We start from the raw sequence: 48765 nt of genomic DNA on the forward strand, positions 1-48765 counted from the left end.
GAAGGAGCCGAAGCAGAATCTTTGTTTTTAGAATCAATAGATAAATATAAAAGGGTAATAGATATTAAGCCTGATCAAATTGATGCATTTTTGAATTGGGGCGTATCATTGAGTGATATAGCCGAAATGAAGGAAGGAGCCGAAGCAGAATCTTTGTTTTTAGAATCAATAGATAAATATAAAAGGGTAATAGATATTAAGCCTGATCATATCGATGCATTAAATAATTGGGTAAATAATTTGATTCTTCTTTATAGAATTAATACAGGTAAAGAAGCGATAATAGTTTTAAATCAAGCTCTAGAGAAGGGAAAACTTCTGCAAAAATTAGGAGGGGAAAGTTATAACCTATCATGTGTTTATGCATTAAAAGAAGATAAAGAAAATGCCTTGAAATATTTAGAAATAAGTTTAACAAACAATGAACAAGAAATTGATTTTGTTTTAAATGATGAGGATTGGGAACACTACTTAGAAGACGAAGATTTTAAAGCCCTAATTAATAAATTTAGATAAGATAAACCATGCTAGACCTCATAGGAGACATCCACGGACATGCCGACGAACTCGAAAGACTTTTACAAAAACTGGGTTACAAAAAAGTATCTGGAGTGTATGGACATCCTGACCGGAAAGTACTTTTTGTGGGAGATTATATTGATAGAGGTCCTAAAATCAGAGAGACACTTCAGATTGTTAAAGGTATGACAGAAATGGGGCATGCCATTGCGTTGATGGGGAATCACGAGTACAATGCCATCTGTTTTCATTTACAAAACAAAGAAGGTGGGCATCTCCGAAAACACTGGATCAAGAATATTATACAGCACTATGAGACTTTAAAACAATTTCAAAACCGACAAAAAGAATACAATGAGTACATCGAATGGTTTTTGACGCTGCCTTTATTTTATGAAGATAAAAATATCAGAGCGGTTCATGCTTGTTGGAATGAGAAAAATATTACGTTTTTGAAAGGCAAATTAAAGCAAAATCGTCTCACCAAATTATTGATTGAAGAAGCGAATACTACAAATGATACATTGAACAATGCCATTGAGCAAACATTGAAAGGAAAAGAATTGAGATTGCCAGATGGGATTACTTTTGCTGATAAAGACGGTAATCTTCGTAAAGATATAAGGTATAAATGGTGGGAAGATCCCTTAAAAATGACTTTTGAAACGATCAGTGTTCATCACCCCGTAGAGAACCTTCCATCTGTTTCAATAAAGGCTTCCACTTTGGATGACCTCAGTTATTATAAAGCAGTGGAACGCCCTGTATTTTTTGGACATTATTGGCTTAAAAATCAACCTATGCTTTTCAAACCCAATGTGTGTTGTTTGGATTACAGTGTTGCAAAAGGTGGATTGTTAGTGGCGTACCGATTTGATGGTGAGAAAGAACTACAGCAGGATAATTTTGTAATGGCCTAGTCTCTCTAGAAATCGAGAGATTTCTAGTGATTATAGGGTACGAATGTCGCTATCGCTTAACATTCACACCATTGAGCTTTCTACCATTTTAGTTTGGTAGTACTTCCCCCGGCCTTGAAGGGAAAAGCGTTAAGAATTTCATGGATCGAGCCGTTAAAAATGATTTTCTTGTTTGAGCAAAGCGAGTTTAAAATCATTGAGGCGAGAGGAATGAAATTTAGCTTTTGACTTCAAAGTCTAGATTTTTTGCTTCGTTTTTCATCAATGGAAAAATGAAGAAGAAGGAAGCTTGAAAGTAGAATATAAAAAGCTTGTAGAAAGATCGATTGAAAGTTTATGATAATTTAGTTTACATTATTATCAACTAGTGTAACCGACTTATTTTTTCTGCAATAATCAGTCTCTACCCCATATTGTTTTTTAAACTCTCTTTTGAAATACCTTACGTCATTAATGCCGACCCTTTCAGCAATTTCTTTTAAACTTAAAGTTGTATCGATCAACAACTGAGCAGCCTTTTTTAATCTTACAGAACGAATAAAACCAACAATCGTATTATTCGTTGCGGCCTTAATTTTTCGGTATAATGTCGATTGACTCATACACATATGATCCGATAATTGCTCAACATTGAGTTCATCGTTGTCAATATTATCTTCAATGTAGATGACTGCTTTTTGGATGAATTTTTCATCTTCGGAGAGTATCTTAGAAGTGGTTTCTACTTCTTGTTGGGGAGCACTTTGAGGTTGAAGCTGAGAAGCATAAAATGCGATCAACTGCGCTTTGTAAGCCAGTATATTATTGACTTTCTCTTTAATGATTTTACTGTTGAACGGTTTTCTCAAATAATCATTCGCACCAATTTTTAAGCTGTTGAGTTCACTTTCTGTAGTGGCATTTGCAGTGAGCAGTAATAGTGGAATACTTTGGTGGTCTGGGTGATTTTTGACTTTCTGACAAAACTCCATTCCATCCATGACAGGCATCATCACATCTGAAATAATCAAATCAACGGGCTGTTTCTCTAAAATTTGAAGCCCCTCTTTTCCGTTTTCCGCTTTGAAGATATGATAGTCTTTTTCAAAAATCGATTCGAGATAACGTAAAATATCGAGATTATCGTCCACCAAAAGTAAGCTTCTTTGGGTTTCCGAAGGCGTAGTGAATTCAGTGATTTGTTGTTCTTCCACTTTGGCATCTAAAACGGGGAGTTCTACTGTAAACGCGGTCCCTTTTCCATAAGAACTTTTGACGTGAATATCGCCACCGTGTAAGTTGACAATACTTTTAGAAAGTGCCAGTCCAATCCCTGTTCCCGTTTGAGGACTTGGAGTTGTACCTTGATAATAGCGATTGAAAATGTTTTTTAGATCCTCTTCTTTGATTCCTACACCTTGGTCGATGACTTTAATTTCAATATGATCTTTCACTGCCAATTCCAGTGTGATGGTCTTTCCTTTTGGTGTAAATTTTATCGCATTGGAAAGAAGATTATTCAATACAATCTCGACCTTTTCCTGATCTAATTTGTAGAGTTGGTTTTCATTGACTTTGGATTTGAAATCAAGATGTAGCCCCGACAATTGTAATAAAGATTGAAATTCCCAACACTTGCTTTCTACAACTTTTCGAATAGAAATATAGTCATAAGAAAGCTCCAATTTATTGTTTTCCATTTTTCTGAAATCCAATAATTGATTTACAAGTACCAATAAATTGTCTGCATTTTTATTGATGATCTGTAGTTTACTTTTGTATTTTGAAGGAAGGTCTTCTTCCTCCAAGAGGTCTTCTAATGGGGAATGAATAAGCGTGAGAGGGGTTCTGATTTCGTGTGAAATATTGGTGAAGAAACGCACTTTGGCTTCTGTAATTTCATGTTCCTTTTCTTTTTCCAAATGGATCAAACGCACTTGGTTTTCTAGTTTTTCTTTACGAATAAAGAATTTGAAAACACCATAAATGATCAAGAGTGCCACTAAGATATAAAAGAGAATAGCAGGAGTCGAAAACCAAGGAGCCGGCTTCATATCGATCACCAATTGATTGGTTTCACCGCAGTTACCATACAAGCATGCTTTGATTTCCAATACGTTTTTCCCAACGGGCAATTGAGTAAAATTGATACTTGAAGAATGTTGATTGTCGATCCATTGATCCGATACTGTTTTTATTCTATAATAGTAATCCACATTTTTTTGATCCACATAGTTGGTGGTGTTTACACTCAAGCGAATCACCTTATCCTTATACCCCAATTGTATTGCTTTGGTAAATGGTAAAGCCTGTTGCAAAAGCACTCTATTGTCTAATGTGTCATCTACCTGAATGTAGTGATTATTGATATAAAGTTGGGAGAAATAGACATTAGGGAGTGTCACATTGTCGGAGATAAAAGAAGGCGAAAAAAGTACCATTCCTTTTTGTCCACCAAAGTAAATCAGGTCTTTCTTATTGTAAACCGCACCAATATTAATGGATGAGATATCTACACCGTCTTCTTTAGTGTAGTTTTGAACGGTATGATTGTCGAGGTGAATGCAACTGATACCTTTTGAAAGCCCCACCCAAAGTCTGTTTTGTTGATCCATGGTGATGGCATTGATACAATCATTTTCTAAACCGCTGGTGTGATCATAAAAATGAACGGCTTGCAGACTGTCTTTAGAAGTGTCTAATACCAATAAACCATTCGCACTTCCCACATAAAGTAACGGTAGGTCAGGGTGTTTGAATAACGATAAAATGATATTAGAAGGGAAGTTAAACTTTGCCTTTAGATCAATGAAAGTAGAGGTTTTATCACTTTTATTGAATTTATATAAACCATTAAAAGTACCCAACCAAAAATGTTCTTGATCTACTTCTACAATATGCTCAATACGGTCTGCTTCAAAATAATATTTTCCTTTACTGACAGGATTAAAATATTCCATTTTAGATAAATCAAATGCTTCCAATGCATTGATACAAGCAATACCATTTTGCTGTAAACCAAACCATATCTTTTGATTTTTTTGATCATAAAAAATGGTTTTTATCTTTCTGAATTTAGAAGAACCATAAAACGAACTTTTCCCAAAAGGATCATGAATGGAAAAGATAAAGACGCCTTCAGAGGTGGTAACATAAACTTGATCACCGATGGTTTTAAAATCAGAAATAATAAGATTCCTTGATACAGGAAGGTGTTTATATTGTTTTTCAGCTTGCTTCTTATAGGCAATACCGCCGTTTTTTGTGCCAATCCATTGATTATCGAATCGGTCTACAAAAATGCTGTTGATGTTATTGTCTGGAAAACCGACATTCTCTTTGAAGGAATTCGCAATTTTATAGATTCCTTTGTTCTCGGTCAGTTTCACTACACCACCATGCGTGGTCGTAATCCATATAATATCATTATTATCAATAAAAATATCCGTGACTCCCTGATAATTCTTATTTAGTTCGTGCGCCGGTCTCAAATCAATTTTATGAAAAATCGATTTCTCAGGATTACTTCGGTACAGACCATTTTTCCAGGTTCCTACCCAAAGCCTGCCTTGTTGATCTATACTAAGTGAATTGATGAGTTTGAGTTTTTCATCATTTCTTCCAATGAATTTTTTAGTAGAATGCGTATCAATGGAATATTCGAATACACCTTTTGAACTACCAAAATAGAGTGCATCTCTTTTATGGTCATAAATGATCTTTGTAATCCAAGGTACTGATTTGATAGGATGTCTTTGAATCTTTAAGGTCTTAAAATCAAATTCGTGCAGGTTTCCCCCTGAACCAAACCATACATTACCATTATTAGTTTCTTGGATGGATTGTATGACTTTGTTGTTAGGATGATGAAAAATAACTTCTTGTTTTTCAATGTCCATTACAAAAAAACCGCTCATCCAGGTACCGATGCATAAGTAACCATTACTCGTTTCTTTTAATGAAGTAATTCTCAAGAAAGAATTATTTCTACTGTAGTTTTTGAACACGTGGTGATAACTCACAAATTGATCTTTAGCAATGTTGTAACTGGAAAGACCGCCACTTTTGGTGCCAACCCATAGGGTATGATGTGCTCCTAATTCGAGAGTTTCAACATCTTCACTGTAAAAATGCTCATAACGGGGCGAAGGCTTCAAATGTTCAAAACCTTGTGCATCAAGCTTTACAATTCCTTCACTACTCGCAAACCAAAATTGCCCCAATTCATCTTTCACTACTCTTGTGACGGAGTTGTTTGATAATCCATTGGAGACGTTGAGGTACTCATAAAGATAACCTTCACTAGCATTTGAGAATCCGAAATTTGGGAGGTGAAAAAATAAAATTAGTGAAAATAAGTAATGGTAGTATTTCATTTCATTGTTCATTAAGTCGCTGTACCGTTAGAAGAGTACAATTGCTTACCACTCAAATAAACCTTATTTCAATGGGAAATAATAAGTAAAAAGTATTTATTAATGTTAATACATTGTAAACTTAGTCTTCGTGAACTTCCAATCGATTTTTCTACAAGACTTATAGGATCTACTTTCAAACTTCCTTCTTCTTCATTTTTGTCTTAACACAAAAACGAAGCAAAAAAGTCAAGGCTTAGAAGTCAAAAGCTAAATTCCATTTCTCTCGCCTAAATGATTTTAAACTCGCTGCGCTCAAACAGCAAAATCATTTTTAACGGCTCACTCCATGAAATTCTTGACGCTTTTCCCTTCAAGGCCGGGGTTAGAACTACTAAACGATTAGAGTAGTAGTTCCACTGGCGCGAATGTTAAGCGATAGCGGCATTCGTGTCCTACAGATCATCAGAAATCTCCTGATTTCTAAAAGTCGAAACCGAAGTTTACAATGCATTGAATATCAGAAAAAAACGGAGTATATTAATCCACTATACGTTGAGACCCCCACCAATCTGTATTGGGTTGAAAGTCTTCCGCTAACATTTCCATACGTTTTTTCTCTAGTGATTGCATTTTCTTCGTTCTCACTTTTTCCAAATAGCGTTCTTCTTTTTCTTCCGACCAAGTATTATCTCTTTCAGGATATTTTGCTCCTAAGTCATTCAAATAAGTAAATAAATCATCACTCAATTTCTTTACGATGTTAGGGTACTCATTGGAAAGGTCTTGTTTTTCATGAACGTCTTCATTCAGATTATAAAGTTCATTGCGGTTATCTTCATAATAATGAATCAATTTCCATTTTCCAGCACGGATCACAGAAGACGGTTCTCCACCTTGATTACCGTAATGTGGGTAGTGCCATACAATAGAACGATCATCGATGGTTTCACCCACAAAAAGAGGAGCAAGACTTACACCATCTTGGTGTTGATCAGGATGTAAAGGAAGTCCGGTAAGTTCCAATAAAGTAGGGTAAAAGTCCGTGTGTGTAACAGGCACATTGGAATGAATGTTTGATTGCTTTAACCAAGGCACTTTAATAATGTACGGAGTTCTCAACCCACCTTCAAACTGATAACCTTTACCTCCTCTAAGCGGATAATTGGAAGTAGAGAAAGCATCGCCTGCGGCTACTCCTCCGTTATCTCCTGTAAACACAACAATGGTATTCTCACTTAATCCCAATTCTTCTAATCCTGATAACACTTTACCTACGGCATCATCCATAGATTCTACCAGACCAGCATAAACAGGGTTGTCTTGATGTTGGCGGATTGGTAAAAACTTACCCATTTTATATCCCACACTGTCTACGCCTTGTGTTAATGCTTTGTCTCTATATTTTCTCCATTTTTCCTCAGTGGTTTGTATTGGGCCATGTACCGCATAAAAAGACAGACATGCAAAAAAGGGTTTCTCTTTATTTTCTCTCATAAAGTCGACTGTTTCTTGTGCAAGTCGACTACTTAGATTTTCTCCTTTAGGACCATCTTCCAGTCTCGGGTTTTTATAAGGTGAAAAATAACCACCATGAGGACTTCCTGCATGGAAACCACCTTTATTGATATCAAAACCATGATCCTCAGGAAGTGATCCTTCACCACCTACATGCCATTTTCCGGCAAAGAAGGTGGTATAACCGTGGGCTTTGAAAGCTTCAGGCATTGTGATATAATTTGTATCTAATTGATGTTGATAATAGGCAGGAAGTAGTTGATTAAATCGTTTTGTTTTTCTCCAAGCTTCACCTTCCTTCGCCCCAATCCAATCCGTGATGCCATGTCGTGCAGGGGATTTACCAGTCATAATACTCGCTCTTGATGGGCTACAAACCTGACAAGAGGCATACCCTTGATCAAATTGAATCCCTTTGGCAGCAATCTGATCAATATGTGGAGTTTCGTAATAATCTGAATTGGTCGTAGATAAATCATGTGCCCCAAGATCATCAGCAATGATCAGTAACACATTGGGTGCCTTGTCAGGAGACTGATAAGCTTTTTTCTGCTCTGTTTTACAAGCAATAAATGACGTCAAAAAAAATATCCCTAGGAGAGATTTAGACAAATGTATCATTGATTTGGAATTGATTAGTGATAAGTGAAATTACCATTTCAAGGACAAAGTACTAAGTCATAATTATTGCGAAGTAATTCTTCATGACTTGAAGTAAATACAGGCAGGTTGTCTGTAAGGGAGGTTTCTGTTTTTGAAAATTATCAATGTAAGAAACCCTAAAAAATAATCAGAATTAATACGAATGTTTTTGTCTTGGTATTTTTACAAATATAAAGCTATAGTTATATTCGTGGGGTGAACAGATTCGTCATTAATGGCGACTAAATTCGTTATTTTTTTAATTGATTCTTGACAGTTAATAAATTATTTAACTCATTTTTTAATCGTAAACACTTATTTATCAGTATTTTATTTCAAATAAGTGTAAAATAGTCACATATTGACGGATATGGACATCAAGAAAAAAAGAAGACCGCTCATATTTACATCATCGTTGTAAGACGAGAACAAGTAGTTTATCAATTCTTAATCTGATTTTTAAAACTCCTCTTTTAATTATTATTGATTTCAAATGATCAACTACGTTCTATGAAATGAATTATTCAGAAACATGAAAAGCACCGATCTTACTTTATTAAGAAGGTTCATTTTTTTGACTGCAGAGTGTTTCTGGTAGAAAAAATTAAAGCATTTTTTTTATGAAAAGTTTCTATCACGGAAAGAAGAAATTTCCTTTTCAACTATTACTAATGCTAACCTTAATCTTCTTCGGTTTTGAAGCAACAGCACAAGATCGAATAGTTTCGGGTACAGTAAAAGATGAAGCAGGGGCACCTTTACCAGGGGTGAACATTAAAATTAAAGGAACAAGTACTGGTACTATTACTAACTTTGACGGACAGTTTAAACTTGCTGTTGATGATCCAGCAACTTCTATCATTTTTAGTTTTATGGGGTTCGAACCTCAAGAAATGGTAGTAGGACAAAACAAATCTTTTGATATTACTTTAGTAGAATCTACTGAACTCTTATCAGAAATTGTAGTGGTAGGTTATGGTACTCAGAAGAAAGAAAACCTGACAGGTGCCATTGGTGTAGTGACCCCAGATAAGGATGTCGGAAATCAAGCAGTGACCAATACAGAGGCAATGCTTCAGGGTAGAATTGCAGGTGTGCAATTAACACAGTCAGGCGGTAAGCCGGGTGGTGGTGCTGAAATCATCATTAGAGGTAACGGTACTTTAAACAACTCAAGTCCTTTAGTATTAATTGATGGGGTACCAGGAAGTATGCAAGATATTCTTCCTTCTGATATTGAAAGTATTTCAGTGTTGAAAGATGCAGCTTCAGCTTCTATTTATGGTACAAGAGCAGCTAATGGTGTAATCCTCGTAACTACAAAAAGTGGTGGAACTACTGAGAAATTAAAGGTAAACTATAATGCTTATGCTGGTTTACAAAAAGCGACTGTACTGCCAGACTTTTTAGATAGTTGGGATTATATGACTTTAAAGAATGAGGCGAGCATTAATGCTGGAAGATCTCCTATTTATACAGATGAAGAAATTGCAATAGCAAGAGAGGGTAGTGACCCTTACCGTTATGGAAACACTGATTGGGCAGATGAAACGTTCAAAGATGGTGCATTTTTCCAGAATCATCAGCTTTCATTATCACAGAAAGTAGGAAAAACACAATACATGGCTTCCCTTGGTTACTTAGATCAAAAAGGAATTATGTATGGTACTTCTGCTGAAAGAATCAATTATAGATTGAATATGAAAAGTGACCTTGGAAAGGGTTTTAAATTTGGTGCAAATTTCTTTGGCGCTATTAAAAAATCAGAAGCATCAGCAGATACTGATGATCAAGGTGTAATGCGTTTGATTGCGAATTCATCTCCATTGGTTCCTGTTTTCAATCAAGATGGCTCATGGGGTTCTGCTTCAGGAAATCCGTTTGAAATCAATACCAAAAATCCTCTTTTCTATGCAACTGAGGCAAGTAGACAGCACAACAATTCAAATAAGACAACGATCAATCCTTACTTGGAATTTAATCCAATTGATGGTCTGACGTTTAAAACTAACTTCAGTTACTCTTTCACACAAGGGTTAAATAAAGCACATAAACATACTTTCCAATTGACAGATAATGATGGTAATGATTCTGATATTTCAAGAGTTCAAAATTCATTACAAGACGTTTCAAATACTTATGAAACCGTACAATGGGAAAATACAGCGAATTATAACAAGAAGTTTGGACGACATGGCATCAATGTACTTGTGGGTACAACAATGAATTCTTATGCGCATAGATGGTCTAAAGTAAGAGTGACAGATCTACCAAGTAATGATTTAGGGCAGATTGGTGCGGGTAGTAATGCGGTGGTTGATGGTACTTTCAACGAATCAAGGTTACTTTCATTGTTCAGTAGATTCCAATACAACTTTGATGACAGATATTTATTTGAAGCAAACATCAGACAAGACGGTTCTTCTAAATTCCCAGCAAATAATAGGTTTGCTTTGTTCCCCGCTTTGTCAGCAGGTTGGATTTTCTCTAATGAGTCTTTCTTGAAAGGAAGTGAATTCTTATCATTCGGTAAAGTGAGAGCCAACTGGGGACAGTTAGGTAACGATAAGATCGGTTATTATCCTTACTCACAAACTTACACGCCAACAGATGGTTACCCAATTGATGGTTCAACGATTAACAACGGTGGTTTGGCGGTTACAGACTTAGCTAACCCTGATATTAAATGGGAAACAACCACTTCTTACGGTATCGGTGCTGACCTTGGTTTTTGGGATGACTTGATTACTGTAACAGCAGATTACTTTGTGAAAGATACAGATGATATTCTTCTGAAATTACCAATTCCAGGTGCGACAGGCGTTTCCAATCCAGCTTTTCAAAATGCTGGCCGAGTAAAAAATACAGGTTGGGAATTAGCGGTAAATCACTTCAATAAAGTAGGCGAGTCAGGTTTCGAATACAATATTGGTTTCAATATCACGAATATCAAAAACGAAATCATCAGTATGCAAGGGGAAACTCAATACCCTAACAACAGACAGGTAAATATGGAAGGACACCCAATCGGTTCATTCTTCGGTTACAACAACACAGGTATTTACAGAACAGAAGAAGACTTAGAGAAATACCCTTACATTGATGGACAAACTCCTCAGTTAGGTGATTTAATTTATCAGGATATCAATGGAGATGGTGTTATTAATGATGAAGACAGAACAATTATTGGTAATCCGAACCCAGAGTATATGTACGGTATTAATATGGGAGTTGCTTATAAAGGTTTTGACCTGAAGGTATTCTTCCAAGGTGTTCAAAATGTAGATATCTATTCTTCAGCAACAGGACACCACAGTGGAAGTGGCAACAACTTAATGAACTGGACTACAGATTGGTTAGATCGTTGGACTCCTGAGAATCAAGATGCAACTATGCCACGTTTAGGAAATGTAAACAACGAACAAATTTCATCTTTCTGGGTACAAGATGCTTCTTATTTCAGATTGAAAAACATAGAACTTGGGTATAATTTCAACCAAAGTGTATGTAAAAAATTAAAATTACAATCACTTAGAATCTACGCCAACTCTACAAACCCATTGACATGGTCTAAATTGGAACATTGGGATCCAGAACGTTATGCGAGTCAATCTAGAAACGAAGCGTATCCACAAACAACAACTTTAACTTTTGGTACAAACATCATTTTCTAATAGTAGCATCATGAAAAAAGCAATCATAACACTATTAGGTGCCGCATGTTTTTCATGTAGTAACTATTTAGATTTACAAGATAATAACACGTTAAATCAAGATTCTTTCTGGCAAACAGAAGATCATTTACATTTGGCAGTAACCGCCGCTTATGAGAGCCTCACTCCAGAAGAATTGTATGGTAGAGGAATTAGAGACCTAGATTGTATCAGTGATAATGGTTACAATGAATGGACTTGGATGAATTACTGGGATATTAGTGTGGGGCAACATCATCCTGCAACGGATAGAATTGGCTGGGTGTGGAACGATAACTATAAAGGTATCCGCAGAGCCAATGAAATCCTGGACAATGCTCCTGGAATGAGTATTGATGCAAAAGTGAGAGACACGGCTATTGGCGAGGCTTTATTTTTAAGAGCGTTGTTCTATAATAACCTATCAATGTTATTCAATAATGTACCACTTATCCTCAAAGTAGTTTCTCCTGAAGAAGCTAGAATTGAAAAGTCTCCAAAAGAAGAAGTGGTAGCACAGGTTATTGATGACTTAACAAGAGCGATTGATATGCTACCAGAAAAAGGCGAGGCAGTTGGTAAAATCAATAAATATGCTGCTTTGGCTTTAAGAGCAAGAGTGTACCTTTTCAATGAGCAATGGGAAAACGCCATGAAAGATTGTGAAGAGGTAATGAACTCTGGTAAGTACAGCTTATTAGATGACTATGCAACACTTTTCTCAGCGGAAGGCCAAAATAGTATAGAATCGATCTTCTCTGTACAGTTTATTTCCAATATGCGTTCAGGGGAGATGTTTAGTGGAACTTATAAAAAGCAACCACAATCCCACTTTAGTGTACTTCCTAACCTAGTACATGATTACTACACTAAAAATGGTGTAAAAGCAGAAGATGATCCTGAAGCGACTCCATTCTCAACATGGACGCACGAAAATGGTTTACCAAAATCTGAAACTGAATTAGCAGAGGAAGGATTAAGTATTTATGATTACTGGGCTGAGTTTACCAATAGAGACCCACGTTTAGATGTTACCATTTTAAGAGGTGGAGAACCTTGGGTAGACCAAGCAAAATGGGATAATTCTGTAAAAGCTACAGGTTATGGTATTCAAAAGTACATCAGAAAAGAAGTAGGTTTATACACTGATGGAGATCGAAACTTTATGGTTTTAAGATATGCTGATGTGTTATTAATGTACGCTGAAGCTAAAAATGAATTGAGCGGTCCATCTGGAGATGTTTTCAATGCTCTGAATCAAGTGAGAAGAAGAGTGGGAATGCCTGACTTTGATGGCTCAATGGGGCAAGATGATTTGAGAAATGAAATCAGACATGAGCGTAGAGTAGAATTAGCCCTTGAAGGTCTCCGTTACTTTGACGAATTGAGATGGAAAACGGCAAAAGATGATTTTGAAAATAAAGTAATCTTTCACGAGAGAACTTTCAATGAAAGCAAACATTATTGGTGGCCAATTCCTCAAACAGAGATGGATAGAAATCCAAACCTTTCTCAAAACTCAGGTTGGTAAATACAATGGAATAATGGTTTGAGAATTCAAACCATTCACATCTGACTTATTTTTTTGAATGACCTAGTATGGAGGTGCTGAAAGCCTCCGTGCTAGAGCGAACTTCAACACTCAAAAAAGAAATGAAATGAAGAAAATTGCCTATAAAATAATATTACTTATTCCGATCCTTATTGCAGTAATGAGTTGTGATTTGGATGATATGATCAACAATAGACCTTCACCGGGTGAAGAGGAAATTGCACCAGAGGAATCATTTGGTAAAAAAGGGTACGGACAAACTTTAAAAAGTCCAGTATGGAGTAATTGTGTGGCCAATGTGATGCCGTACTGGCATTACTCATGGGGAAGTGATTACCCTACAGGCCTTCCTGATAATGTTGAATTCGTACCGATGATTTGGGGACGAAATGATGTGGAAGGAAAAGTGGAGAAATTAAAAGCGTTAGCTGCTGAAGGAAAAATCAATTATTTGTTGGGTTTTAATGAACCCGACAAAGAAGATCAAGCCCATATGTCTGTAGAGGAGGCAATAGAATTATGGCCACTTCTAGAATCAGTAGGCGTGCCATTAGGTTCACCGGCACCAGCATCAATGGGAAGTGGATGGTTAGATGATTTTATGAGCCAAGCCAATGCTAAAGGTTTAAGAGTGGACTTTATTTGTATGCACCGTTATACAGACTCTATTGACCCCAACAAATGGATGGAAGCTTTCCAAAATGCCAATACTAAATGGGGATTACCCATTTGGATCACGGAGATGGGATTGGCGGATTGGACTGCAACAACGCCAGAAAATAACAAGAGAACGAAAGAACAAGCGTATGACTTGATGGAAGCTTTATTGCCGATGATGGATCAAGCTTCTTATATTGAGAGATATGCTTGGTTTGATGGTGGTAGAGCGAAGAATCAAGCCGCTTTACATATCTCCACAATTTATGAACAAAACACCGACATGTTGACTACATTGGGTGATTTGTATGCAGAGAATGACCCTAACCTTAAAGCAGGGTCAGGCAATGGAGAACTTCCAGAAGCAGGAGACTATGGTTTAGTGATTGATGGAGGTTTTGAGTTCAGAAACGTTGAGGGTGCTTGGGGCGGTTATGACAATGGTTTTGTAGATGAGACTTCTGCTAGAAAAGGAATTGTTTCTGGTAAAATCCAAGCAGATAAAAATGGTGATGGAGGTTCAATGTTACAAGCAATTGAGGTAGAGCCAAATACAGTATATGAATTTAAATATTCAACTAAATGGGCAGAAACTCCTGATGGTACAATGATGGTACAGGTTCAAGACAGAACTCCAGACACTAAACCTGAGGCAGGTTGGGAAAGACTTTACATTGAAGAGCTTTCTACAAGCACGGATTGGACAGATGTGACCACTAAGTTTACAACAGGACCTAGTACAACCTCGGCCTACTTGGTGTTCTACAAAGGAGGAACAAATGATGGCAGCAACGCAGGGTTAACAGTATTGTATCTTGATGAAGTAGCTGTATTTAAGACAGATGAGCAGGTAGATCCTGAACCCCAACCAAAACCAGTACCCGATTCAGGTTTAATCATTGATGGTGGATTTGAAGCGACTACAGCAGGACCGTTCCCATCAAGTGGAGAGAGCTGGTACGGATTTGATGGTAATTTTGTAAATGGTATCGCTGATGCTCATACAGGAGAGAAGTATGCAATTTTAGCGACAGACAATAATGCAGATGGAGCGTTTTTAAATCATAAATTAAATACGGTTGAAGGCTATAAAGAATATACTTTAGACCTCCATTCAAAATGGGGTAATGTACCAACTACAGCAGGTATTGTAAAAGTATTTGATATTACGGACGGTGGAAAAGTAGAATTATTAAATAGTAATTATGCTTCTCAAACAGATTGGACTAATAGTTCATTTATTTTTGAAACGGGTGAGAATACAGCGGAAATTCAGATTACGATCATCAAGCCAGGTGGAGAAGCAGATAATACAGTGATGATCGATGATGTATTATTATTTGAAACAGGTGATGTAACGCCTGCTCCTCCAGCGAAAGTAAACCTTGTCCAAAAAGGAGATTTTGAAGATGTAACAGCAGGAGCATTAAAAGCAGATTCTTCTCCTTGGTCAGGGTATAACTCTGGTACAGCTGATATTGTGACATCCGCTTTAGCAACAGCTTATGAAGGTGAACAATGTGCAAGATTGAAAAAAGATGAGGCTTCAATCGCTCAAACAATCACAGTAGAAGAAGGGAAGACTTATGTATTTTCAATGTTTACAAAGTGGAGTGATGGTGATGGTGTTGATTTGAAATTTACCATAAAACCTTCAAATGTTGGAAGTATCAAACACCAAGAAACAATTACTGCGTCCACAACTTGGACAGAGACTACATTTGAATACACAGTGCCAGCAGGACATACCTCTTTGACTTTTAATGTCTATAAAGCAAAAAATAATGCGGCAGGGTTCTTCTACCTTGACAATGTGGTAGTGACTGAGAAATAAATAATAAAGGAGAGGACTGTTGTAATGAAATAGACCAGTCTTTTAATTAAAAACAGGGACTTATGATGGGATTTTTTCCATTGTGAATACAAGACCATCATAGGCCCTATTTTCAACCTTAGGTCTAGAAACACAGCCTTTAACTTCTAAATAAAGAGACTATGAGAACGAACTACTTATTTTATCTTCTAATTGTTTTTTGGGGCTTGATGTTGAGCTGTCAGAAAATCGAAAAGGTAAATAATAACAATAGAGAAATTATTCGCTTAACGGATCAATGGGAATTTCAATACAACGACACATTGGAGCACCAATGGGAAAATGTGACGGTACCGTATGATTGGGCTATTTCAATGTCTTTTGATCAGGAGGTAGACAAGCAAGCAGTCATTGTGTTGGAAGATGGAGAACGTGTACCCAAAGTACGCACCGGTAGAACTGGAGCATTGCCACACATTGGTAAAGGATTTTATAAGAAATCACTTTACTTTACGCAAGAGGATCAGCAAAAGAAAATCTTTATCCAATTTGACGGTGCCATGAGCCACGCAAAAGTGTATCTCAACAAGCAGTTTGTAGGAACTTGGCCTTACGGGTACTCTTCTTTTGAATTTGAACTAACACCTTATATCCAATTCAATCAAGACAATTTATTAGAAGTACATTTAGAAAATAAATCACTTTCTTCAAGATGGTACCCTGGAGCTGGAATTTATAGGGAGGTCAGAATAGTAAAGACCAATCCAATCTATGTGAAAAATTGGGGGACTTATATTACAACTCCTCAAATCACAGCTTCCAAAGGAAATGTCAATATCAAAACTAGCGTAGAAAACAAAACCGATCAAGCTCAAAATATTGAACTCATTCAATCTATATTTTTCAAAAACCAAAGAGTGAGTACAAGTACAAAATCGATTAAGCTAGACCAAAACAATAATGAAGTTGAAATGGATTTGGAAGTGGAAAACCCTCAGTGGTGGTCTATTGAAACACCAAATCTTTACAAGGTAATCACAGAAGTAGTGGTAGATAATGAGATTGTAGATATTTATGAAAGTCAATTTGGATTCAGAACCATAGAGTTTACAAACAATGATGGCTTTTTCTTAAATGGGAAACCTCTTAAATTCAAAGGTGTTTGTCTACATCATGATTTAGGACCTTTAGGTGCAGCACATAATCTTTCAGGATGGAAACATCGCTTATTGAAATTGAAGGAAATGGGGGCCAATGCGATCCGCTCGACACATAATCCCTCTGATCCAAGCTTAGTACAACTAGCTGATGAAATGGGTTTCTTATTTATAGCTGAGGCATTTGATGAATGGGAAATTCCGAAAACTGAAAACGGGTACAATACTTTATGGCATGATTGGGCAGAAAAAGATTTGGTAGCTCTGATTCATAGAGATAGAAATCATCCTTCTTTAATCATGTGGTCAATTGGAAATGAAATCAGAGAGCAAAACGACCCGAATGGAGCTAAAAACGCACAGTTCCTAACAGATATTGTACACAGGGAAGATCCAACGAGACCTTCAACAGCAGGCTTCAATAACTTTAAAGGTGCTATTAATAATGGTTTGGCTGACGCAGTGGACATTCCGGGTTGGAACTATAAACCACAGAAATATGAAGCGTTCCATAAAGATCATCCAGAATGGAAAATGTATGGAAGCGAAACAGCCTCAACGGTAAGTTCCAGAGGAGAATATTTCTTCCCTGCAAAAGAAGGAAAACATAAAATTCGTCCTAACCTTCATTCAAATTCTTTTGATATGGATTTTCCTAACTGGGCACAGACACCCGACAGGGAATTTAAAGCACAAGAGAAAAATGATTTTATCATGGGTGAATTTGTATGGACAGGGTATGACTATTTAGGCGAACCTACTCCTTACAATGAACAGTGGCCTACAAAAAGTTCTTATTTCGGAATTATTGATTTAGCAGGTATTCCAAAAGACCGTTTCTATTTGTATAAAAGTCATTGGTCAGAAGAAAAAGTATTGCATTTACTACCACATTGGAACTGGAAAGAAGGACAAACGGTAAGTGTACATTGCTATACAAATTATGATAAAGCAGAACTTTTCTTAAACGGAAAAAGCTTAGGAATAAGAACAAAAGACGCTTCACAACTTTATGATTCTTACCGTTTAAGATGGGATGATATTGTTTACCAAAAGGGTGAATTGAAAGTGGTGGCCTTAGATAAAGAAGGTAATATTTTAGCGGAAGAGGTGAAATATACGGCGGGGAGCCCAATTGCTTTAGAAGTGGAACTTGATAGAAATCAAGTAGCCGCCAATGGAGAAGAAATTGTATATGCCACAATTTCAGTAGTGGATAAAGAGGGTGTTTTATGCCCTAGAGCCAATAATTTGATTCATTTTGAAGTCAAAGGAGAAGGACAGCTTAGAGGGGTTGGAAATGGAGATCCTACATCATTGGAATCCTTTGTGGATCATAAAAGAAAAGCATTTAATGGAAAGTGTGTGGCTATTTTACAGTCCTCAAAAGATGCCGGAAATATTACTTTGAAGGTGTCTTCTGATGGACTGGAATCCAAGGAAATAACGGTCAATACATTAAGTTTAATGTAATAAAATGTAAGTAGTAAATAGAGAAGCAGATAAGAGATCAATTATAAAGTACGCTTCTTTGAAACAACGAAAGCATTTGTACTGGTAATTAAATGGGAGGGTGTTATGGTCCTCCCTTTTTTCATCAATTTATCAAAACAATAATGAAAAATCTATTTTACCTGCCTCTTCTTCTTTCATTCGTGATAGCATGTCATCAGGAAAAAGAAGAACAGCCTCAACCCTATATTTTTACAGAAACTACAGCTGCATTTCCCCCTACAAAAGAGTGGGAATTGGTGTGGTCTGACGAGTTTGAAGGCACATCTTTAGATACTACAAAATGGAGTATTACAACAAGCCAAAGTAGTAGGCGACCAAGACCTAAATTGGGTATATCTTCATGGTTTTGGGTGAAAGATCATATTTGGTTAGATGGTCAGGGTAATTTGGTAATGAAAAGCTCAAAAGTAACAGAAGACAAAATGTATTGTGGAAGTGTTGACTCAAGAGGAAAGTATGAACCAAAGTATGGTTATTTTGAAGCAAGAATTAAAGTTGCAGAGACTTCTAAAGGCAATCATACCGCTTTTTGGCTTCAAGGTCATCACCAACGAAATGTAGATGGAACAGCTAATGATGGGGCAGAAATTGATATTTTTGAATCAGCGTGGCTTTCAGAAATAACAAAATCCGTAGTGCACATTGACGGATATTCTGAAGATCATAAAGCCAATACAAAGAAGTTTGATACCCCAAACATTCACGAGGGTTTCCATACTTATGGATTGCTTTGGGAAGAAGATAAAATGGAGATCTATTATGATGGTGTGTTGAAAGTAACCTACAAAGATACTTGGGTACCTAATGTTAATGAATGGTTATGGCTTTCCGTTGGTGCAAGTTTTGCTGATGGTAATTTCAAAGATCAACCGATTGGAAAACTATCGGAAGCAAAAGTCGACTATGTGAGAGTGTGGAAAAGTAAACCTCTTCTTCAAGCACATGTGAATTGAAAACAATAAAACGATTTAAAGAAGAAAAGAAATGAAAAAGTTACTATTTGGTTTGACATTCTTAGGGATGATGGGGTGTCAAAAGTCCAACCCTAATGAATCAAAATTATCGGAGAAGACAGACAAACCTAATATTATTATTTTTTATGTAGATGATTTAGGATACGGTGATATAGGAGTCAATGGATTGAAAGGAGCTCAAACTCCTGAAATTGATAAATTGGCCAACGGTGGTGTCTTATTTACTGACGTCCACTCCCCACATGCCACTTGTACGCCTTCTCGTTACTCAATGCTGACAGGTGAATATGCCTTTAGAAAGAAAGCACAAATCTTACCTGGTGATGCACCCTTGCTGATTGATACCAATAAGAAAACCCTTCCTGATATGTTGAAGGAAGAAGGGTACAAAACAGCCGTAGTAGGGAAGTGGCATCTAGGATTAGGCAATGGAAATGTAGACTGGAACAAAGCCGTAAAGCCGGGTCCATTGGAAATCGGTTTTGATTACTCTTTCCTTTTACCTTCCACAGGTGACAGAGTACCTTCTGTTTATTTAGAAAATCATAATGTAGTCAACCTTGATCCCAATGACCCGATCACCGTTAGCTACAAAAAGAATATTTCAGATCGTCCTACAGGAAACGATCATCCAGAACTATTACGTCAAGGAGCAGACAAACAACACGGCAATACCATCATCAATGGCATTTCAAGAATCGGCTATATGAAAGGCGGTGAAAAAGCATTGTGGACCGATGAGGATTTCCCTGAAAAGTTAGCCGGAAAAGCATCCGATTTTATCCGAAAAAACAAAGACAATCCTTTCTTCCTTTACTTCGCATTTCATGATATTCACGTACCACGCCTTCCTTCAGATCAGTTTAAAGGGAAGTCAGCAATGGGTGTACGTGGCGATGTAATTCTACAAATGGATTACACGACAGGCTTAGTAATGAAAACACTTAAAGAATTAGGTTTAGAAGAAAATACGTTAGTGATTTTCACTTCAGACAACGGAGCCGTTCTCACAGATGGCTACGATGATCATGCCATCGAATTACTAGGAGACCACAAACCCAACGGTCCTTTCAGCGGAGGAAAATATTCTTCTTTCGAAGGAGGAACAAGAGTACCAATGATTGCCTACTGGCCTAAAAAAATCAAAGCAGGTCAAGTGAATAATGCCACTTTCTCCCATATAGATTTCTATGCATCCTTCGCAGATCTATTGGGCAAAAAATTACCAGAAGGCATCGCAAAAGATTCCAAAAATATGCTTCCGGCATTAATCGGAGCTTCACAAGACGGCCGTGATTATATGGTGGAAGAAGGCTTTACATTAGCCATCAGAAATCACAATTGGAAATACATTCAGCCCATTCCAAAAGGGAAAAGGATCCCGAATTTTATGGACAGAACCAAAAATATTGAAGGAGGGATGTCACATGAGCCACAGTTGTTCAACTTAGAAAAAGATCCTCAAGAACTCACAAACCTAGCAAAAGAATATCCTGAAATAGTAGAACAACTTCAAGCGAAGTTGGATTCGATAAAGGCAGTGGAGGTTCTATAATTATGATAAACACCTTTTCTAATTTCGGTTAGGGAAGGTGTTTTTTTATCGGATGATCAGCGTTGTCAAATACTTCTTTGTTTTTGAATCTTAAAAGTTCTTGAGTACCTTAAAACATTTTTTTGAAATACACTATTGTAGCTAAATATCCTCATAGCTCCTAATTGATAAATATAAAATGAGAGCAATCTATATTCAATCTACACAAACAACAGAAGTAATTAAAGAGCTTACTTCGTTATTAGAAAGCAATGAAAAACAAAAGGTCGTAGACAGAACTGCTTTACAGAAAACTTATTTTACAGACGGTTTGCCAAAATCCTTATTTATATGTGGAGAAAGGAAGAATGGATGGGTGAAAGTAGAATATCAGTCTTCAGATGTTTTAGAGAATTGGGGATGCGATTTATCAGAAAAATTAAAAACTAAGGTTGTTGTTTTACATTACTTACATCGTTTTGGTTGGGGGTATTTTGCTTTATATGCTTCAGGGGTCAAAAAGAGAGAATTTGCAATTCAAGATGTTGGAGATTCTCCCTTTATTGAAGAAAATTGGAATGCATCATTTGATCCATTAAGTGAAGCTAGAAAAGATGTAACATTACAAGTGGAAATTAATGAGGGTGAGTTTCCAAAGCTTGATATTGAGAGGTCTGAAGATTTTGATTATTTATCAATCGGCATTGACTTAATTCATCAATATTGTTCCATTATAGGAATTGATTTTCTGCAAAATGAATCAAATTTAAACACGCTTTCAATTGATCAAGATGTGTACATAATGTTAGGATCTTTTGAAGAGAGAACAGAAACCCAATGTTGTAATTTTGAAGACGATATAGACTTACCTTTTTAAGAAATGAATATTAAATTATGCAATTAAAACTCCCTTTTTAGAGCCTTAGTGCTTAGTAGCTCAAGCGGCCTCAAAAACAAAAAGGCAACCCCCATCAGAGGTTGCCTTTTTACTTACAAGATTGTTACAAATGTACTCTTACTATTACTTTGTGTATTTATTATGTTCATAAACGCGCCCTATGCGTACGTCAGTTTTCTTCATCATGTCTTCTTGAGAATCTTCTTGATACTCACTTTGAGCCGCTAATAAACGTTCTTTTAGTTCAGCCGTTATTTCTTCATAACCGGCTTTACCATAAAGGTTATTTAATTCATTAGGATCATTTTCTAGATCGAAAAGTTCCCAATCATTTTCTCTCCATTCATTTATTGCTACTTCAGGGTTGTAGTAGAAGTGAATCAGTTTATACTTTTCTGTACGGATGCCATAATGCGGTAAAACGTGGTGCCACCATGGGAATTCGTAGTAGTGGTAGTACACAGCGTCTCTCCATTGGTCCATTTCTTCGCCTTCTACAATATTTTTGAATGACTTTCCTTGAATATCTTTTGGAATTTCAACACCTGCAAAATCAAGTAATGTAGGGGCGAAGTCCACGTTCATGGCTAATTTATTAGAGACCGTTTTAGGTTTGATGTGATTTGGATAGCGGATTAAGAATGGCATTTTGAAAGACTCCTCATACATCATTCTCTTATCAAACCAACCGTGTTCACCTAAATAGAAACCTTGATCAGAAGTATAAATCACGATCGTATTTTCAGCTAATCCAGATTCATCTAAGTAGTTTAATAACTCACCAATATAGTGATCCACACCTTTCACACAACCCAAGTACTCTTTCATGTACTTTTGGTATTTCCATTTCTTCAAGTCCTGACCTTTTAAAGTATCGCTAGGTGACCAAGGTTCTTCGTTGTTGTTGCCATACTTATACCATGCGTTTACTTCTTTTTTAGTCATCGCATCAATATTCTCAGGATCAACTTTTAGATCTCTTCTGTTTAAGTTTCTTTCTATTGTTTGCCAGGTATTTCCTGCTGCAACTTTTCCTTCGTAAGTATCATTGAAAGTTTCTGGCTCAACAATTTCAACGTTGTCAAATGTATGTTGGAATTGAGGGTCTGGATCCCAAGGACGGTGAGGAGCCTTGAACTGATACATCAACATAAAAGGTTTCTTCTGGTCACGCCCTTTCGTTAACCATTTTTTCGCATCTTCCCAAACCTGTCTTGATGAATGGAAACGATTTTCAGTCACTGTATCTTGACCGTTTTCTAAGAACACTGTATTGAAATAAGTACCTTGTCCGCCATGATTGATCATTACTTTTGAGTAGTCAAATCCTGTTGGAACAGTACCTAAGTGCCACTTACCAATTACAGCCGTTTGATAACCTGCCTTTTGTAATAACTTAGGGAATGTTTGCTGAGAACCATCAAAATCACCACCGCTTTCATTCTTAAAGAACCCATTGACATGACTGAATTTTCCTGTTAAAATTGCTGCTCTTGAAGGACCGCAAATTGCATTTGTACAAAATGTATTTTGCATGATCATTCCCTCGTTGGCTATACGGTCAATATTAGGCGTAAGGTCAGGAAACTGCTGAGCTAATCGACCACCATATGCACTGATGGCGTTGGTAGCGTGATCATCACTCATGATAAAAATAATGTTAGGTTGTTGTGTCTCTTCTTGAGAGCTATTCATCTTGGAGCAACTCCCTAAAGAAAGAAGTCCAATCATAAATGGGAAAAAAATAAGTAATCTTTTCATCTGATGGTTTTCAACTATATACAATGAATTGTGATCAATTCATTTCTTATTAAAAAAATATTGAAAGTGCTAATCCAAAAATAGATGTGATAATAGTCTTGACTTAGAACTTAGGTACTTCGAGTAAAAAGTACCTATGCAAAAGTAGTTTGTACCATTGTGATTGAAGTTGAATAATGATTCTAGTAGGTCGGTAAATAGTTCACAATAAAAACATTAAACAATTATAAATATCTGATTATCAGTATTGATTGTTATTCAAGTGTGCAAAAAACACAAATGCAAACATCATTGAACAATTTTTCACCCTCATTAAAAATTACATCTCTGATATTTGTAACATCAACAACGAGATAACATTCTCAACAATAGAATTATTATTTGGTATGAAAAGAAGTGGAACTTTAATGCTATTACTCTTATTAGTATTGTCATCAATAGCGCAAGATCAAAGACCAAATATCGTCTGGATCACATTTGAGGATATGAGTCCTTTATTGGCTTGCTATGGTGATTCTACCGCTTATACTCCAGTGATTAATTCGCTTTCGGAAGACAGTAAAGTTTTCAACAATGCTTTTTCTACTGCGGGAGTTTGTGCACCAAGCCGTTCTGCAATTATTACAGGTATGTATCCTACTTTTTTAGGAACAAATCATATGCGTACAGGAAGGGACATTATGGGTGAAAGTAGAGGTGTTTACAGTAAAAATAAAAATGTAATAGACAGAGAAGGAAATAATGTGATTGAGTACAGTGCTGTGATTCCTACGAAGATAAAATGTTTTCCAGAATACTTAAGAAGAGAGGGGTATTATTGTTCGAATAATGCTAAAACGGATTATCAGTTTGCCTCACCATTTACAGCATGGGATCAAAATGATACAAAGGCACATTGGAGAAATAGAAAGGAAGGACAGCCTTTTTTCGCAGTGTTTAATTTCAATGAAACACACGAGTCCAAATTATGGAAACACAATCATCTTCCTCTTACCGTTTCGCCTAATAAAGTAAATATTCCGAGCTACTATCCTAATACTCCGGAAGTAAGAAATGACATTGCAAGAGTGTATAGTAACCTTGAGTTACTGGATAAAAGAGTGGGGGAAATTATCCAACAATTAAAAGAAGATGGATTGTATGATAATACCTATATTTTCTTCTTTTCTGATCATGGAGGACCGATGCCAAGACAAAAACGTGAAGTGATTTCATCAGGTTTACATGTTCCTTTTATGATAAAATACCCTCAAAGTGCAGAAAAAGGTTACAGTGATCAAGTAGTCAACTTTATTGATCTAGCTCCAACAGTATTGGAAATAGTAGGAGTGAAAATACCTAAACATTTACAGGGGTCAAGTATTCAATCCCAAAAAAGAAAATACTCTTTTGCCGCAAGAGATAGAATGGATGAGCATACTTCGGCAAGAAGAAGTGTGACCGATGGAAAATACCTTTATGTAAAGTATTTGTACACACAACCTTCAAGCTATCAAGATATAGAATACAGAAAAAATGTGCCGACTATGCAGGTTTTATTAGAGTGGTATGATCAGGAAAAACTATCTAAAAATCAGAGGAAGTGGTTCGCTCCTGTAAAGGAATTGGAAGCATTGTATGATTTAGAAAATGATCCAGATGAATTGAATAATCTGATTGGCAAAGCAGACGTGAAAGAAGTAGAAAAAATCATGAGAGGGGTATTGAATAAGTGGCAGCGAAATATTAATGATAGATGTAAAGCAGTAGAGTCGAAAATGATAGAAGAGATGTGGCCTAATCAAGAACAGCCACAGACCGAAGAGGTAGTGTATAAGGTGAAAAAAGGAAAACTTCATTTATCCTGCCCCACCAAAGGAGCCTCAATCGGGTATAAAAGAGCGGATAAAGAGTGGAAAGTATATACAACGCCAATTGAAATAGACGAAACAGATTCAATAACAATTAAGGCAATTAGAATAGGTTATAAGACTTCAAATAAACAGTGTGTGACGCTTTTTCCTAACAATTTTTTTTAACAGGTAGATGTTTTTAAAAGTCCTGTAACTGTACAACTTGTGTGTGTGACTATCTTATAATGAAAAAGCCATCTCGGAGTATTCCAAGATGGCTTCTTTCATCTATTTGATAAGTACTTTATAATGGAAAGTACTTATAGTGTGCTAATTACTTAGCAGCTTCAAATCTTTTTGCAACTTCTTCCCAGTTTACAACATTCCAAAATGCAGAGATGTAATCAGGACGACGGTTTTGGTAGTTTAGGTAGTAAGCATGCTCCCAAACGTCAAGACCTAAGATTGGAGTTCCTCCGCACTCACCTGCCATCAATGGGTTGTCTTGGTTTGCAGTTGAGCAAACTGAAACAGTACCGTTATCTACACATAACCAAGCCCAACCTGAACCGAAACGTGTTGCAGCAGCGTTAGCAAAAGCTTCTTTGAAAGCATCGAAAGAACCAAATGCAGCGTCAATAGCAGCCGCTAAATCTCCTGTAGGAGCACCACCACCGTTTGGTGATAAGATTGTCCAGAATAAGTTGTGGTTATAGAATCCGCCACCGTTGTTTCTTACAGCACCTGATAACTCGTCAGCTGAAAGTAAGTCTTCGATAGACTTGTCAGCGTCAGCAGTACCTTCGATCGCTGCGTTTAATTTTGAAGTATAAGCAGCGTGGTGCTTAGAGTGGTGAATTTCCATTGTACGAGCGTCAAAGTGTGGCTCTAATGCATCATATGCATACGGTAACTGAGGTAATTCGAATGCCATTTTTAGTAAGATTTTATTGTTAAGAATAATATTTTTCGTTTTCAAAAAAAAGTGATTAACTACCGTTTTGGTGAGGTAGATCATTTTTTTCATTCGCAATTAACACAATAAACTCTAAAAAGTGAATTAAAATCCAATCGAAAAAAACTATAATTCAATAAAGTTTATTGATACTGTAAATTCAATTAGAACAGGCGAACAAGATTTTCTTTTTCCACTAACTCAATAATCTCAGAAGTTCCCTTAGAGAAGTCTTTACAAGTCCACTCCCAAGTCTCTTTCAGGATTAAACTGCCATTTGACTGTCTTTCAGGAATTGACGTGCATTTTCCTGTCATGATTTCGTCATTTGTATTCACATGTTGATAGGTGAATTCCAAAGAACTGTCCTCTTTCACTATACCAGTGATTGTTCCCATTCTGATGTTAGTGCCATAATAAGTGGCCCAAATTACATCTCCACCTTGTCTGTAATGAAAAAAAGTTTCGCTGTCTACTTCTCCGTTTTCAGAATTAGAAAGCGCCTTAAATCGCTTGTTATGATAGTTGATTTGTTCCATAGTGTAATGTAATAGTCAAAAGTTTATTTGGATAAACACTAGGGTAATAACCTGAGTTCGTCGAATTCAGGTTAATAGTGTTCAATATTATTTTTAATAAAAAGAAGGTAATAAGCAGTGGACCGATTACCCTCAATATTTTGTAATAATCATCAATTTACTAAGAGCAATAGGAATAAGAAAGAGTAAAGAATAGTGTTATTCTATATGTATTACATAGTCCTCTTCTTTAAAATTGTCTTAGTTACTATTTTCTATGAGAAAGTTTAATCCATTTCATTTCCTACTCTTTCATAGAAAAGATAGATAAAATTAAGAGTATTTTACCTGTAAATATTTTATAGTTCCTTCAATGTCTCTTGAACGGATAGGTTCACCGAGTGCTTCAAACTTCCAGTTCCCTTCTATTTTATAAAGGCGTCCCATAATCATAGAAACATAGCCAGCAAACTCAGAGTTGGAAGAAAGGTTGAAGGTAGCAATCAAGTCGTTTCTCGTGTATATTCTGATTTCAGAGAAAGGAATTGTTGCAAAGTCTTGTTTCTTATAGGAGTTGAGGTATAAAAAGATCTGATCTACCTCTTGTGCAACCTCATTGAGGTGTATCTGAATTGTTTCATTGTCTAGCCCATCATTTTCTCCAGCATCTCCTTCAAGATCATCACCAGTGTGCGTTACAGCGCCATCAGGTGAAATTAATTCGTTATAGTAAACTGTGTAGATTTCGTTCATTTCCTTATCGAAAGCACTAATACTAGCGTCAAGATCTACGTTCACTTTATTATTGAGAAGTCCAAAAAGTAATTTACCATGAATAGCCCCCCAATTCGCCCCAACTCTGATATAATCGAGTGTGTTGCCATCTTTTTTAAGGAGAGATATTTTACTTCCTTTTGATAATGAAATTCCAGTTTTTTTCTTGAGAGATGTACCCATCGAATAATAGATTACTTTGTTTATGAATAGCTTGATTGTATGCTTTTGTTCTGAGAATACCAAGAACAAAGGCGAAATTAATATTAAGTGATCAGAATGAGTAGTAATTACCCAAATTTAGTGATAAACTAACTTCGCCTTTTTGTTTAAAATGACTTAAAGAGGAGTACTTAAAAAGTACCAAAAGATAATTTAAGCATAAATATCTACATAACCTTGTAGACCCTTTTTGGAACCATCGCCAGAGGCAATAAAATTCCACTCTCCATTTGTTTTTTTAAGTCGACCAAATTCCATGTCAGTGATACCAGTATAGTTTTCATTCAAATTAAAGCGGATAATCTCTCTTTGTGTATCGATGTCAACAATACGGATATAAGCATTTTGAAGCATTCCAAAGTGATGTCTTAAGACTTCAGCATTATGGATCGAAGCCACAAAAACCATTTCCTCTACATCTTTTGAAATTTTTGAAAGATGAGCTAAAATCATCTCATCGTCTCCATCTCCTTTACCGGTTCTATTGTCTCCAGTATGTTCAACACTATTGTCTGGCGATTTTAAATTATTGAAGAAAACAAAGTATTCGTCGGCGGGTAATTTACCGTTTGCATTGATCATGAAAACAGAAGCATCTAAATCTAGGTTATTGCCAGGTACCATGTCCCAACCCAAGCCTACCATAATTTTATCCAGGCCTTTTTCGTTTTTTGTTAGGTTGAAGCGGTTCCCTTTTTTGAGAGAAATACTCATAATTAAGCTGTAATAGTAATAATAAAAGTTTGTTTATAAAACGTCAGAATATTCCTGAAGTTGTTTATAAGCTTAAATATATTTAGAAGAAACTGAATATTAGATCTTGGAGCTATTTTTTATTAAAAAAATCGTCAATTTTTTTCTCTTGAGCGGTTTGAGGTTTTGTTCTCGTAAAAAAAGAATTGATCATGTTTTCTTTTGATTCTTCCGTAGTAGAGTGGGAATTTGTATTGGGATGAATTTCTTCAAAAAACTGTTGGATTTTTTCTTCAGATTCCTCATCCTCTCTATTTTGCTCCAATGCTAGGTCTATTTCCATGGACAAAAGTTCATCTTCAGGAATTGTACTTTCTTCAGTGGTATTGAATACATCGTAGAGAAAATCTTCTACATCAAAACTGTCATTTTCTTGATTGGTTTTTAGGAATATCAGTTGTGTGGAGATCTTTTCTTTTTGAATCTGAATCACGGAAATTTTACTAGACGTGTCAAGCAACTTCAGTTCTAACTCTTTGATAGACTTGACGTAATGATCCCTTTCTTTTTTTAATGTATTACCGTAATTATTCAATTCCAACGCCTTAGAACGTTGTTCGTTGCTGATTGCAGCCTTGATATCAAACTGGTTTTTCTTGATATGTTTTTGAAGATGATCCGATTTTCCTTTCAAAGTAATGACTTGAGCCTTCAGCGACATTTGTAAATGATACAAGTGCTCAGACTCTTGCTCTAGTTGTAAGGAAGTGTTTTTTAATATCTCTTTAGTTGATAATTTATGATGAATAATTTTCTTGATTCTACTCCACATCACCGTTACTTGATAAGCTTATTAACACAGTTAAACTTTAGTAAACCCAATATACTTACATTCATTTACTTTTTTATTGAAATACCTCTCAAACTACCATTCTGGTCTTAAATTTCCCTTAAATCTCTTCTTAATCGTATCAACTGATCATGATATTTTGCGGCTTCGTCATAACCCACTTCTACAATCTCGATTAATTTTTCGGGATCAGTATCAAAAGTATTGTAATGTATGAGGTCTTGAGGAAAGATATGAACGTCACAGTCCTCCAGTTTTTTGAGTTCTGCTTTATCACCTTTCAATGACAATGCTCTCAAAGTGATCTTTTGAATATTGTTTAACTCCCCTTTCTCGTATTGACGGATTGGAGATACGTATACGCCAATGATCTTTTCACATTGCTCCCGCAAAACATCCACTGGAAAGTGATTGAGTATACCTCCATCACTATACAATTGATCGTCAATTTCCATGGGAGAGAAAACAAATGGATAAGCAATAGAGGCCAAGATGGCATCCGTAATAGAACCTGATGTAAATACCTTTTCTTCAGCAGAAAGCATATTGGTGGCTACAATAGAAAGTTCTTTATCACAATGCCTGAAATCGTCATCTGGAAAAACTTTAAGCAAATCCTTTTTGAGGGTTTTAGGGTCAACAATTCCTCTAAAAAGTACATTGGATTTAAAGAAAGATCTTCTTTCCCAGTCAAACAAATCTGTCGTTAAGAAGAACTCTTGAATTTGGGTCAGTGGAATGCCATACGCATACATACTTCCTATTATCGAACCTGCACTTGTTCCAGCTACAGCATCAGGAACAATTCCTAGTTCTTTCAGATAGAATAAAACTCCGATGTGGGCCAATCCTTTAGCTCCGCCACCTGAAAATACAATACCTAATTTATGCTTCTTTGCCATGTTGATTGATGATTAGATCAATTGCTTCGATAATCTCTTTTCTCTCTTTCTTGATGGATTGATAAGCTGTTTTGTTTCGTTTTGATAACAGAAATACTCGCCAATCGGATAACAGAAAGTGGATATAACTATTGAAAAAATACGAAGCATACGTGAAAAATGGAAAAATGAGAACTACTAGGAAAGTATACCATACAAATCCTCCAGCAAGGAAATAGGCAATCATCAGATAAGTAAAGTAGAAAATAGGGAAAATAATACCACATAAGGCAATCAAATTTGCACCCCAGACTTCCATTTCATCAGATGTTTTTAAAGCAATACTTTTGGATAATTTATAGGGTATCTTATTTAATATCCAATTCACCCAATGGAATGGTAAAATAAGTAGCGTAATCATTGATCTGAAAACCAATGAAAACACACTTTTAAAGTTCTTTTCCGTATGCCAAAATGACTCATCTTTTATTTTATTTTTCTTTAAAAGGTTATCATAGTTTTCAATCTTTTCTTTTATAGTATTTAATTGATTTTCTGATAGTTTTTCCAAAAAATCTAATCCTTTGTTGAGATAATGGAAATAATCCCTCAATGATTGTTTTCGTTTAAAAGGAGTGGTTTCTGTATACATTGTAACCGCTTGAACCAACGGTGCTTCTGCTTCCAAATTAGGAAGAGTGAAATAGCTTTTTAAGATTTCCTCTTCAATTTTTTTAGTAATTTCTTGAGCCGTTTTACCACTGTTTTTCTCATAATCCTCTTTGTAATCACGGACTTGGATTGGATCCCCAATCTCAATACTTACACTAGGAAACACACTGCCAATATGCGTATAATTCAATGCTACAGGAACGATATGTACATTGGATTGAAATTGATTAGCCACTTCTGTCTCCAAAGCGATTCTTGCGGTGCCAGATTTCAAACCTCTTAATTTTCTCTCCCAAATACTTGTTCCCTCCGAAAAAATAAGAATATCACCTCCCTTGGTAAGTGTGTCTATACAATGTTTGAACATGTCTTTATTCGAAAAAGGTTGCCCTTTCGGTACATCCTGTTTTCGTACTACGGGAATCATGTTCAGTTTTTGAAAGAGCCATTTGTTGAATTTCCCCTTAAAAACAGTGGATTTGGTAATAAAATAGAGTGGTTTATGATAACTACATCCTAAAACCAATGCATCGATGTACATTAGTGGATGAGTAACAGCAAATAAAATAGGTACATCTTTAGGGATTTTCTCCCAACCCGTTTTTTCAACTTTATAAAATACAAGTTTCAAATAGACGTACTTTACAAAAAAACGAATGATGTTGTATAATAGGTTTCCCATTAGGAATAGGGTTAGTTGTGATTCAAAACAGCGAGGATCTCTTTTAACTCTTCTTCTTTGAGTATTTCAATATTTTTTCCTCCAGCATTAAGTGCACTTACCTTCTGTAATTTGGTAGGTCCTGGATCTGTGCCTACAAGAACAATATTCGTAAGACCTGAGATATTAGAATTAATTTTCGCACCTAAACCTTTAATAATGGTGGCGAGTTCTAATCTTTCCCAAGTATTAAAAATTCCAGTAATTACCACCTTTTGTCTATAAAAAGGGCTATCAGGATCTGCATTTTCAAAATCGGGTTTTAAAATATCTCCAGAAAGTTGTGTACGGTAAGGAGGGTTTGTTTTCTTCTTTTTGAATGGATTTTTCTCAAAAATAGGTAACTCTTTTTCTGAAATACATTCAATGTAAAGTTTCGCACAAGCTTCTGCATCTGCCAAAGCATTATGATGATTAAGAGCCCAACCGTAAGTGTAGCAAACATCATCTAATGCTGCTCCGGTGATTCTATAGGTACAATCGTATTGGAATTCAGGAACATCGAGGTCGTACAATTCTAATGTTTGTTCTAATGCCCCAACATCAAAACCAGCATTGTGTGCTACGATCAGTTGTCCTTCAATGAAAGGTTTGATTTCATCCCAAACTTGAAAAAAACTGGGAGCATTTTTAGTCATTTCAGCAGTAATACCATGAATAGTCGTATTGAAACTATGGTATCGGTTATCAGGAGGACGGACCAAAGTTTCATAACGATCAATGATTTCACCGTTTTTCACTTTGACAATTCCTACTTGACAAATACTCCACCTTGCACCATGTGCTGTTTCAAAATCTATTGCTGTAAATTCCATATATTTTTATACCTCGAACATCGAATTTACAAAATTCGACATTATGAAGCATAATTAACAATGGTTTAGGTCATTAATGCTGTTCATTAGGAAAGGTTAAGAGAGGGGGAGGGGAGGTAAGAGGTATGAGGGGAGAAGGAAGAGGGGGGTGATATATCCATTACGAACCACTCTCATCCCTCTTCCTTCTTACCTCTTCACTAACAAAAACCTATTTTTTACTCAGTTCAATAAACGGAATGATCATTTCATCAATGGAAATTCCACCATGTTGGAACGTGTCTTTATAGTAACTCACGTAATAATTATAATTATTAGGATACGCAAAGAAGTAATCTTCAGTAGCAAAAACATATGATGTAGATACCTCTGTTTTTGGTAAACCAAAGTCTTCAGGATGACGAGCTACAAGTACATTTTTCTTATTGTAAGAAAGATTTTTACCTTGTTTGTACCTTAAGTTGGTATTTGTTTCTCTGTCCCCAATAATTTTATAAGGCTTTTTAGTTCTTACAGTACCATGGTCTGTTGTGATGTATACTTTACAGTTTTTATCAGCTAACGTTTTCAGCATTTCATATAAAGTAGAGTGCTCAAACCAAGACTTTGTAATAGAACGGTAGGCCGCTTCATCAGGTGCAAGTTCTCTCACCATATTAGTGTCGGTCCTTGCATGAGAAAGCATATCAACAAAGTTATAGACTACTGCATTGAACTTTTTATGCAATAAACTATTGATTTGATCATTGACTTGCTTGCCTTGAGAAGCTCGGATGACTTTATGGTAACTGAACTTCTCTTGGATGCCATGACGTAATAGTTGTTCTCCTAAAAGTTCTTCCTCATAATTGTTTTTACTGTCCTCATCATTGTCATTCACCCACCATTCAGGATAGGTTGCTTCAATTTCAGAAGGCATTAAACCTGAGAAAATGGCATTTCTAGCATAGGCAGTAGTGGTTGGTAAAATTGGACAGTAAACCTCTTCTTTGATGTTGAAAAGATCTGCAACCAATGGTTCTATCACTTTCCACTGATCATATCTCAAGTTATCAATCAGAATAAAGAATACACTTTCGTCATTTTCTCTTACATAAGGCAAAACTTTTTCAGAAAGTAACTCATGCGAAAGAATTGGACGGTTTTCAGGGTCTTCCATCCAATCAATATAATTATCTTTTATAAATCGACAGAAATTATGATTGGCTTCGTTTTTTTGCATTTCGAATACCTCACTCATACTTCTGTTTTCAGTCTGAGTGATTTCGATATCCCAATAAACAAGTTTCTTATAGGTTTCTACCCAATCTTCCCATTCCATATCATTCATAAATGACATCATGATACTTTGGAAATCTTGTTGATAAGCAGAGTTGGTTTTTTCAGAAACTAGTTTTTTGGTATCTAAAATTTTCTTGATCGACAGAAGAATCTGTTTAGGGTTAATGGGTTTAATCAGGTAATCCGCTATTTTGGCCCCAATAGCATCTTCCATGATATATTCTTCCTCACTTTTTGTAATCATCACAACAGGAATATTCGGCTTGATTCTTTTGATTTGCTCCAAAGCTTCCAGTCCTGTCATACCTGGCATATTTTCATCCAAAAAGATAATATCAAATTCCTCTTCTTCACATTTTTCAATGGCATCCAAACCACTTAAAACGGGAGTGACTTCATAACCTTTTTTCGTTAAAAATAATATGTGAGGCTTTAGTAAATCAATTTCATCATCTGCCCATAAGATGCGTTGTTGGCTCATATGTTTCTTGTATTTTTTGTGGAGTAACAATTTATGAAATTGTGATTCAAAACACACCAAGATTTCACCACAATTATTTTTTTTTAGATTTTTAAAATTTCAGATTCAAATAATCGTTATAAAAATAGGACGTAAAATGAATATTATATATCATAATACAATCATTTCTCCTTCAATGTGATAGTCTTTTTTTGACGGAGGCCAAAATTATTAATGAGAATGAACAATAATATCTGCAATTTTGTAACAACAAAGAGATGTTTTCAGATGTTATTGTTGAGAAAACAAAAAAGCAATACCAAATATTAAATTAGCTATAGCGTATGGAAGATAATACAAACGCATCATCATCAAAATTATTGATCATTATAGGAGCTGTTTTCGGAGGGGTTTTACTCTTAACCTCCATCTTCTTCTTCATTTTTAGTGATGATGAAGAAATCGATCCTCAGCTTGTTACAATCGATGAGTTTATTAAAGAAAAAGCAATTTGGGAGCTTAATGGCGACGCAGTGGAAGGAAGTGCTGTAGCCATTACACTACGTTTACCCAATATGAATATTAAACAGGTTGAAGATGCTGTAGAACGTGCTGACCAAAGTGTGAGACAAGTCGATGCCGATATTAAAAAAATATGGAGCTCTTTAGGGGATGATACGGGAGATTTAGAAAACAGTCTTCTAAACTTACAGGATGAGCTTGAAGGTATGTCTGATATCTATGAACATACTGAAGTGATAGCGGGTCAAATAGCAGTAGATGATGCTTCAGGAAAGAACGGTGCAGTTCAGTCTGCGGTGATCCGATTACTGTCAACAAGAGATGGTTATATCAGGGACATTAATTTGATGCAGGAAAATATTGATAAAGTATTGACGGTACTAAATGATGCTAAAAATCAAAATGGATCAGTCGGAGGGGTAACAGAAGCCATTGAAGAATTAGAAGTGGCAAACACTAGGTTGTTTGAAGAAGGAAGAACACTTTTAAGAACTTTATTTGCATTTGAGTATATCTACAATCAGCATAGACAATCTGGCGATACTGGAGATAGAATAGACGTATTTTATATTGCTTTGCAGGATTACCTTTATGATAAGATCATTGTAAAGCACTCTCAGGATAATTTCTACCGTAAAAAAGGGAAATTTGATGACGTAGTTGCTGAAACAAAAGAACGATTGGGGTCATTGGATGAGGTGGTAGCACTTCAACAGAAAAGAGAAATGAAACTCAATGAATACAATAAACTGTCAGAGCATTTAGGAGCATTAAATGAGCTGTACAGTAATGCCAATGTTTCTATCACTGCTGATAATTTTTCTGAATTGAACTTTGTATCCGATGAGGAATGGGAATATTCTATTTCTGAAGAAAATGCACATACTCCTTTGGTAGTCGTTTATAGGGTAGAGGGAACGCCTTTATCTTCTGGTGTTGTGGTCGCAAAAGCATCTTATAATTTATCATTCGAAAATGAAGATAGTGATGAATTAATTTTACCTGGTAAATTGGAACATGATGTGAGCGCTCAATAGGGCAAAGAAAAAGCATAATCACAAAACCTGATTGGAATGAAGCTTACTATTCATCCCAATCAGGTTTTTAATTTATTGAAAGGTTTCTATTTTTGTGCTGAACAATAAAACATAGACAGATGATTAATCATACAGTACTTTTCAAATTAAAAGAAGAGACAACAGCAACTCAAAAACAAGAGTTAATCGATGCACTACAAGCATTGGGTGGTAAAATTGATGAGTTAAAAGAAATTCAAGTAAAAGAGAATTTTTCAGACCGTTCTAAAGGTTTTGATGTAGTTCTTTATTCTATTTTTGATTCAAAAGAAGCTCTAGAATCTTATCAAGTTCACCCTGCACACGTAAAAGTAGTAGGTGAAAATGTGAAGCCAATTTTAGCCGATATACTTGTTGCAGATATTGAATATTAATTTTCATTTCTGAACATAAAAAAAGCCATTACAACCGAAATTGTAATGGCTTTTTTTCAAGGTTGAAGCTTAGTTTCTTCCACCTCCGTGGTGACCTCTTCCTTTACCACCTTTATGTCCCATTCTCTTCATTTGTCTTTTTTCCATTTCATCAGCAAGTTCATCCACTGACTTTGAAGGATCCATTAAGACAAACATTACAGGTTGATAATGTCCCATCATACCTTGACGTCCCATTTTTCCTTTACCTCTTCCTTTTCTGCCGTTTCCTTTTTCATGACCATTACCTTCACCTTTATTTTCAGGCTTGTATTTTGACATAATGGCTTTCATATCGCTTTTCCATTGTTCTTGCTGAGTTTTTGTAGAAGCTTTGATTGCTTCTAAATCAGCTTCGTGATTATCAACAATTTCCCAAGCAGCAGTAGTAATATGGCGCATTTCCTTTTCCATTGCCTGACGCTCTTTTTGTTGCTCTTCTGTAGGCTCTCCTTCAGGGCGCTTCATACCTTCTTTTTTCTTAGAAAGAGCGTCTAATCTTTCTCTTAAGGATACTAATGTTTTCTTTTCCGAATTAGATAACTTATTATCAAACTCTTTTCTGTTTTCTAATACTACAGGAAGTACTTGCGCTTTCATGTACGCTTTGATTTCCTTTCGGGCTTCATCTCTTTTCTTTTTCTTTTCTTGTTGAGCTACGCTTACAAATGATACAGCAAGAGTTGCTACTGTGATTAATGATAGAATAAGAACTTTAGATTTTTTCATGACACTAATTTTTTAAATTGTTTTCGTTTGATTTTGTATACTCCAAAGGTCCTATCAAGGATGCAATATTGATAATCATTTCAACGAATGGACTTGTTTTTTCAACGAACGAAAAGCTGAGGCATAAAAAAAGTCCCAAGTACTTAAACTTGAGACTTATTTGTTCCATTGTATTACCAGTTAGTTTCTTATAAGCTAGTATGTAAACCACATTCTGTTTTGGTTTTACCAGCCCATCTACCCGAACGGTCATCTGACCATAAAGGCTTCGTAGGATCTGCTTTTGCCGTACATGGCAAGCAACCTACACTAAAATACCCTTTTGCAATAAGAGAATGTAAAGGAAGCTTTCTTTCATTGATGTACTGAAATACCATTTTTGAGTCCCAATCTAAGATAGGGTGGTATTTTGTAACACCATGTTTTGCTTGTTCTTCCTTTTGCATTTGAGCGCGTACAGCAGATTGTCCTTTTCTGATACCGTTAATCCAAACATCGTTTTCTTTTAAGATATCTTCTAAAGGTTCAACCTTGTTGATATGACAACATCTGTCATGATGATGAACGTGTAATGGTTCACCATTTTCATCCACTTGTTTTTCAACAGGGATTTTTGACTTCAAGTCTATAATATTTAATCCAAGCTTTTTGGCTAATTGATCTCTAAATTCGATTGTTTCAGGAAAATGATAATTAGTATCTAAAAAGTACACTGGTATATTTTTATCTACTCTGCTAATGATATCCAACAAGACAACACTTTGTGGTTGAAATGAAGAACTAGCAAAAATTCTTTTCCCTTGCGAATGATAGATAGCCACCTGCTTTGCGATTTCATCAACTCGCTGATCAAATGATATTGCTGAAGCTTGTGGAATGATGCTTTGCGATGACATATTCTTTTCTTTAACTTTTATTTAATCTACTAATTATATAGGATAAATGCGAATTAATGAAAGAATCTACTTTTTTCAAAATTTTATCACAAAAAAAAAGGATCATTTACGAATAAATGACCCCTTTTGTACTGTATTGAAAGTAAGTTGATTAATTTCTATAACAACTTAAAACCCTCTTTTTAATTCTATACTAGCTCTGATCGGTCTTGAAATATTACCTGCATCATCTTTAAATTTTACATAAACGTACTTCATTCCGTCTGCTTCGCCATTAAGTTTCCATCCATCAATAGATGGTTTTAATTGTTGCCAATGTGCTCCTTGGAAAGAGGATTTATTGCTGACCATCATCATTGCAGCATCATCACCATTAATACTAAGAGAGACAAGTTTGTTGATATTATTTGTAAACTCAGCTCCTTGATCAATGGCAAGTGAAATATTTTTTGGTGCATTTGTGTCAAAAGAAATGCTAGAAGAATAGGTTTGTGTCTGATTCCCTGCAACATCTTTATACTTTACAAAAATCTGCTTGATGCCGTCTCCCTCACTTACTTTGTATGTCTTTTTAGTAACATACGGAATCCATTCACCACCTTCAAAATTGCTACTTTGAGCAACAATCATAGAATCAGCTTGTCTACAGAAGAAAGAAAGGTTGACTTGATGGTCTTGACGGTTAGATATTTTTTCACCATCATTAATTGAAATTTTACCTCCAAAAGGTGCTGTTCTATCCACAATGATTTCATCAGTAACCACACTTGTTATATTTCCTGCTTGATCTCTGTATCTAGCATAGATCTTACGTATTCCATCATCGCCAGCAGCTAAATCCCATTCAATGTATTCATCTTGAATAAGACGCCATTTGTTGCCATGGAAAGCAGAAGTGTTACTAATTTGAAAATATTTCGCTCCTTGTTGCCCTAAGATAATACCAACCTTTAAACTATTTTGGTCAGTGAAATATTTAGTAGGAACATCTATTTTAACAGAAATGTCGGAAGGTGGCGTGGTATCAAGGATAATTTTCTTCATCAATACTTTCGACTCATTGCCATCAATATCTTTGAATTTGAAATAAACTTCCTTTGTACCATCTCCATCCGAAAGTTGGTAAGAAAATAATTTTGAAAATTTTATCCACCTAGCACCTTCAAAAGATTTAGAACCACTGGCCATCATCTCAGCAATCCCCACACCATGAATTTCTATTTCAATATGTGTTGAATTGGAATATTTTCCAGATTTAAATATAATTCTTGTACGATCTAATTCGTCTTGAGCGAATAATTGTGTGTTAAAAATTAAGGTTGATATTATTGTGATAAGTAAGGTTCTCATCATGAGTTTTTCTAATAATAAAATTTCTTTTTAGTACTACTAAGTCAAAAAAGCTTCAAAAATAACCCTTGTGGCTGTTTTTATTTATATGCTAAAAAAATAGCTGTGTAAAGTTTTTAGCGATAGTAATTAAAAAAACAATTATAAGGAGTTGATACCGAAGAAATTTTGTCTTGGTAAATTACCTTTCAATAGGTACAACGTAAGTTAATGCAAAAATAGTACTCAATTAAGTAATAAGACAAATGTAAATTGATAATTTAGGGCAAATGCAGTCAATCATAAAGTGACAGTTTTAGTGAAACCATTTTTTTTATATTACATTTTCTTACCAATTAAAGTTTACTCAACATCATTTGAAATTTGGTTTGTACATTTGTTCTGCAAAAAATAATGCATTAACGGAACAAGATTTGTTAGTAAAGAATTGTCGAAGTTATTTTATTAAAAAATGTCCTCTCCTAAATCTTCATAATTGATTTAAGAGGTATTTAATGAAAAACTTGTATTTTTTTTGTTTTTCATTTGAATTTGGAGAATAATTTCAGATTACAATTGTTTATTTATCGTAATCACTATCAAATTTGAATATTGTTAAGAAGTCGGATATGTTTTGTTGCACTAGAAAGATAAATTCATTTTTTTTCTGTTTCGCTATTATTTCTTCATTTTGTTTAGGCAAAGCTATTGCACAAGAAGTAACAGAAGGGCATTCATATACTCCGGGGAGTTTATCTCAGGAACCAGTACAAGTTAAAAGAGAGTTGTTTCCTACAAGCTCATCTGAGGTGGGGGATACAACTTTTACAATATATGGAGATGCGTCGATCCCTTTCAAAATCTATTTTGTAAACGGGCCGCAATATGACAACATCTTCAATCCTAACCCAACGGGTATCATATTAGGAGATAGAGAATTTAATTTTTTCTGTTCAATGGAGAAGTCTATTCGTCAGAATTACTCCAATGTTTTAGAAGCAAAAGAATTCGATTATTTAGGAAGAAGCTACTTAATGCTTATTTCGTTTAGAGAAGATTGTTTGGGTGACAACTGTAGATATCGTTGTTACAATGTATTTGATATCACAGATCCAACAAGAATTCTTCAAACTTCTTTTTCAAGCTTATTCCAAGGAACAGACAGTTTTGGTGATTATAACAACGATGGTAAGTTAGACTTCCTAAGAGTTGCACCAAAACCTCCAAAAGATCAACAACCAGGAGAGTTAGTAAGTAATTACTTAGTGACTGCTTATACTATGAGAAGAGGTATTCCAAAACAATTAACAGATCAAGGTAACTCTTATTACTTATATGTTGATGGCGATGAGGAAGCTACAAAGTTTAATGTTTTACAAGCTTATTGGTTCTTCAATGTCAAAAATCAAGAAGGTGCAGATGCAGAACCTACTACATATTTTGCAGAGTACATTTCTTTTGATCCAATGTATAGGTATTTATATAACCCTAACGGGGTTAGAATAGAGAAAAACAGATGGTCTGTACTCATCACTGATGTAGGAGATTTGGAATCCGCACAAGAACATTGTCATCTAGTTCAAGAATATGAAATCGAAGATGTTTATATTATGATTGATCAATATAGTGGTGATATTACTTATCAGGTTTTTGCTGGAAACTTTGTAAGTAAAGAAAGTGCAGAATCATACCTGAAAATATTACATTCTCATGGTGTTGATGGTCAATTGACTGATTTCTTAAAGTCCTATTAATTTTTCAATAACGAAATACTAAAGTGGTACAATTCTTAGTTTAAATAGAAGAAGCACTTTAATTTCAAAGTTTTTTTTAATAACAATACAAGAGAAAGTAATTCATTTTTATAGCATCTATGAAACTATCACACTTAAATATTATACTGTCCTTATTCTGTTCATTATTTTTGGTCACGGAATTAAAAGCTCAGGAGGATGTTGCAAAAGCACATCTTGAGACAGCTGACTTTCTATTAGCGAACAGTCGCTACAGTGAAGCTCTTGAAGAATTAGACAAAGCAATAAATGCGAATCCAACAGATGGAAGCGTTTATTTCAAAAAAGCAAATACGCTCCTTGCTATTACTAAATTTAATGATGCTATTAAAACATTAGAGGCTTGTGTAAAATCTGATCCTAGTTTTTTCAGAGCATATGAAATGTTAGGCGATCTTTATTCTCAAAAGAAAAAGCCTTCTGCTGCAGTTAAGTATTATGATTTAGCCTTTCAAAAGGATGAAAGCATTGAGCAAAAATACCTTTATAAGCTTAAGATATTAGATATTTTAGATCAAGCGAATAGACATCGTTTCTCTAAAAAGCATATTGATGATTTAAGAAAATTAGAGTTAGCAGAATCTTTTGATCTTGATTATTATGAGTCAATGTACTGGAATGAAATTGACCATCCAGAGAAGGCGGAAGAATTAATGGCTAAAATTATTGGTGAAATTGAACCTTTATCGGGCAATGAAAGATATTACTACCAATACATCTGGGCATTATTTAATCAAGGAAAATATAGTGAAGCGAAAGAGTGGATGGATAAAATCACTACAAGTGAAGCTGAAGCTATGTTTACGATTTTTAGAGAGGGATATTATTTCAGTTTAGCTCAGACTTATTTCCAAGTAATGGATTATACTAAGTCTCAAAAAATGATTGATGTGACTTTAGGTATTAATTCATCTTTCATCGAGGCTTTTGATTTGCAGAAGCAATTAGCAGCTATTCACACTGATAAAACAAAGGTGATTGCAGCACAAGATAGAGCTTTGATGGCAGAAAAAGATATTAAGAAACGTTCTGCAAAACTATTAGAGCTTGCTACTCTAAACTATCAAGCAGAGGATTTTGCAACAGCGTATATTCACTTAGAGGAATACCAAGATGCATTGCCACAAAATGAGAGAAACATCAATGTGATCTTCATTAAGACAATGTGTGAGAAAAACTTAGGTGAGGTTGGAAGTTCAACTGAAAAGCTTAAAAAGGTAATTCATAACCCTTCTATCACACCTCAAGCGAAAGCAAAATATAATTTTTCAATTGCTCTAGTTTATAAGGAAGTGGGCGATTATAAAAACGCAGAGACTTTCTTAAAAGCGGCTTATGGTGGTTCTTATAAAAATGCTGTAAGATACGAGTTTTCAGATATTCAAAAGTTGAAAGATCTTAAGGAAATCGAATCGATGAACTAAGAGATATAGAATATTAAAAAAAATAGGTCAACCTCAATTTCTGAGGTTGACCTATTTTTTTGTATTGAACTTTACAAGAAGAGTTACATGTTTCTTCTGTACTGTCCTCCGACATCAAATAGTGCATGTGTAATTTGACCAAGAGAACAATATTTAGAGGCTTCCATTAAAGCATCAAAAGTATTTTGATTGGCTAAAGCAACACCTTGCAGGTCCTTTAATTTTGCAATTGCGTTGGCTTTGGCATGTTGATGTAAACTTTGCAGAGAGGTGATTTGACTGTCTTTTTCTTCTGTAGAAGATCGAATTACTTCTTCAGGAATAATAGTAGGAGAACCTTCCTTACTTAAGAAGGTATTGACACCTACAATAGGGTATTCACCATTATGCTTTAACGTTTCATAATGCAGGGATTCTTCTTGAATTTTAGAACGTTGATACATTGTTTCCATTGCACCCAATACGCCTCCACGCTCAGTTATTCTGTCAAATTCCATCATCACAGCTTCCTCTACCAAATCTGTCAATTCTTCAATGATAAACGAGCCTTGTAATGGATTTTCATTTTTTGCTAATCCAAGCTCTTTATTAATGATCAATTGGATAGCCACTGCTCTTCTTACAGATTCTTCAGTAGGAGTAGTGATGGCCTCGTCATAAGCATTAGTATGCAATGAATTACAGTTGTCATAAATAGCATATAATGCTTGCAGAGTAGTTCTAATATCATTAAAAGCAATCTCCTGAGCATGCAACGATCTTCCTGAAGTTTGAATATGGTATTTCAATTTCTGGGAACGGTCACTTCCTTTGTACTTAATTTTTAAAGCTTTCGCCCAAATTCTTCTAGCCACTCTGCCAATGACCGCATATTCTGGATCCACGCCATTAGAGAAGAAGAAAGAAAAGTTGGGTGCGAAGTCATCAATTTTCATTCCTCTGTTCAGGTAGTACTCTATAAAAGTAAAACCGTTGGCTAGTGTAAATGCCAATTGAGAAATTGGATTAGCACCTGCTTCTGCAATATGATAACCAGAGATTGAAACAGAATAGAAATTACGAATGCCATTGTCAGTGAAATACTGTTGCATATCACCCATTAAACGTAGTGAGAATTCTGTAGAGAAAATACAAGTGTTTTGTGCTTGATCTTCTTTAAGAATATCGGCTTGAACCGTTCCTCTTACTTTGGCAATTGTTGCTTTTTTGATTTCATTATAAATTTCTAAAGGTAAAACCTGATCACCTGTTACGCCAAGTAACATCAATCCTAAGCTATTATGATTTGGCGGTAAATCACCTCTATAAACTGGTATACCTTGTCCATTATAGATCTTCGTAATTTTATCTTTTACTTCTCGTTCCAGACCATTTTCTTTAATGTAGACCTCGCATTGCTGATCAATTGCTGCATTCATAAAGAACGCCGTCATCGCCGCCGCGGGACCATTAATAGTCATTGAAACGGAAGTGCTTGGAGCACATAAATCAAACCCAGAGTATAATCTTTTGGCATCATCTAAACAGCTTACATTGACACCTGAATTCCCAATTTTTCCATAAATATCAGGCCTGAAGTCAGGATCTTCTCCATAAAGGGTTACAGAGTCAAAAGCGGTAGACAATCGTGCCGCAGGTTGTCCTTGAGAAAGGTAATGGAACCTTCTGTTTGTTCTTTCTGGGTTTCCCTCACCTGCAAACATCCTCGTGGGATCTTCTCCTTGTCGTTTGAAAGGGAATACACCTGCTGTGTAAGGAAATTCTCCAGGCACATTTTCCTGCATTACCCAACGAGTAATATCACCCCACCCAGTAAATTTAGGGAGTGTAACTTTGGAAATTTTATTGCCGGATAATGTTTTAGATTTAGCTTCTACTTTGATGTCTTTGCCTCTTACTTGGTAAGTGAAAGTGTCTCCGGCATAAGCTTCTACTTTTGCTTTCCAGCCTTCCAATACATCAAAAACATTGTGGTCTAAATCTCTTTTTATTTTATCAAAAGCTTCCTGTAAAGTAGCCTTTGTGTTTTTGTCAGCTTCAAGAATTTCTATTGATTTTTGTAAACCAAATAGCTGATCAGCAATGTCAGCTTGTTCCTTGACATGTAAATTGTAGTTTCGCACGACTTCAGAAATCTCTGACAAATATCTAACTCTTGATGGAGGGATAATATGAAAGCGGTCTGAAGTTTCATTTACTTCAATCTTAGGGAATTTGACAGTACTTTTTTCTTCTAAAAGTGAAATGATTTTGTTGTATAACTCATTCACACCTTCATCATTAAATTGAGAAGCCATGGTGCCGTATACAGGAATATCATCTTCTTTCAGTTCCCAAAGCCCATGATTTCTTTTGTACTGTTTTGCTACATCTCTTAATGCATCTAATGCTCCTTTTTTGTCAAATTTATTAAGGGCAATTACATCGGCGTAGTCTAGCATGTCAATCTTTTCCAATTGAGTAGCTGCTCCATATTCCGGCGTCATCACATAAAGGGAAACATCGCTGTAATCCACAATTTCAGTTCCTGACTGACCAATACCAGAAGTTTCTAAAAGTATTAAATCAAAATCAGCTGCTTTAACGACTTCCAATATATCTTCGATATGTTCTGAAATAGCTTGGTGTGCTTTTCTTGTAGCCAATGAACGCATATAAATTCGACCATCAGCAATAGCATTCATTCTGATTCTATCTCCTAGAAGTGCTCCTCCTGTTTTTCTTTTCGATGGATCAATAGAAATGATCGCTATTGTTTTATCTTCAGATTGAGAAAGAAACCTTCTGATTAATTCATCGACGAGGCTTGACTTTCCTGCTCCACCAGTACCCGTGATACCTAATACAGGAATGTTTTTATCTTTATTCTGAACTTTAAGTTCTTTGATGAAGTCTACTTGATCTTCTTTGAAATTTTCTATTGCTGAAATAATACGGCCAAGGTTTCTATGGTTTTTCTGCCCTAATTGGAGCTTTTCTTTTCCTAGATTTTCTCCAGTAGGATGATCACATTGAATCAAGATATCATTAATCATTCCTTGCAGCCCCATCGTACGGCCGTCGTCAGGAGAATAGATTTTCTTGATGCCATAATCGTGCAACTCATCAATTTCAGATGGGAGAATAGTGCCACCGCCACCGCCATAGATACCAATATATCCAGCACCTCTTTCTTTCAGCAAGTCATAAATGTATTTGAAATACTCTAGATGTCCCCCTTGATAAGAAGTAATCGCAATTCCCTGCACATCTTCCTGTATGGCACAGTCTACAATTTCCTGAGCCGTACGGTTGTGCCCAAGGTGAATGATCTCTGCACCCGAAGATTGCATGATTCTACGCATGATGTTGATCGACGCATCATGGCCGTCAAATAAAGAGCCCGAAGTGACTAGCCTTACCTTGTTTTTCGGTTTGTAAGGTGTAGCGTTGTTCATTTGTGAAGTCATTTTTGTGATGTGTGTTTAAGTTATGGTTAAGTACTAGTTCATTACCAAAGAGGCTTTTGTACTAGTGTTTATGTGTGTATTTTAAGTTTGACAGTAAAACTGTCTTGAGTGTCTATAATCTCTAGTTGATGTTTGAGGTTATACTGCAAATTGAGACGTTTTTTTACATTTTCCAAACCAATGCCCCCTAATTGGTCTTTTGAAAGCTTTGTACGAGGTTTGCTGTTCGCTACTTCAAAGTAAATTTCATTAGATGTACTTACATCTAACTTTACTTTAATCCATCCATGATCTTCATCTTCAATATGACTATGCTTAAAAGCATTTTCGATAAATGGAGCAAACAGTAAAGGAGCAATTTGTAAGGAGGGTTTCTCAATGTTCCAATCTGTCTCAATATTATCTTTTATACTATCACTTTTAAGTAAGTGAAGATCGATAAAGTTTTTCAAGTAATCGACTTCTTTGTGAATCGGAACCGTTTCAGTGGAGGTGTCATAAAGCATGTACCGTAGCATATCAGAAAGCTGTAATACCACTTCCGGAGTTTTGTCTGACTTGATAAAAGACAGTGTATAGATATTATTCAGTACATTAAAAAGAAAGTGGGGGTTGACCTGAGATTTTAAAAAACTCATTTCAGATTTCACTTGTTCCTCTCTCAATAAAGTAGCTTCATTCTCCTTTTTTAAGCCAAAAAGTGTCATCCTGTATGCTGTACTAGCCAAAGCGATCACTCCAAAAAGAATAATATTGTAGGTACTTTCAAAAATCTTAAATCCTTTACGGACCCTCTTTGCATTACGATTTTTTAATGCTCTTTCTCGCATTTCAGGGTCATCAAAAGGAAACATCATCCTTTCTGTATTGGATTGTTTCCATGCTTGGAAAATTTCCTTTTCGATATATTGATAAAGAAAGGCAATGATTAATACAAAAGAAAAAAGAGATAATGCATAAACGAAATGCTTTTTCTCTAATAGTAATTTAGGAACTAAATAGTTGAGGTTAATTTGCCATATGAAAACCTGAAAACCCACCAGTAATACAGCCTTCATTGAACCATAAGCAAAGCCAAACCTTTGTTCGAAAAAGCTGTATGTCAAAAAAAGATAGGCAAGTATTAGTAGTCCTTGCCAGATATGATCTTGTTTAATTTTTTGTTGAGCTAACATTGAGTTTGTCATTATAATGAATAACAAAAATAACAAATGTAGGGAAAAGGATAAAAACTGAACGAAAATGGATAATCAATAATTGAATAAGGAACGTTTTGAAAGGTATAGTTTTTAAAGTTTAATTATCGTAAAGTGAAGATGAAAAAAAACATATACAGTTTCTTATGCTTATTTTTTACCGTATTTGGTTTAAATGCTCAGTCTCAAAAGCCTAATGTATTAGTGATTATGGGAGATGATGTTGGGTATGATAACATTTCTCGATACAACTTAGGACAGTTCAGTTACACAACTCCTAATATTGATCAAATTGGGGTTGATGGTGTGACGATGACTACGTCTTATGCGCAACAAACCTGTACAGCAGGTCGTGCTGCTTTTATTACAGGACAATCTCCTCTGAGAACTGGTTTAACTACTATTGGTATGCCTGGTTCTAAGATTGGATTGCAAAAAGAAGATCCTACTATTGCAGAAATTCTTAAGCCTTTAGGTTATAGAACTGGTCAATTTGGAAAAAACCATTTAGGAGATAAAGATGATTTTCTACCCACTAATCATGGTTTTGATGAGTTCTACGGAAATTTATATCACTTAAATGCTGAAGAAGAGCCAGAAGATCCTGCTTATCCGCAAGATCCTGAGTTTAGAAAAAAATATGCTCCTAGAGGTGTGATTCATTCCTATGCTGATGGACGTATTTCGGATACAGGTCCTTTAACTGCTAAGAGAATGGAAACTGTAGATCAAGAATTTCTTGATGCTTCAATGAAATTTATGGATACTGCGATTGATAATGATGAACCTTTCTTTGTTTGGTTTAATTCAACAAGAATGCACGTTTGGACACATTTAGAAGGTGGAGAAAAAAATGAAGACCTTCAAAAATATGGTATTTACGGAGCGGGTATGAAAGAGTTAGATAACCAAGTAGGTGAGCTTCTAGATTTCTTAGAAAAGAAAGGTGTTTCTGATAATACTATTGTGATTTTCACAACTGATAATGGTGTGGAAAAAATGACTTGGCCTGATGGTGGTAATTCAAGATTTAGAGGAGAAAAAGGCTCTACTTGGGAAGGTGGTGTACGTGTACCTTTCTTAATAAAGTACCCTAATGGTATTAAAAATACAGGTAAATATTTAAATGGTATGATTGCTCATGAGGACGTGATGCCTACACTTTACAGAGCAATTACTGGGAAAGGAGACCTTGCTGAACAATTAAAAACAACGGGATATCAAGGTTTAGATAGAAACTACAAAGTACATTTAGATGGATATGATCAATGGGATTATATCACAGGTAAGCAAGATGAATCTAACCGTAAAATAAATATTTATGTTGCGGATAATGGAGATATTCAAGCTGTAAGATGGAATGATTGGAAAGTACATTTCATTATTCAGGAAGGAGAAGGTGAAGATGGAATCATGGGACCTAGAACAGTATTGAACTGGCCAAGAATTTATAACCTTGCACAAGATCCTTATGAAGTTGGAGATGAATCTGGTTTATATTTAAAATGGATGGGACAAAAGATGTGGCTTTTTGTACCTATAAAAGAAATTTTAGGTGAGTTTGTTGGGACATTTCAAGAGTTTCCTCCAAGACAAAAACCTGAGACATTGTCGCCTACAAATCTAAAGAAATTGATTTATAGCAAAACAAAATAATAAATAGTTAAAAATGGAAGTTGAAATGTGTTATTTAACTAAATTACTGAGCTATCGCTCTTTTAAAATTTTGAATTTTCATTTCTTTGACAGAAAGCCGATCTTTCTCCTATGAAAAGACT

General features: G+C 35.5%; 32 protein-coding genes. 15 read left to right on the top strand and 17 right to left on the bottom strand.

Going from position 1 to position 48765, the window contains the following annotated elements:
- Together IC221_RS24375 and IC221_RS24380 are read left to right on the top strand one after the other, a co-directional pair.
- On the top strand, nt 1-516 hold a 516-nt coding region (locus IC221_RS24375; protein WP_223241477.1), incomplete at its 5' end, for a hypothetical protein.
- 8 nt (nt 517-524) lie between these two features.
- Nucleotides 525-1439, top strand: a complete 915-nt coding sequence (locus IC221_RS24380; protein WP_188171451.1) for a metallophosphoesterase — start codon at nt 525-527, stop codon at nt 1437-1439.
- Between the two features lie 344 nt (nt 1440-1783).
- Here the strand turns inward: IC221_RS24380 and IC221_RS24385 are convergent, their stop codons facing one another.
- Together IC221_RS24385 and IC221_RS24390 are read right to left on the bottom strand one after the other, a co-directional pair.
- A complete protein-coding gene (locus IC221_RS24385) occupies nt 1784-5794 on the bottom strand; it encodes an ATP-binding protein (protein ID WP_188171452.1) in 4011 nt (1336 codons plus the stop codon).
- 519 nt (nt 5795-6313) lie between these two features.
- Entirely contained in the window at nt 6314-7873 is a 1560-nt protein-coding gene (locus IC221_RS24390; RefSeq protein ID WP_223241478.1) for a sulfatase, read from the bottom strand.
- A 680-nt stretch (nt 7874-8553) separates the two neighbouring features.
- Between IC221_RS24390 and IC221_RS24395 the strand changes: the two genes are divergently transcribed.
- From IC221_RS24395 to IC221_RS24425, 7 genes are all read left to right on the top strand, one after another.
- Nucleotides 8554-11607, top strand: a complete 3054-nt coding sequence (locus IC221_RS24395) for a TonB-dependent receptor (protein WP_188171454.1) — start codon at nt 8554-8556, stop codon at nt 11605-11607.
- Nucleotides 11608-11617: 10 nt separating this feature from the next.
- A complete protein-coding gene (locus tag IC221_RS24400; protein ID WP_188171455.1) occupies nt 11618-13156 on the top strand; it encodes a RagB/SusD family nutrient uptake outer membrane protein in 1539 nt (512 codons plus the stop codon).
- 127 nt (nt 13157-13283) lie between these two features.
- Complete coding sequence (locus IC221_RS24405) at nt 13284-15668, top strand: glycosyl hydrolase (protein WP_188171456.1); 2385 nt, start codon at nt 13284-13286, stop codon at nt 15666-15668.
- Nucleotides 15669-15829: 161 nt separating this feature from the next.
- Complete coding sequence (locus IC221_RS24410) at nt 15830-18277, top strand: glycoside hydrolase family 2 TIM barrel-domain containing protein (protein ID WP_188171457.1); 2448 nt, start codon at nt 15830-15832, stop codon at nt 18275-18277.
- Nucleotides 18278-18420: 143 nt separating this feature from the next.
- Nucleotides 18421-19272, top strand: coding sequence for a family 16 glycosylhydrolase (locus IC221_RS24415; RefSeq protein ID WP_188171458.1), 852 nt, complete (start codon nt 18421-18423; stop codon nt 19270-19272).
- A 31-nt stretch (nt 19273-19303) separates the two neighbouring features.
- Nucleotides 19304-20848, top strand: a complete 1545-nt coding sequence (locus IC221_RS24420) for an arylsulfatase (RefSeq protein ID WP_188171459.1) — start codon at nt 19304-19306, stop codon at nt 20846-20848.
- A 178-nt stretch (nt 20849-21026) separates the two neighbouring features.
- A complete protein-coding gene (locus IC221_RS24425) occupies nt 21027-21704 on the top strand; it encodes a hypothetical protein (RefSeq protein WP_188171460.1) in 678 nt (225 codons plus the stop codon).
- Nucleotides 21705-21848: 144 nt separating this feature from the next.
- Here IC221_RS24425 and IC221_RS24430 read toward each other — a convergent pair whose 3' ends face one another.
- Complete coding sequence (locus tag IC221_RS24430; protein ID WP_188171461.1) at nt 21849-23486, bottom strand: sulfatase; 1638 nt, start codon at nt 23484-23486, stop codon at nt 21849-21851.
- A 386-nt stretch (nt 23487-23872) separates the two neighbouring features.
- On the opposite strand from IC221_RS24430, the gene IC221_RS24435 reads away from it, so the two are divergent.
- Complete coding sequence (locus tag IC221_RS24435; protein WP_188171462.1) at nt 23873-25504, top strand: sulfatase; 1632 nt, start codon at nt 23873-23875, stop codon at nt 25502-25504.
- 148 nt (nt 25505-25652) lie between these two features.
- Here IC221_RS24435 and IC221_RS24440 read toward each other — a convergent pair whose 3' ends face one another.
- The 9 genes from IC221_RS24440 to IC221_RS24480 all read right to left on the bottom strand — a co-directional run bounded on the left by IC221_RS24440 (nt 25653) and on the right by IC221_RS24480 (nt 34181).
- Nucleotides 25653-26252 carry a superoxide dismutase gene (locus tag IC221_RS24440; RefSeq protein WP_188171463.1) on the bottom strand — a complete coding sequence of 200 codons (600 nt, stop codon included), beginning with the start codon at nt 26250-26252 and terminating at the stop codon, nt 25653-25655.
- A 185-nt stretch (nt 26253-26437) separates the two neighbouring features.
- On the bottom strand, nt 26438-26812 hold the full coding sequence (locus IC221_RS24445) for a n-acetylglutamate synthase (protein ID WP_188171464.1): 375 nt from the start codon (nt 26810-26812) through the stop codon (nt 26438-26440).
- 312 nt (nt 26813-27124) lie between these two features.
- The gene (locus IC221_RS24450; protein WP_044206469.1) at nt 27125-27748 is read right to left on the bottom strand and encodes a TerD family protein; all 624 of its coding nucleotides are present in this window, start codon (nt 27746-27748) and stop codon (nt 27125-27127) included.
- Nucleotides 27749-27940: 192 nt separating this feature from the next.
- Nucleotides 27941-28501 (bottom strand): TerD family protein, encoded by a 561-nt coding sequence (locus IC221_RS24455; protein ID WP_044206472.1) that lies wholly within the window; start codon nt 28499-28501, stop codon nt 27941-27943.
- Between the two features lie 112 nt (nt 28502-28613).
- A complete protein-coding gene (locus IC221_RS24460) occupies nt 28614-29312 on the bottom strand; it encodes a hypothetical protein (RefSeq protein WP_188171465.1) in 699 nt (232 codons plus the stop codon).
- Nucleotides 29313-29419: 107 nt separating this feature from the next.
- Complete coding sequence (locus IC221_RS24465) at nt 29420-30232, bottom strand: patatin-like phospholipase family protein (protein ID WP_188171466.1); 813 nt, start codon at nt 30230-30232, stop codon at nt 29420-29422.
- Nucleotides 30216-31565 carry a 1-acyl-sn-glycerol-3-phosphate acyltransferase gene (locus tag IC221_RS24470; protein ID WP_188171467.1) on the bottom strand — a complete coding sequence of 450 codons (1350 nt, stop codon included), beginning with the start codon at nt 31563-31565 and terminating at the stop codon, nt 30216-30218. Before IC221_RS24470 ends, IC221_RS24465 begins: the two co-directional genes overlap by 17 nt.
- 11 nt (nt 31566-31576) lie before the next feature.
- The gene (locus tag IC221_RS24475; protein WP_188171468.1) at nt 31577-32419 is read right to left on the bottom strand and encodes an exonuclease domain-containing protein; all 843 of its coding nucleotides are present in this window, start codon (nt 32417-32419) and stop codon (nt 31577-31579) included.
- A gap of 211 nt (nt 32420-32630) precedes the next feature.
- Nucleotides 32631-34181, bottom strand: a complete 1551-nt coding sequence (locus IC221_RS24480) for a bifunctional response regulator/alkaline phosphatase family protein (RefSeq protein WP_188171469.1) — start codon at nt 34179-34181, stop codon at nt 32631-32633.
- 323 nt (nt 34182-34504) lie between these two features.
- Between IC221_RS24480 and IC221_RS24485 the strand changes: the two genes are divergently transcribed.
- Both IC221_RS24485 and IC221_RS24490 read left to right on the top strand, forming a co-directional pair.
- Entirely contained in the window at nt 34505-35719 is a 1215-nt protein-coding gene (locus tag IC221_RS24485) for a hypothetical protein (protein ID WP_188171470.1), read from the top strand.
- Nucleotides 35720-35838: 119 nt separating this feature from the next.
- Nucleotides 35839-36132, top strand: coding sequence for a Dabb family protein (locus IC221_RS24490; RefSeq protein WP_188171471.1), 294 nt, complete (start codon nt 35839-35841; stop codon nt 36130-36132).
- A 69-nt stretch (nt 36133-36201) separates the two neighbouring features.
- On the opposite strand, the gene IC221_RS24495 is transcribed toward IC221_RS24490, so the two are convergent.
- The 3 genes from IC221_RS24495 to IC221_RS24505 all read right to left on the bottom strand — a co-directional run bounded on the left by IC221_RS24495 (nt 36202) and on the right by IC221_RS24505 (nt 39149).
- Nucleotides 36202-36900 (bottom strand): hypothetical protein, encoded by a 699-nt coding sequence (locus IC221_RS24495; protein WP_188171472.1) that lies wholly within the window; start codon nt 36898-36900, stop codon nt 36202-36204.
- A gap of 188 nt (nt 36901-37088) precedes the next feature.
- On the bottom strand, nt 37089-37796 hold the full coding sequence (locus IC221_RS24500) for a phosphoadenylyl-sulfate reductase (protein ID WP_188171473.1): 708 nt from the start codon (nt 37794-37796) through the stop codon (nt 37089-37091).
- Nucleotides 37797-37964: 168 nt separating this feature from the next.
- Entirely contained in the window at nt 37965-39149 is a 1185-nt protein-coding gene (locus tag IC221_RS24505; protein WP_188171474.1) for a hypothetical protein, read from the bottom strand.
- Nucleotides 39150-39730: 581 nt separating this feature from the next.
- Between IC221_RS24505 and IC221_RS24510 the strand changes: the two genes are divergently transcribed.
- Nucleotides 39731-40879, top strand: a complete 1149-nt coding sequence (locus tag IC221_RS24510; protein WP_188171475.1) for a hypothetical protein — start codon at nt 39731-39733, stop codon at nt 40877-40879.
- A 119-nt stretch (nt 40880-40998) separates the two neighbouring features.
- Complete coding sequence (locus IC221_RS24515) at nt 40999-42342, top strand: tetratricopeptide repeat protein (protein WP_188171476.1); 1344 nt, start codon at nt 40999-41001, stop codon at nt 42340-42342.
- A gap of 83 nt (nt 42343-42425) precedes the next feature.
- Here the strand turns inward: IC221_RS24515 and IC221_RS24520 are convergent, their stop codons facing one another.
- Together IC221_RS24520 and IC221_RS24525 are read right to left on the bottom strand one after the other, a co-directional pair.
- The gene (locus IC221_RS24520) at nt 42426-45779 is read right to left on the bottom strand and encodes a methylmalonyl-CoA mutase family protein (RefSeq protein WP_188171477.1); all 3354 of its coding nucleotides are present in this window, start codon (nt 45777-45779) and stop codon (nt 42426-42428) included.
- An 80-nt stretch (nt 45780-45859) separates the two neighbouring features.
- Complete coding sequence (locus tag IC221_RS24525) at nt 45860-46966, bottom strand: sensor histidine kinase (RefSeq protein ID WP_188171478.1); 1107 nt, start codon at nt 46964-46966, stop codon at nt 45860-45862.
- Between the two features lie 141 nt (nt 46967-47107).
- On the opposite strand from IC221_RS24525, the gene IC221_RS24530 reads away from it, so the two are divergent.
- A complete protein-coding gene (locus tag IC221_RS24530) occupies nt 47108-48643 on the top strand; it encodes an arylsulfatase (protein WP_188171479.1) in 1536 nt (511 codons plus the stop codon).
- Nucleotides 48644-48765: the final 122 nt, after the last annotated feature.

This window comes from Flammeovirga sp. EKP202 (assembly GCF_014534745.1).
Lineage (GTDB): Bacteria > Bacteroidota > Bacteroidia > Cytophagales > Flammeovirgaceae > Flammeovirga.

Bases quoted from the DNA above. Each gene is read 5' to 3' on its own strand.
- IC221_RS24490 (WP_188171471.1), top strand. From the start codon at position 35,839: ATGATTAATCATACAGTACTTTTCAAATTAAAAGAAGAGACAACAGCA.
- IC221_RS24415 (WP_188171458.1), top strand. From the start codon at position 18,421: ATGAAAAATCTATTTTACCTGCCTCTTCTTCTTTCATTCGTGATAGCA.
- IC221_RS24500 (WP_188171473.1), bottom strand. From the start codon at position 37,796: ATGTCATCGCAAAGCATCATTCCACAAGCTTCAGCAATATCATTTGAT.
- IC221_RS24485 (WP_188171470.1), top strand. From the start codon at position 34,505: ATGGAAGATAATACAAACGCATCATCATCAAAATTATTGATCATTATA.
- IC221_RS24505 (WP_188171474.1), bottom strand. From the start codon at position 39,149: ATGATGAGAACCTTACTTATCACAATAATATCAACCTTAATTTTTAAC.
- IC221_RS24385 (WP_188171452.1), bottom strand. From the start codon at position 5,794: ATGAAATACTACCATTACTTATTTTCACTAATTTTATTTTTTCACCTC.
- IC221_RS24435 (WP_188171462.1), top strand. From the start codon at position 23,873: ATGAAAAGAAGTGGAACTTTAATGCTATTACTCTTATTAGTATTGTCA.
- IC221_RS24525 (WP_188171478.1), bottom strand. From the start codon at position 46,966: ATGTTAGCTCAACAAAAAATTAAACAAGATCATATCTGGCAAGGACTA.
- IC221_RS24530 (WP_188171479.1), top strand. From the start codon at position 47,108: ATGAAAAAAAACATATACAGTTTCTTATGCTTATTTTTTACCGTATTT.
- IC221_RS24445 (WP_188171464.1), bottom strand. From the start codon at position 26,812: ATGGAACAAATCAACTATCATAACAAGCGATTTAAGGCGCTTTCTAAT.
- IC221_RS24430 (WP_188171461.1), bottom strand. From the start codon at position 23,486: ATGAAAAGATTACTTATTTTTTTCCCATTTATGATTGGACTTCTTTCT.
- IC221_RS24480 (WP_188171469.1), bottom strand. From the start codon at position 34,181: ATGAGCCAACAACGCATCTTATGGGCAGATGATGAAATTGATTTACTA.
- IC221_RS24440 (WP_188171463.1), bottom strand. From the start codon at position 26,252: ATGGCATTCGAATTACCTCAGTTACCGTATGCATATGATGCATTAGAG.
- IC221_RS24400 (WP_188171455.1), top strand. From the start codon at position 11,618: ATGAAAAAAGCAATCATAACACTATTAGGTGCCGCATGTTTTTCATGT.
- IC221_RS24395 (WP_188171454.1), top strand. From the start codon at position 8,554: ATGAAAAGTTTCTATCACGGAAAGAAGAAATTTCCTTTTCAACTATTA.
- IC221_RS24495 (WP_188171472.1), bottom strand. From the start codon at position 36,900: ATGAAAAAATCTAAAGTTCTTATTCTATCATTAATCACAGTAGCAACT.
- IC221_RS24520 (WP_188171477.1), bottom strand. From the start codon at position 45,779: ATGAACAACGCTACACCTTACAAACCGAAAAACAAGGTAAGGCTAGTC.
- IC221_RS24405 (WP_188171456.1), top strand. From the start codon at position 13,284: ATGAAGAAAATTGCCTATAAAATAATATTACTTATTCCGATCCTTATT.
- IC221_RS24465 (WP_188171466.1), bottom strand. From the start codon at position 30,232: ATGGCAAAGAAGCATAAATTAGGTATTGTATTTTCAGGTGGCGGAGCT.
- IC221_RS24515 (WP_188171476.1), top strand. From the start codon at position 40,999: ATGAAACTATCACACTTAAATATTATACTGTCCTTATTCTGTTCATTA.
- IC221_RS24460 (WP_188171465.1), bottom strand. From the start codon at position 29,312: ATGTGGAGTAGAATCAAGAAAATTATTCATCATAAATTATCAACTAAA.
- IC221_RS24470 (WP_188171467.1), bottom strand. From the start codon at position 31,565: ATGGGAAACCTATTATACAACATCATTCGTTTTTTTGTAAAGTACGTC.
- IC221_RS24380 (WP_188171451.1), top strand. From the start codon at position 525: ATGCTAGACCTCATAGGAGACATCCACGGACATGCCGACGAACTCGAA.
- IC221_RS24420 (WP_188171459.1), top strand. From the start codon at position 19,304: ATGAAAAAGTTACTATTTGGTTTGACATTCTTAGGGATGATGGGGTGT.
- IC221_RS24475 (WP_188171468.1), bottom strand. From the start codon at position 32,419: ATGGAATTTACAGCAATAGATTTTGAAACAGCACATGGTGCAAGGTGG.
- IC221_RS24450 (WP_044206469.1), bottom strand. From the start codon at position 27,748: ATGGGTACATCTCTCAAGAAAAAAACTGGAATTTCATTATCAAAAGGA.
- IC221_RS24410 (WP_188171457.1), top strand. From the start codon at position 15,830: ATGAGAACGAACTACTTATTTTATCTTCTAATTGTTTTTTGGGGCTTG.
- IC221_RS24425 (WP_188171460.1), top strand. From the start codon at position 21,027: ATGAGAGCAATCTATATTCAATCTACACAAACAACAGAAGTAATTAAA.
- IC221_RS24455 (WP_044206472.1), bottom strand. From the start codon at position 28,501: ATGAGTATTTCTCTCAAAAAAGGGAACCGCTTCAACCTAACAAAAAAC.